The 44,357-nt window shown below is 70.4% G+C and carries 39 protein-coding genes (1 of these 39 running past the window's edge); 22 read left to right on the top strand and 17 right to left on the bottom strand.

Features of this window, described 5'->3' with window-relative positions; genetic code table 11:
- Positions 1 to 895 precede the first annotated feature (895 nt).
- Positions 896 to 1,996: a recombinase RecA gene (recA, locus tag AB0C30_RS22500; RefSeq protein WP_357947004.1), complete on the bottom strand. Its 1,101-nt coding sequence runs from the start codon at positions 1,994 to 1,996 to the stop codon at positions 896 to 898.
- A gap of 399 nt (positions 1,997 to 2,395) precedes the next feature.
- Between recA and AB0C30_RS22495 the strand changes: the two genes are divergently transcribed.
- Positions 2,396 to 2,743, top strand: a complete 348-nt coding sequence (locus tag AB0C30_RS22495; RefSeq protein WP_357947002.1) for a VOC family protein — start codon at positions 2,396 to 2,398, stop codon at positions 2,741 to 2,743.
- A 116-nt stretch (positions 2,744 to 2,859) separates the two neighbouring features.
- Here the strand turns inward: AB0C30_RS22495 and AB0C30_RS22490 are convergent, their stop codons facing one another.
- Entirely contained in the window at positions 2,860 to 3,183 is a 324-nt protein-coding gene (locus AB0C30_RS22490; RefSeq protein WP_357946999.1) for a hypothetical protein, read from the bottom strand.
- 273 nt (positions 3,184 to 3,456) lie between these two features.
- Between AB0C30_RS22490 and AB0C30_RS22485 the strand changes: the two genes are divergently transcribed.
- Positions 3,457 to 3,735: a hypothetical protein gene (locus tag AB0C30_RS22485; protein WP_357946996.1), complete on the top strand. Its 279-nt coding sequence runs from the start codon at positions 3,457 to 3,459 to the stop codon at positions 3,733 to 3,735.
- A gap of 84 nt (positions 3,736 to 3,819) precedes the next feature.
- Here AB0C30_RS22485 and AB0C30_RS22480 read toward each other — a convergent pair whose 3' ends face one another.
- Together AB0C30_RS22480 and AB0C30_RS22475 are read right to left on the bottom strand one after the other, a co-directional pair.
- On the bottom strand, positions 3,820 to 4,014 hold the full coding sequence (locus AB0C30_RS22480; RefSeq protein WP_225290661.1) for a DUF3046 domain-containing protein: 195 nt from the start codon (positions 4,012 to 4,014) through the stop codon (positions 3,820 to 3,822).
- A gap of 239 nt (positions 4,015 to 4,253) precedes the next feature.
- On the bottom strand, positions 4,254 to 4,742 hold the full coding sequence (locus tag AB0C30_RS22475; protein WP_357946994.1) for a VOC family protein: 489 nt from the start codon (positions 4,740 to 4,742) through the stop codon (positions 4,254 to 4,256).
- 89 nt (positions 4,743 to 4,831) lie between these two features.
- Between AB0C30_RS22475 and AB0C30_RS22470 the strand changes: the two genes are divergently transcribed.
- From AB0C30_RS22470 to AB0C30_RS22430, 9 genes are all read left to right on the top strand, one after another.
- Positions 4,832 to 9,616 (top strand): ATP-dependent helicase, encoded by a 4,785-nt coding sequence (locus AB0C30_RS22470; RefSeq protein ID WP_357946991.1) that lies wholly within the window; start codon positions 4,832 to 4,834, stop codon positions 9,614 to 9,616.
- Positions 9,617 to 9,833: 217 nt separating this feature from the next.
- A complete protein-coding gene (locus AB0C30_RS22465) occupies positions 9,834 to 10,517 on the top strand; it encodes a GntR family transcriptional regulator (protein ID WP_357946989.1) in 684 nt (227 codons plus the stop codon).
- Positions 10,518 to 10,594: 77 nt separating this feature from the next.
- Positions 10,595 to 12,202 carry an ABC transporter substrate-binding protein gene (locus AB0C30_RS22460; protein ID WP_357946986.1) on the top strand — a complete coding sequence of 536 codons (1,608 nt, stop codon included), beginning with the start codon at positions 10,595 to 10,597 and terminating at the stop codon, positions 12,200 to 12,202.
- Positions 12,202 to 13,161: an ABC transporter permease gene (locus tag AB0C30_RS22455; protein WP_357946983.1), complete on the top strand. Its 960-nt coding sequence runs from the start codon at positions 12,202 to 12,204 to the stop codon at positions 13,159 to 13,161. The genes AB0C30_RS22460 and AB0C30_RS22455 overlap by 1 nt, the downstream gene beginning before the upstream one ends.
- Positions 13,154 to 14,029 (top strand): ABC transporter permease, encoded by an 876-nt coding sequence (locus AB0C30_RS22450; RefSeq protein WP_357946980.1) that lies wholly within the window; start codon positions 13,154 to 13,156, stop codon positions 14,027 to 14,029. The genes AB0C30_RS22455 and AB0C30_RS22450 overlap by 8 nt, the downstream gene beginning before the upstream one ends.
- Complete coding sequence (locus AB0C30_RS22445; RefSeq protein ID WP_357946977.1) at positions 14,026 to 14,994, top strand: ABC transporter ATP-binding protein; 969 nt, start codon at positions 14,026 to 14,028, stop codon at positions 14,992 to 14,994. Before AB0C30_RS22450 ends, AB0C30_RS22445 begins: the two co-directional genes overlap by 4 nt.
- Positions 14,991 to 15,959, top strand: coding sequence for an oligopeptide/dipeptide ABC transporter ATP-binding protein (locus tag AB0C30_RS22440; RefSeq protein ID WP_357946975.1), 969 nt, complete (start codon positions 14,991 to 14,993; stop codon positions 15,957 to 15,959). Before AB0C30_RS22445 ends, AB0C30_RS22440 begins: the two co-directional genes overlap by 4 nt.
- Positions 15,956 to 17,752, top strand: coding sequence for a gamma-glutamyltransferase family protein (locus AB0C30_RS22435; RefSeq protein WP_357946972.1), 1,797 nt, complete (start codon positions 15,956 to 15,958; stop codon positions 17,750 to 17,752). Before AB0C30_RS22440 ends, AB0C30_RS22435 begins: the two co-directional genes overlap by 4 nt.
- A complete protein-coding gene (locus tag AB0C30_RS22430; protein ID WP_357946970.1) occupies positions 17,749 to 18,498 on the top strand; it encodes a sulfite exporter TauE/SafE family protein in 750 nt (249 codons plus the stop codon). Before AB0C30_RS22435 ends, AB0C30_RS22430 begins: the two co-directional genes overlap by 4 nt.
- Before the next feature lie 22 nt (positions 18,499 to 18,520).
- Here the strand turns inward: AB0C30_RS22430 and AB0C30_RS22425 are convergent, their stop codons facing one another.
- Genes AB0C30_RS22425 through AB0C30_RS22415 form a run of 3 tightly spaced genes read right to left on the bottom strand, consistent with a single transcriptional unit; the run spans position 18,521 to position 21,447 of the window.
- Entirely contained in the window at positions 18,521 to 19,606 is a 1,086-nt protein-coding gene (locus AB0C30_RS22425) for a glutamate--cysteine ligase (RefSeq protein ID WP_357946968.1), read from the bottom strand.
- Positions 19,607 to 19,629: 23 nt separating this feature from the next.
- Positions 19,630 to 20,289, bottom strand: a complete 660-nt coding sequence (locus tag AB0C30_RS22420) for a M15 family metallopeptidase (RefSeq protein WP_357946965.1) — start codon at positions 20,287 to 20,289, stop codon at positions 19,630 to 19,632.
- A gap of 12 nt (positions 20,290 to 20,301) precedes the next feature.
- A complete protein-coding gene (locus AB0C30_RS22415) occupies positions 20,302 to 21,447 on the bottom strand; it encodes an ROK family transcriptional regulator (RefSeq protein WP_357946963.1) in 1,146 nt (381 codons plus the stop codon).
- 138 nt (positions 21,448 to 21,585) lie between these two features.
- On the opposite strand from AB0C30_RS22415, the gene AB0C30_RS22410 reads away from it, so the two are divergent.
- The 4 genes from AB0C30_RS22410 (at position 21,586) to AB0C30_RS22395 (ending at position 26,286) form a co-directional block, all read left to right on the top strand.
- A complete protein-coding gene (locus AB0C30_RS22410) occupies positions 21,586 to 22,917 on the top strand; it encodes an extracellular solute-binding protein (RefSeq protein ID WP_357946961.1) in 1,332 nt (443 codons plus the stop codon).
- Between the two features lie 4 nt (positions 22,918 to 22,921).
- Positions 22,922 to 23,929 (top strand): sugar ABC transporter permease, encoded by a 1,008-nt coding sequence (locus AB0C30_RS22405; RefSeq protein ID WP_357946958.1) that lies wholly within the window; start codon positions 22,922 to 22,924, stop codon positions 23,927 to 23,929.
- Positions 23,926 to 24,777, top strand: a complete 852-nt coding sequence (locus tag AB0C30_RS22400) for a carbohydrate ABC transporter permease (protein WP_357946955.1) — start codon at positions 23,926 to 23,928, stop codon at positions 24,775 to 24,777. The genes AB0C30_RS22405 and AB0C30_RS22400 overlap by 4 nt, the downstream gene beginning before the upstream one ends.
- 69 nt (positions 24,778 to 24,846) lie before the next feature.
- Positions 24,847 to 26,286, top strand: coding sequence for a glycoside hydrolase family 3 protein (locus tag AB0C30_RS22395; RefSeq protein WP_357946952.1), 1,440 nt, complete (start codon positions 24,847 to 24,849; stop codon positions 26,284 to 26,286).
- On the opposite strand, the gene AB0C30_RS22390 is transcribed toward AB0C30_RS22395, so the two are convergent.
- Positions 26,276 to 27,457, bottom strand: a complete 1,182-nt coding sequence (locus tag AB0C30_RS22390) for an ROK family transcriptional regulator (RefSeq protein ID WP_357946949.1) — start codon at positions 27,455 to 27,457, stop codon at positions 26,276 to 26,278. The two genes, AB0C30_RS22395 and AB0C30_RS22390, sit on opposite strands and share 11 nt — an antisense overlap.
- 235 nt (positions 27,458 to 27,692) lie before the next feature.
- Between AB0C30_RS22390 and AB0C30_RS22385 the strand changes: the two genes are divergently transcribed.
- Together AB0C30_RS22385 and AB0C30_RS22380 are read left to right on the top strand one after the other, a co-directional pair.
- On the top strand, positions 27,693 to 28,142 hold the full coding sequence (locus AB0C30_RS22385; protein WP_357946947.1) for an Rrf2 family transcriptional regulator: 450 nt from the start codon (positions 27,693 to 27,695) through the stop codon (positions 28,140 to 28,142).
- A 361-nt stretch (positions 28,143 to 28,503) separates the two neighbouring features.
- Positions 28,504 to 29,283: a DNA-formamidopyrimidine glycosylase family protein gene (locus AB0C30_RS22380; RefSeq protein ID WP_357946944.1), complete on the top strand. Its 780-nt coding sequence runs from the start codon at positions 28,504 to 28,506 to the stop codon at positions 29,281 to 29,283.
- Here the strand turns inward: AB0C30_RS22380 and AB0C30_RS22375 are convergent.
- From AB0C30_RS22375 to AB0C30_RS22345, 7 genes are all read right to left on the bottom strand, one after another.
- Positions 29,280 to 29,636, bottom strand: coding sequence for a helix-turn-helix transcriptional regulator (locus AB0C30_RS22375; RefSeq protein ID WP_357948119.1), 357 nt, complete (start codon positions 29,634 to 29,636; stop codon positions 29,280 to 29,282). The genes AB0C30_RS22380 and AB0C30_RS22375 overlap by 4 nt on opposite strands.
- 334 nt (positions 29,637 to 29,970) lie before the next feature.
- Positions 29,971 to 30,462 (bottom strand): CinA family protein, encoded by a 492-nt coding sequence (locus AB0C30_RS22370; RefSeq protein ID WP_357946942.1) that lies wholly within the window; start codon positions 30,460 to 30,462, stop codon positions 29,971 to 29,973.
- Between the two features lie 2 nt (positions 30,463 to 30,464).
- Positions 30,465 to 31,037, bottom strand: coding sequence for a CDP-diacylglycerol--glycerol-3-phosphate 3-phosphatidyltransferase (pgsA, locus tag AB0C30_RS22365; protein WP_357946939.1), 573 nt, complete (start codon positions 31,035 to 31,037; stop codon positions 30,465 to 30,467).
- Positions 31,034 to 32,443 (bottom strand): 30S ribosomal protein S12 methylthiotransferase RimO, encoded by a 1,410-nt coding sequence (rimO, locus tag AB0C30_RS22360; RefSeq protein ID WP_357946937.1) that lies wholly within the window; start codon positions 32,441 to 32,443, stop codon positions 31,034 to 31,036. The genes pgsA and rimO overlap by 4 nt, the downstream gene beginning before the upstream one ends.
- Positions 32,444 to 32,489: 46 nt before the next feature.
- Entirely contained in the window at positions 32,490 to 33,254 is a 765-nt protein-coding gene (locus AB0C30_RS22355) for a helix-turn-helix domain-containing protein (RefSeq protein WP_357946934.1), read from the bottom strand.
- A gap of 78 nt (positions 33,255 to 33,332) precedes the next feature.
- On the bottom strand, positions 33,333 to 35,840 hold the full coding sequence (locus tag AB0C30_RS22350; RefSeq protein WP_357946931.1) for a DNA translocase FtsK: 2,508 nt from the start codon (positions 35,838 to 35,840) through the stop codon (positions 33,333 to 33,335).
- A gap of 95 nt (positions 35,841 to 35,935) precedes the next feature.
- Positions 35,936 to 36,583 carry a response regulator gene (locus AB0C30_RS22345; protein ID WP_357946929.1) on the bottom strand — a complete coding sequence of 216 codons (648 nt, stop codon included), beginning with the start codon at positions 36,581 to 36,583 and terminating at the stop codon, positions 35,936 to 35,938.
- 194 nt (positions 36,584 to 36,777) lie between these two features.
- Here AB0C30_RS22345 and AB0C30_RS22340 point away from each other — a divergent pair, with 194 nt between their 5' ends.
- A complete protein-coding gene (locus AB0C30_RS22340) occupies positions 36,778 to 39,246 on the top strand; it encodes a SpoIIE family protein phosphatase (RefSeq protein WP_357946927.1) in 2,469 nt (822 codons plus the stop codon).
- On the opposite strand, the gene AB0C30_RS22335 is transcribed toward AB0C30_RS22340, so the two are convergent.
- A complete protein-coding gene (locus tag AB0C30_RS22335) occupies positions 39,228 to 40,169 on the bottom strand; it encodes an aldose epimerase family protein (RefSeq protein ID WP_357946924.1) in 942 nt (313 codons plus the stop codon). The genes AB0C30_RS22340 and AB0C30_RS22335 overlap by 19 nt on opposite strands.
- Positions 40,166 to 41,137 carry a LacI family DNA-binding transcriptional regulator gene (locus AB0C30_RS22330; RefSeq protein WP_357656179.1) on the bottom strand — a complete coding sequence of 324 codons (972 nt, stop codon included), beginning with the start codon at positions 41,135 to 41,137 and terminating at the stop codon, positions 40,166 to 40,168. The genes AB0C30_RS22335 and AB0C30_RS22330 overlap by 4 nt, the downstream gene beginning before the upstream one ends.
- Positions 41,138 to 41,358: 221 nt before the next feature.
- On the opposite strand from AB0C30_RS22330, the gene AB0C30_RS22325 reads away from it, so the two are divergent.
- The 4 genes in view from AB0C30_RS22325 to AB0C30_RS22310 are tightly spaced (at most 2 nt apart) and all read left to right on the top strand, a layout consistent with a single transcriptional unit that may run on beyond the window.
- Positions 41,359 to 42,246, top strand: a complete 888-nt coding sequence (locus AB0C30_RS22325; protein ID WP_357946921.1) for an NAD(P)-dependent oxidoreductase — start codon at positions 41,359 to 41,361, stop codon at positions 42,244 to 42,246.
- Positions 42,243 to 43,121 (top strand): 5-dehydro-4-deoxyglucarate dehydratase, encoded by an 879-nt coding sequence (locus AB0C30_RS22320; protein WP_357946919.1) that lies wholly within the window; start codon positions 42,243 to 42,245, stop codon positions 43,119 to 43,121. Before AB0C30_RS22325 ends, AB0C30_RS22320 begins: the two co-directional genes overlap by 4 nt.
- A complete protein-coding gene (locus AB0C30_RS22315) occupies positions 43,118 to 44,167 on the top strand; it encodes a mandelate racemase/muconate lactonizing enzyme family protein (RefSeq protein WP_357946916.1) in 1,050 nt (349 codons plus the stop codon). The genes AB0C30_RS22320 and AB0C30_RS22315 overlap by 4 nt, the downstream gene beginning before the upstream one ends.
- A 2-nt stretch (positions 44,168 to 44,169) precedes the next feature.
- Positions 44,170 to 44,357 carry the start of a DUF6807 family protein gene (locus tag AB0C30_RS22310; RefSeq protein ID WP_357946913.1) on the top strand. It continues 1,705 nt past the right edge of the window, so only the first 188 of its 1,893 coding nucleotides appear in the window; the start codon lies at positions 44,170 to 44,172; the stop codon falls past the right edge of the window.

Genomic DNA, 44,357 nt, shown 5'->3' with positions numbered 1-44,357 from the left:
TGCGGTGGACAGTGAGTTGTCCTGGGCAGGCGAATGCACATCGTCGCCCCGGGAGGACGCCCTGCCTGCGGTGGACAGTGAGTTGTCCTGGGCAGGCGAATGCACATCGTCGCCCCGGGAGGACGCCCTGCCTGCGGTGGACAGTGAGTTGTCCTGGGCAGGCCGCCAGACGGCTTCTTGGGGCGTGGTTGAGAGCCGCTCGTCGTTCTGTCCGCCGCCCGACTCGCTGCCCGAATCACCGGACGACTCAGCGGTCGACGCTGCGCCTAGCTCAGAGCTCGGCTCGGCAGGTGCGTGAGCGGGCTGGGCCAGGGGTGGGTCAGCCGATGCTAGGTCGGCCGAGGGTGGGCCGGCCGGGGGGCGGGACCGTTGGCGCCATTCGCTGAGCGACGGCCACCCTGCCGACGGCTCCCCGCCGGACGGCTTCCCACTGGATAGTGCAGCGCCAGACATCTTCCCACCGGACAGTTCGCTACCGGTCATCGTGCCACCTGACGGTCCGCTACGGGGTAGCCCACCCGACGGTTCACCCCCAGACTGCCTCTCACCGGACAGCTTCCTACCCGACGGCTCGGTGCCGGGCAGCTTCCCGCTAGACGGCTCGCCGCCAGGCGGCCTCCCATCGGACGGGTCGCCGCCGGGCAGCCTCCCGCTGGACCGTTTCCTCCGGGATGGTTTCCGGCCTCGGGGCGAGTCGTCCGAGGAGGGCCCGGAGGGCCAGGTGTCCTCCGGGGTTGATGACCGCGGAAAGAGGTTGGCGCTGGAGTTGCGGCGGCGGCCCGGAGATGGGGTGGGGAGGTCGGGCCAGGCGCCCCAGTCTTGGGGGTGGGGCGCCTGCGACGGGTCCGTGTCACTCATCCGACGACCGATCAGAGTCACTCATGCGGCGACCCGATCAGACGTCACCGGGCTTCGGCGTGGCGGCGGCCTTGGCGCCGCGGCCCGAGGGAGCGGCGGCTGGAGCGGCCGGGGCCGCGGGTGCCTCGGCGGGGGCATCCAGGCGGGGGCCGACGCCGAGCTTGTCCTTGATCTTCTTCTCGATCTCGTTGGACATGTCGGGGTGGTTCTTCAGGAAGTTGCGGGCATTCTCCTTGCCCTGGCCGAGCTGGTCGCCCTCGTAGGTGTACCAGGCGCCGGACTTGCGGACGAAGCCGTGCTCGACGCCCATGTCGATGAGGCCACCCTCGCGGGAGACGCCCACGCCGTAGAGGATGTCGAAGTCGGCGACCCGGAAGGGCGGGGCCATCTTGTTCTTGACGACCTTGACACGCGTGCGGTTGCCGACCGCCTCCGTGCCGTCCTTGAGCGTCTCGATGCGGCGGATGTCGAGGCGGACCGAGGCGTAGAACTTGAGCGCCTTACCGCCGGTCGTGGTCTCGGGCGAGCCGAACATGACGCCGATCTTCTCGCGGAGCTGGTTGATGAAGATGGCGGTGGTGCCGGTGTTGCTGAGCGCGCCGGCGACCTTGCGCAGGGCCTGGGACATCAGGCGGGCCTGGAGGCCGACGTGGCTGTCGCCCATCTCGCCCTCGATTTCGGCCTTGGGGACCAGGGCGGCCACCGAGTCGATGACGATGATGTCGACGGCGCCCGACCTGATCAGCATGTCGGCGATCTCGAGCGCCTGCTCACCCGTGTCGGGCTGGGAGACGAGCAGGGCGTCGGTGTCGACGCCGAGCTTCTTGGCGTATTCGGGGTCGAGGGCGTGCTCGGCGTCGATGAACGCCGCGATGCCGCCCGCCCGCTGGGCGTTGGCCACCGCGTGCAGGGCGATCGTGGTCTTACCCGAGGACTCCGGGCCGTAGACCTCGACGATCCTGCCACGCGGCAACCCTCCGATGCCCAGCGCGACGTCCAGGGAGATCGAACCCGTGGGGATCACCTCGATGGGGGCTCGGGCGTCGTCGCCGAGGCGCATGACGGAGCCCTTGCCGAACTGCCTCTCGATCTGAGCGAGGGCGGTCTCGAGGGCCTTCTCGCGGTCGTTGATAGCCATGGGAACTCCCCCTGGAGGGTTGTGGTCCGATCAGTCGAGTGAAAGCTACGGCCTGCCACCGACAGTTTTGCGGAGTCGTCGCTGGGAGGGCGTGGCCTGGCGGATTACATCCTAGCCGAACGGCTGTTCGATCACAGCAGGAACACGCGGCAATGCCCCACGCAAACGGCTCCTGTCCCCCGACACCGAACGTTGAGCGCGTGCAGATGAACCTTGACGGACGCGAGCTCGTGAGATCGAAGATTAAGTGTGCAGGCTAGAGCGTCTGCCCACAGGGGTTGGACGAGACGGTCCACCTGCGCGCCTGACGCGGACCGCGATGATTTCCGCAGACGCGCGGAGTCCATTCCTTTAGTGGGCAGGACCTTCCCGGCCCCTATGGCGAGAGGAGATCCGATCGTGGCAGTGGGGATCTTCGCGGGCATCCCTGTCCGCGACTGCAAGAGCGCCGTGGAGTGGTACACCAGGCTCCTCGGCAGGGGTCCGGCGTTCTGGCCCAACGACGTCGAAGCGGTGTGGCAACTGGCCGAGGACCGGTACGTGTACGTCATCGAGGACGCCGCTCGCGCCGGAGGCGGCGTGAGCATGATCTGGCTGGACGATCCGAAGTCCGAGGTGGAGCGGATCGCTGGGCGCGGCCTGCGGCCGGTGGACATGGAGCAGCACGGCAACGTCTGCAAGTGGGTCTTCCGTGACGCTGACGGCAACGAGACAGGCATCGGAGGCGAGACTATGCCTGCGCCCTGAATCGGAAATACTCGGATGTGACGTCCGCCCCGGAGACGGAGCCCGTCGTCAATGGTCGTACTACTCAGCGTGTAGAGGTGCAATGACCGGTTGAAGCGCTCTCCTGGCAGAGCACTTCACGCTTTCTGCTCGATCGCGAGCATCTCCCGCAGATCGCCCGCTTCCGGCCGCTCCCGCTGCTCGACAGGAACAGCGCTCGACACGCGTCGCGCCGCCGCCACGATCTCATGCGTGCGGAACGCCGGCTGCACGGTATCGAGCACCGCAGTCGGCCGCCGCAACCCCTCGTCCACACCGCCGCTGACCACCGTCGACAACGCGACGAGCAGCTCGACCGCAGTTCGGTACTGATAGTCGCTGGTCGCGTCCAGCACCCGCTCGCGAGTGGCTGCCCTCGCATCCTCATCACCGGCTTCTGCGGGACCCAGCATTCGGTCCATTCGAGCTGGCCCCCTCCCCAGTAGCTCGGCATGATGCTCGGTCTGACCGGATCGACCGCGATCATGTCGCCGCCGCGTCTCAGTACACCGCCTCTCTGCACCGACACCCAGCGGACGATCACGCGGGTATGGACGCTCTTATGCGGATCCTCATGGACACCGCTGCGTAACCTCCAGACCCCGTCAAGTGATGTTCACGAGGGTTGGCCTCCGCGTGTTGTCAGGTGCGGTGAGCTGGGGAGACTCACTGCAGGGGCGAGGGTTGGAGGCGGCTTGACGAGCGGCTACACCGGGGAACGGCGCACCCATCTGGAAGCACTCGCCAAGTTGTTGCCCGGTCACGGGCTGGCGAGCCGCATGATCGGCGGTGAGGAGCCGGTGCTGTGGGCGTGGCATCCCCGCACCGGCAAGCAGACGCTCGTTTTCGCCACCCCCGCCGGTCGTGGGTGGCAGTTCCTGTGGTCACCCGGCGGTCAGGGCACCGCCGACGACCTGCATCTGACGGCCCGCTCGCTGAAAGCGAGCATGGAGGAGGACGAGCAGGGAGGTTAGCGGGGCAGGGAGGTCGGCCGGGGCCGTGTGGTCAGCCGGGGCAGGGAGGTCAGCCGGGGCCGTGAGGTCAGCGGAGGCGGGAGGTCAGCGGAGGCGGGAGGAGACGTTCTCGACCTGGCAGACCGCGCGCCAGACGGTCTTGGCGCTCTCGCCGTCCGCCAGCGCCTGGTCGACCGTCCGCCCTTCGAGTGGGGCGAGCACGTAGTCGCGGGCCCACGAGTCGGCGTACGACTCCCCGAAGTGGGCGCGCATCCGTCTCCAGAACTCGGTCAGCCGCATCACACAAGTATGGAACCGCCGGAAGGGTGGGTAGGACACCCCCATGGCAAAGACCCCCAAGTCCTCCCCGCCCAAGTCCGCCGAGTGCAAAGCCAACCGAAAGAAGCGCCGCCAGCTCCGGTTAGCCCAGCGCTTAGCCGTACAACAGGAGAAATCGGAAAGAGCCGAAAGGCACGCAGGCATCAGGCAGGAACCTCGGGCGGGCACACCGCGTACGCGTAGAGCGTCGCGACGGTAGATCACATCACGCGCGAGCCGTACATCTCACCCAGTTGGTCGGCGAGCAGCTCCAGCCGGGCGCCGTCGGGGTCCTTGAAGTAGATGGAGGCGCCGCTCTCGATCTGGTGCGGCACGCCGGCCACCTCGAGCTTGCCGCGCAGCCGCTCCCAGGTGGCGGGGTCGACGGAGATCGCGATGTGGTGCAGCCCGCCGAGCACCTCCTGGTAGGGGCCGAGGTCGAGCCCCGGGAAGTCGAAGAAGGCGAGGAGGTTGCCGTTGCCGATGTCGAAGAAGAAGTGGTTGGAGCCCTTGAAGTCACGGTTCTCGAAAATCTCCGTCAAGGGGAACTCAAGAAGCTCCTGGTAGAACTTGACCGTCCGCTCCACGTCCGACGACAGCAGGGCGAAATGGTGCAGGCCGCGCGCGCTGCTGGACGGCCGGTGCGCTAAGAGGTAGCGCTCCCTGATGTCCTCGCGGCGGGTCTCAATGGCTGCGTAGTCGATGCCCACGCTCGCTCTATGTCCGCAGCGCCCCCGCCTCAATCTCGCACCGCCGCCACAATGAGTTTTCTGTCGGTGCGACGAGGCAGTATGTGCTGGTGAGCTCGCTAGAACATTTCTCCCACACGACCAGGCAGTGGTTCGCCGGAGCGTTCGAGGCGCCCACGAGTGCGCAGGAAGGCGCATGGGAGTCCATCGCGCGCGGCGACAACACGCTCGTGGTGGCGCCCACCGGGTCGGGCAAGACGCTGGCGGCGTTCCTTTGGTCCCTCGACCGCTTGGCCGCCGCCGACCACCCCACCACCACTCCGGCGGATCCGACGCAGGTCGACGCGGGTTCCAAGCAGGTCAACGCGGGTCCGAAGCAAGGCGAAGCGGGTCCGAAGCCGGGGCCGAAGCAGGGCGACGCCAGTTCCAAGCAGGTCAAGAAGCAGACCAAGGTCCTGTACGTGTCGCCGCTCAAGGCACTGGCCGTCGACGTGGAGCGCAACCTGCGTGCCCCGTTGGCCGGGCTCAAGCAGACCGCGCGCCGGCTCGGCCTGCCGGTGCCGGAGATCTCGGTGGCCATCCGCTCCGGCGACACCCCGGCCGAGGACCGCAGGCGGTTCGCCGCCCACCCGTCCGACATCCTCATCACCACGCCGGAGTCGCTGTTCCTGCTGCTCACCAGCCAGGCGCGCGAGGCGTTGCGGGGCGTCGAGACGGTGATCGTCGACGAGGTGCACGCGGTGGCCGCCACCAAGCGCGGTGCCCACCTGGCGCTCAGCCTCGAGCGGCTCGACGCCCTGCTCCAACGGCCCGCGCAGCGGATCGGGCTGTCGGCGACCGTACGACCGGTGAGCGAGGTCGCGGCGTTCCTCGGTGGGTCTCGCCCCGCGACGGTCGTGCAGCCGCCCTCCGACAAGGTCATCGAGGTCGAGGTGGTCGTCCCGGTCGAGGACATGACGGAGATGGAGGGCCGGCCGGGATCCACGAACGGCGGGCCGGGGTCCGCCGACAGCGGGGCAGGGTTCGCCGACGGCGAGGAGCCCGAGCCGTCCAGCCGGTCGATCTGGCCGCATGTCGAAAACCACCTGTTCGAGCTGATCGAGGCGCATTCGTCGACGATCGTGTTCGCCAATTCCAGGCGGCTGGCCGAACGCCTCTGCACCAGGCTCAACGAGCTCGCCTACGAGCGCGTGCAAGGGCCCGAGGCCGTCGATCTGTCGATCTGGGAAACGCCGTTGCCGGGAGATCCGCCCAGGCGCACGCCGCCGCCGCCGGAAGATCCGCCTCGGCGGGCGCCCGCCGAGATGATGGCGCAGGCCGGGGCGAGCAAGGGCGTGGTCACCGAGATCGTCCGCGCGCACCACGGCTCCGTGTCGAAGGAGGAGCGGGCGCAGATCGAGGAGGCGCTCAAGTCGGGCCGGTTGCCCGCCGTCGTCGCGACGTCCAGCCTGGAGCTGGGCATCGACATGGGCGCCGTCGACCTGGTCGCGTGCGTGGAGGCGCCGCCGAGCGTGGCGAGCGGGCTCCAGCGCATCGGCCGGGCGGGTCACCAGGTGGGCGCGGTGTCCAAGGGAGTGATCTTCCCGAAATACCGCGGCGACCTGATCCAGACCGCCGTGGTGGCCGAACGCATGATGAGCGGCCAGATCGAGGAACTGCGCTACCCGCGCAATCCACTCGACGTGCTGGCCCAGCAGATCGTGGCGATGACCGCGCTGGAGGAGTGGACGGTCGACGAGCTGGAGGCCATGGTCAAGCGGGCCGCTCCCTACGCGACGCTGCCGCGCACCGCGCTGGAGGCCACGCTCGACATGCTGGCCGGACGCTACCCGAGCGAGGAGTTCGCCGAGCTGCGGCCGCGGGTCGTCTGGGACCGGGTGACGGGCACGTTGCAGGGCCGTCCGGGCGCGCAACGGCTGGCGGTGACCAACGGTGGCACGATCCCCGATCGCGGGCTGTTCGGCGTCTTCCTGGTGGGCGAGAAGGCGTCCCGGGTGGGCGAGCTCGACGAGGAGATGGTCTACGAGTCGCGGGTGGGCGATGTGTTCGTCCTGGGTGCGACCTCGTGGCGGATCGAGGACATCACGGCCGACCGGGTGCTCGTCTCCCCCGCGCCCGGCCAGCCGGGCAAGTTGCCGTTCTGGCACGGCGACGCGCCGGGCAGGCCGGCCGAGCTGGGCAAGGCGATCGGCGCCTTCCTCCGCGAACACGCGGCGAACACCTCCAACGACCGCATGCGAGCGGCCGGCCTCGACGAATACGCCGCCGGCAACCTGCGCGCCTACCTCGACGAGCAGCGTGACGCCACCGGTTACGTCCCCGACGACCGCACCCTCCTGGTCGAACGCTTCCACGACGAACTCGGCGACTGGCGCGTCGTCATCCACTCCCCCTATGGCGCGCGGATCCACGCTCCGTGGGCCCTGGCGATCAACCGGCGGCTGCGCGAGCGCTACGGCCTCGACGTACAGGCCGTGCACTCCGACGACGGCATCGTGCTGCGAATCCCCGACACGCTGGTCGAGCCGCCCACCGACGTGGCGGCGTTCGACGCCGAGGAGATCGAGCGGATCGTCACCGAGGAGCTGGGCGGCTCGGCGATGTTCGCCTCCCGGTTCAGGGAGTGCGCGGGCCGGGCCCTGCTGCTGCCGCGCCGCACGCCCGGCCGGCGCAGCCCGCTCTGGCAGCAGCGGCAGCGGGCCGCCCACCTGCTGGGGGTGGCCTCTCAATACGCGTCGTTCCCGATCGTGCTGGAGACGATGCGCGAGTGCCTCCAGGACGTGTTCGACGTGCCCGGCCTGGTGACGCTGATGCGCGACATCGCCGCGCGCCGGGTGCGGGTGGTGGAGGTGGAGACGTCACAGGCGTCGCCGTTCGCCACGTCGCTGCTGTTCCACTACATAGGCGCGTTCATGTACGAGGGCGACGCGCCGCTGGCCGAGCGCCGGGCCCAGGCGCTGGCGCTGGACATGACCCTGCTGGCCGAGCTGCTCGGCGAGGCCGACCTGCGGGAGTTGCTCGACCCCGACGTCATCTCCGACACCGAACGCGAGCTGGCCAGGCTCGACCGGCCGTTGCGCGACGCCGAGGACCTGGCCGACCTGCTGCGCTCGCACGGGCCGCTGCTCGTACCCGACGTGAGCCTGCGCGGCGGCGATCCGGCCTGGCTGGCGGAGCTCGAACGAGCCCGCCGGGCGATCAAGGTGCGGATCGCGGGCGAGGAGCAGTGGGCGGCGATCGAGGACGCGGCCCGGCTGCGTGACGCGCTGGGCGCGCCGCTGCCGGTCGGGATCCCGCACGCGTTCCTGGAGCCGGTCGCCGACCCGCTGGCCGACCTCGTGGCCCGCCATGCCCGTACGCGCGGGCCCTTCCATGCCGGCACACCCGCCGCCCGGTTCGGCCTGGGCGTGGCCGTGGTGACCGACGCCCTGCGGCGGCTGGCGGCGGCCGGGCGGGTGGTCAACGGCGAGTTCCGGCCGGGCGGCCGGGGCGAGGAGTGGTGCGACGCCGGTGTGCTGCGGATGCTGCGGCGCAGGTCCTTGGCGCGGCTGCGCAAAGAGGTCGAACCGGTCCCGCCCGAGACGCTCGCGCTGTTCATGCCCGCCTGGCACGGCATCACCGGCTCGGCGCCACGCGGCACCGACGGGAGCGGAGCGGCGCCACGCGGCAGCGTCGCGGCCGGTGCGGCGCGGGCGATGGACGCGCTGATCCACAGCGTCGAGCAGCTCCAGGGAGCCGCCGTGCCCGCATCGGCGCTGGAGACGCTGGTCCTGCCGTCGCGCGTGCCCGGCTACCACCCGGCGCTGCTCGACGAGCTGACCTCGTCGGGCGAGGTGATGTGGGTGGGCCAGGGATCGCTGCCCGGCGGCGACGGCTGGGTGTCGCTCTACTTCGCCGACACCGCTCCCCTGCTGCTGCCCGAACCCGGCCAGATCACCATGACCCCGGTGCACGAGCAGGTGCTCGACGTGCTGGGCGGCGGCGGGGCGCTGTTCTTCCGGGGGATCTCCGACCAGCTCGGCTCGCTCGACGACGCGGCGCTGGTGTCGGCGCTGTGGGATCTGGTGTGGTCGGGACGCGTGTCCGGTGACACGCTGGCGCCGCTGCGGGCCACACTCGGGTCGGGCCGGCCCGCACACCGGCCGGCCACCACGCGCCGGCGGCGGGCCGTGCTGCCGAGCAGGAGCGGGCCGCCCACGGTGGGCGGGCGCTGGTGGCTGCTTCCCTCGCCCGCCGAGGACGCCACCCAGCGGGCGCAGGCCCAGGCCGAGGTGCTGCTCGAACGGCATGGGGTGGTGACGCGCGGGGCGGTGACGTCGGAGCGGCTGCCGGGCGGGTTCACACCGGTCTACCAGGTGCTACGGGCCTACGAGGAGAGCGGGCGGTGCCGCCGGGGCTACTTCGTCGAAGGGCTCGGGGGCGCGCAGTTCGCGCTGCCGGGGGCGGTGGACCGGATGCGCGCCATGGCTCCGAGCGTTGCCCCGGCATCCGGCGCCCACGACTTGGGCCCATCCGGGCGGGCCACCGATCGGAGGGCGGTCGTCCTGGCCGCGGCTGATCCGGCCAACCCCTACGGGGCGGCGCTGTCGTGGCCGGCGCATCCCGGCGAGGTGGGGCACAAGCCCGGCAGGAAGGCGGGCGCGCTGGTGGTGCTGGTGGACGGGTTCCTCGTGCTGTACGTGGAGCGGGGCGGCAAGACGCTGCTGTCGTTCGCCGACGACGAGCGTCTGCGGCCGGCCGTGGACGCGCTGGCGCTGGCCGTACGGGATGGGGCGCTCGGGAAGCTGACCGTCGAGCGGGCCGACGGCGCCTCGATCGGCGAGTCACCGCTGGCGGCGGCGCTGGAGGAGGCCGGCTTCCACCCGACACCGCGAGGTCTGCGCCTACGCGCCTGACCAACCGAAAGACCCCTCCGACCGAAAGGCCGCACCCCTGACCGACCCAAAGGCCCACGCGCCCGCCCAACTGAAAGGCCCGCACCCCTGACCGACCCAAAGACCGCGCGCCTGACCGACCGATAGGGCTGCCCGGCCTGACGACGTGTACGGCCTCACCCTCCGGATTCCCCGACAACACCGGAAACGGCCGTAACTTTGTATACGATTCCCTCAAATGACTGAGCTGACACTGGGCGGCGCCCATCTCCCCCTTCGCGACCAAGTGACCGCGGAGATCCGCCGACTCATCATCTCCGGCGAGCTCCCCCAGGGCGAGCGCCTGGTCGAGGACCGGCTGGCCGCAAGGCTGGGCGTGTCGCGCAACCCGGTGCGCGAGTCGATCCGGGTGCTCGCCGCCGAGGGGTTCGTGCAGGTCATCCCCAGGATCGGCGCCACCGTGGCGCGGCTGTCGCCGGCCGAGGCCGAGGAGCTCTTCGACGTGCGGATGGCGATCGAGGGGCTGGCGGCCCGGCTGGCGGCGCGCAAGCGGACCCCGGAGACGGCCGCGCGGTTGCGGCTGGTGCTCGACTCGGCCAAGGAGGCGGTCGAGGAGGGTCGGCTCGAACGGGTGGCCGACCTCAACACCGCCTTCCACCTGGCCGTGGGTGAGGTGGCGGGCAACTCGTACCTCAATCTGATGATGGCGCCGATGCTGCTGCGGGCTCAGTGGGTGTTCCGGCAGACCGCGGCCGCGCGCGGACCACACTCCTGGTCGGAGCACCTGAGCCTGTGCGAGGCCATCGCGGCGGGCGACGAGGACGAGGCCCAGGCCAGGGCGGTCGCGCACGTCGCCGCGGCCAGGCGGTCGTTCCTGGCTGCCGTGGCGAAGCCCCAGCAAGATGAGAAAACGGTCGGATAACAACATGTGGTGACGAAACACCGTTGAAATCCAGGTTCTTGTATACAGTCTCCTAAAGCTCGTCCCCCGGAGGCATCATGAGACCCAGGCTGGTCTTGACGCTCGCCGTACTTCCCATAGCCCTGACGGCTTGCGGTGGAGGCGGTTCGAGCGGCACCCCCGTCGCCCCGTCAGTGGCCGACGCCACGTCCGACAGCCGCGCCGTCAAGAGCGGCGGCACCCTGAACATCGCGCTCAACGCCGACCCCGACGCGCTCGACCCGAGCGTGTCCACCACGCTGGTGGGCCGCGAGGTGTTCGCGAGCATGTGCGAGAAGCTCTTCGACATCGACGCGAAGGCCACGCTGGTCCCGCAGCTCGCCACCGCCCTGCCCGAGGTCTCGGGCGACGGCAAGGAAGTGACGATCAAGCTGCGCGAGGGCGTGAAGTTCAACGACGGCACCGCCTTCGACGCGGAGGCGGTCAAGAAGTCGCTCGATCGCCACCGTACGTGGGAGAAGTCGGCCCGCCAGGCCGACCTGGCCGCCGTGTCGAAGGTGAGCGTGGTCGATCCGGCCACCGTCAAGCTCACGCTGGCGCGCGCGTTCACGCCGCTGACGGCGCAGCTCGCCGACCGCGCCGGAATGATCATGTCGCCCAAGGCGCTGGAGGCGGCGGGCGACAACTTCGGCGCGAGCCCGGTGTGCGTCGGGCCGTTCAAGTTCGCCGCGCGCACCTCCGGCAGCCAGATCGTGCTGGACAAGGCGCCCGACTACTACGACGCCGCCAAGGTGAAGCTCGACAAGCTCGTATACAAAATCATCGTCGACCCGAACGTACGGGCCGCGAACCTGAAGTCCGGCGACGTCCAGGTGGCCGACCAGCTGGCCACGACCACGGTCAAGGGCGTGCAGGCCGACCCGAACCTCACCGTCGTGTCCGGCGGCGGGCTCGGCTACTACGGCCTGACGATCAACACCGGCAACGCCAACGGCTCCACCGAGAAGCCGGGCACGGTCAGCACCCCGCTGGCCAAGAGCCCGCAGCTGCGGGAGGCGTTCGAGCTGGCGCTGGACCGCGACCAGATCAACAAGACCGTCTACAACGGCCTGTACGAGGCCGACTGCTTCCCGCTGCCCGCCGACAGCCCTTACCGCTCGCCCTCGCTCCAGTGCGCCAAGCGCGACCTGGCCAAGGCCAAGCAGCTGGTGCAGGCCTCCGGCGTGCCGACGCCCATCCCGGTCACGCTGACCACGCCCAACGACGCCACTAACCAGCGCCTGGCCCAGGTCATCCAGCAGATGACCAAGGAGGCGGGCTTCAACGTCACGGTGCAGACGGCCGAGTTCGTCAGCACACTGGAGCAGGGCAAGGCCGGCAAGTTCGACACCGTGCTCAACGGCTGGTCGGGCCGGGTGGACCCGGACGGCAACCTGTCGAACCTGATCACCAGCCGCGGCAGCAACAACTACAGCGGCATGTCCGACCCCGGCATCGACGACCCGATCAAGGAGGCCGCGGCGGTCACGGAGCCGGCCCAGCGCGCCGAGCTGTACGCCAAGGCGTTGCAGCGGGCGGCCGAGGTGCGCGGCGTCGTGTACCTGTATCACAACAAGTACTACCTGGGCATGAACAAGACCGTCGCCGGTGTCCAGTACTTCAAGGATGGCCTGCCGCGCTTCGTCACCGCTGGGTTCGCCGCCTGATGGTCTGGTTCATCCTCCGCAGAGCAGGCTCGGCGGTGATCGTGCTGTTCCTGGCCAGCATCCTGATCTTCCTCGGGATCAGGGCGCTGCCCGGGGACCCGGCCGTGGTGATGGCCGGTGAGGAGGCCTCGCCCGCGATGGTCGAGGCGATCCGCCACGAGTTCGGCCTGGACAAGCCCCTGCCCGCCCAATACCTCGACTACGTGGGCCAGACCCTGTCCGGCAATCTCGGCCGCTCCACCCAGGATCAGCTGCCGGTGGCCGACATTCTGGCCGAGCGGCTGCCGGTCACGCTGGAGCTGTCGGCGCTGGCCCTGCTGGTGGCGATCGTCGTGGGCCTGGGCGCGGGCATCGTGGCCGCGATCAAGCGGGGCCGGCTGCCCGACTACGTGGCCACCGGCTTCGGCCTGGCGGGGCTGTCCGTGCCGCACTTCTGGCTGGGCCTGCTCGGCATCCTGCTGTTCGCGGTGACGCTGCGCTGGCTGCCCGCCTCCGGGTACGTCCCGTTCACCCAGGACGCCGGCCAGAACCTGCAGCGCATGATCCTGCCCGCCCTGGTGCTCGGCACCGGGTTCGCGGCGATCCTGATGCGGCAGACGCGCTCGGCCATGCTGGGCGCGCTGTCGGCCGACTATGTGCGGACCGCCCGGTCCAAGGGCCTGTCGGAGGCCAAGGTGGTGGGCGCGCACGCGCTGCGCAACAGCCTCACGACCGTGGTGACCGTCCTGGGCCTGCAACTGGGCGCACTGATCAGCGGCGCGGTGGTGACGGAGCAGATCTTCGTCATCCCCGGTTTCGGCAAGCTGACCGTAGACGCCGTGCTCACCCGCAACTATCCGGTCATCCAGGCCGTGGTGCTGATCACGGTCATCGGATATGTGCTGGTCAACCTCCTGGTCGACATCGCGTACGCCTTCCTCAACCCCCGCATCCGGCTGTCGGGAGGCGGGCATGGCTGACGCGCTGACCGTACCGGCGACGACGGGCCGGGCCGATCGCCGCCGCAGGCTGTGGCGGCGCTTCAGGCGGCGTCCGATGCCGATGGCGGGGCTGGTGCTCGTTGCCGGGTTCCTGCTGCTGGCGCTGCTCGGACCCCTGCTCACCGGCGATCCGTCGGCGCAGGACTACACCGCCACGCTCGCCCCGCCGTCGGGCGCGCACCCGCTCGGCACCGACGACCTGGGCCGGGACGCCCTGGCCAGGATCGCGCACGGTGCGCAGGTATCGCTGCAGGCCGGCGTGCTGTCCACACTTCTGGCCATGGCGATCGGCATCCCGATCGGGCTGGTGGCCGGGTTCTACCGGCGCTGGCTGGACCCGGTCGTGATGCGGCTGGTCGACGTGACGCTGGCCTTCCCGTTCCTGGTGTTCGCGGTGGGGCTGGCGGCGATCATCGGCCCCTCGCTGAAGGGTGTGGTGCTGGCGCTCGGCTTCTCCCAGTTGCCGGCGGTCATCCGGATCACCCGTGGCGAGGTGCTGGCGATCAGGGAGATGGACTACGTGGCCGCGGCCATCGCCGACGGCGCGACCGACCGCCACATCCTGCTCCGCTACGTGCTGCCGAACTGCTCCAGCCCGCTCATCGTGCAGGCCACGGTGGCGATCCCGGCGGCGATCATCGGTGAGTCGACCCTGTCGTTCCTGGGCCTGGGGGTCCAGCCGCCGACGCCGTCGTGGGGCGTGATGCTCACCACCGCCCAGCAGTACCTGGACGTCGCGCCGTGGCTGGCGATCTGGCCGGGACTGATGATCGCGCTGGCCACGCTCGGCTTCAACCTGCTGGGCGACGGGCTGCGTGACGTTCTCGACCCGAGGAGCGGCCGATGAGCCTACTCGAGATCACCGATCTGACCGTCGACTTCGACACCGAGGACGGCCTGGTACAGGCGGTCAGGGGCATCTCGCTCGAACTGGGCGAGGGCGAGATCCTGGCGCTCTGCGGCGAGTCGGGCTGCGGCAAGTCGGTCACCGCGATGTCCGTGCCGAGGCTGCTGCCGCCGGACACGACCAGGCTGTCGGGCTCGGTCAAGCTCGACGGCCGCGAGCTGACCACGCTGCCCGAGTCGCGGATGCGGCAGATCAGGGGCAAGGACGTGTCGGTCGTCTTCCAGGAGCCGATGACCTCGCTCAACCCGTCGTTCACGGTCGGCTACCAGATCACCGAGGTGCTGCGCAGGCACGAAGGGCTCTCCCGCAGGGCCGCGCGGAACCGCGCGGTGGAGCTGCTCGAACTGGTCGGCATCCCGCTGCCCGCCCGCCGGATCAAGGAGTACCCGCACCAGCTCTCGGGCGGCATGCGCCAGCGGGTGATGATCGCGATCGCGGTGGCCTGCTCGCCGCGCGTGCTGATCGCCGACGAGCCCACGACCGCGCTGGACGTGACGATCCAGGCGGGCGTGCTCGACGTGTTCCGCGACCTGCGCGACCGGCTCGGCACCGCGGTCATCCTGATCACCCATGACCTGGGCGTGGTCGCCGACATCGCCGACCGGGCCGTGGTCATGTACGCGGGCCGGGCCGTGGAGCAGGCGCCCGTCACCGAGCTGTTCGCGCGGCCGCGCCATCCGTACACGCTCGGCCTGATGAACGCCCTGCCGTCGGCCGCCGTGAACGGCCGGCTCGCCGAGATCCCCGGCATGGTGCCCTCGCCGCTGACGGACCCGGACGAGTGCGCCTTCCAGGCGCGCTGCACCCGCGCGCAGGACGACTGCCGAAGCAAAAGACCCCAGCTAGAACCCCAACTGCCGGACGATCATCTGGCGGCCTGCTTCCACCCGGGAGGGCGGTCGTGATCCTGGAGATCGACAACCTGGTCAAGCACTACGGCCAGGTACGCGCCGTGGACGGCCTGTCGCTGAGCATCGGCCAGGGCGAGGTGCTCGGCCTCGTCGGCGAGTCGGGCAGCGGCAAGTCGACCGTCGGCAAGTGCGTACTGCGGCTGACCGAGCCCACCTCGGGCGGCATCCGGCTCGACGGCCGCGACATCACCCACCTGTCGCGCCGGGCCATGCGCCCGCTGCGCAGGGACGTCCACATGGTCTTCCAGGACCCCTACTCCTCGCTCAACCCGCGCTTCACGATCGAGCAGATCGTCGGCGAGCCGCTGCTGCACCACGGGATCGCGAGCCGACGCGAGGCCGGCGGGCGGGTCGCCGCCATGCTGGAGCAGGTCGGGCTGCGGCCGGAGATGAGGACGCGCTTCCCGCACGAGCTGTCCGGCGGGCAGCGGCAGCGGGTGGGGCTGGCCCGCGCGCTGATCCTGGAGCCCAAGCTGGTGGTGGCAGACGAGCCAGTGTCCGCGCTGGACGTGTCGGTGCAGGCGTCGGTGCTCAACCTGATCACCGACCTGCAGCGGGAGATGGGCTTTTCCTGCCTGTTCATCACCCATGACCTGTCGGTGGTGGAGTTCCTGGCCGACCGGATCGCGGTCATGTACCTGGGCAAGATCGTGGAGTCGGGGCCGACGGCGCAGATCTTCGCCGAACCCCGCCACCCCTACACGCAGGCGCTGCTGTCGGCGGCGCCGGTGGCCGATCCGGTCAGGCAGCGCGAACGGCGCCGGATCGTGCTGGGCGGCGACGTGCCGAGCCCGGTCGATCCGCCCGCCGGCTGCCGCTTCCACACCCGGTGCCCGCTGGCGTACGACGCCTGCCGGACGAGCGAGCCGGCACTGACGGACCCCCGTACGAGCGGCCACCCGGTCGCCTGTCACCTGGTCACGGCGGACCACGTGCCCGACGCGGCCGCCACCCGATGAAGGGACGCGCTTTGTTCACCACCAGGCCCGAGCTGACCGGAGACTTCGGCATGGTGGCCAGCACGCACTGGCTGGCCTCCGCTACCGGCATGAGCGTGCTCGAACGCGGCGGCAACGCCTTCGACGCGGCCGTCGCCGCCGGATTCGTCCTTCAGGTGGCGGAGCCGCACCTGAACGGGCCCGCCGGCGAGGTGCCCATCCTGCTGTGGAGCCAGGACGAGGAGCGGGTGTCGGTCGTGTGCGGGCAGGGCGTCGCCCCCGCCGCCGCCACGATCGACCGGTTCACCGGCCTGGGGCTCGACGTGGTGCCCGGCACCGGGCTGCTGGCGGCCACCGTACCCGGGGCGTTCGGCGGCTGGATGCTCATGCTGGAGCGCTGGGGCACCTGGACGCTGGCCGACGTGCTCGAACCCGCCATCCACTACGCCACCCACGGCGTCCCGGTGCTCGACCGGATCGCCGCCACGGTCACGTCGGTCGAGCGGCTCTTCCTCGAGGACTGGCCGACGTCGGCCGCGACCTGGCTGCCGCAGGGGAAGGTGCCGGGAGCCAAGCTGACCAATCCCGTGCTGGCCGCCACCTACCGCAGGCTCGTCTCCGAGGCGCGGGCCGCGTCGCCCAGCCGTGAGGGGCAGATCGCGGCCGCCCGCGACGCCTGGTACCAGGGGTTCGTCGCCGAGACCATCGCCCGGTTCAGCACCGAGACCGCTTGGCGCGACAGCTCGGGCGAGGTCCACGGCGGTCTGCTCACCGGCGACGACCTGGCGGGCTGGTCGGCGTCGGTCGAGGAGCCGGTCACCTTCGACTACCACGGGCACACGGTCTGCAAGACGGGCCCGTGGGGGCAGGGACCGGTCTTCCTTCAGCAGCTCGCCCTGCTGTCGGGGTTCGACCTGGACGCGATGGGGCAGCTCAGCGCCGACTACGTGCACACGGTGATCGAGAGCGCCAAGCTCGCCTTCGCCGATCGCGAAGCCTGGTACGGCGACGCCGAGGTGCCGATGGCCGACCTGCTCGACGACGAGTACAGCGCGAAGCGGCGCGCGATCATCGGCGTCGAGGCCAGCATGGAGCTGCGGCCGGGCGCACCAGGCGGGCGCACGCCTCGGCTGCCGGTGTTCCCCGGTGCCGGCACGGTCAGCACCGCGCCGGGCATCTCGGGCGTACGGTCCGGTGTGGGCGAGCCCACGGTCGGCTCCGACGGCTCCACCCGTGGCGACACCTGTCACGTGGACGTCGTGGACCGGCACGGCAACATGGTCTCCGCCACACCGAGCGGCGGCTGGCTGCAGAGCTCGCCCACGATCCCCGAGCTGGGCTTCTGCCTCGGCACGCGGGCGCAGATGTTCTGGCTGCAGGAAGGACTGCCCGCCTCGCTGCGACCGGGCACGCGCCCGCGCACCACGCTGTCACCGTCGTTCGCGCTGCGCGAGGGCAAGCCGTGGCTGGCCTTCGGTACGCCCGGCGGCGACCAGCAGGACCAGTGGAGCCTGAACTTCTTCCTCTCCCTCGTCCACGGCGGGCTCAACCTGCAGCAGGCCGTCGACGCCCCCATGTTCCACTCCGAGCACTTCCCCAGCTCGTTCTTCCCGCGCGGCTCCCGGCCGGGCGTCATGCACGTGGAGAACCGGCTGGACCCGGCGGTGGTCGCCGAGCTCCGGCGGCGTGGCCACCAGGTGGAGGTGCAGGGTCCGTGGTCGCTCGGCCGGCTCAGCGCGGTCGCCCGTGACGGCGGCTTCCTGAAGGCCGCCGCCAACCCGCGCGGCGCCCAGGGCTACGCGGCCGGCCGATGATCGAGCTGTCCGAGCTGGCCTTCCTGGCCGGGGCGGGCCTGCTGGCCGGGGCGGTCAACGCCCTGGCCGGCGGGGGCACCCTGATCTCCTTTCCGGCGCTGCTGGCGCTCGGCTATCCGAGCATCACCGCCTCGGTGACGAACGCGGTGGCGCTGTGGCCCGGCTACCTGGGCGGCGTCCTGGGCTACCGGGCCGAGCTGCGCGGGCAGCGGCGCCGGGCCACGGTGCTCGCGGCCACCACCGTGCTCGGCGCGATCGCGGGCAGCTCGCTGCTGCTGCTCACACCGGGGCGGCTGTTCGACTCGCTGGTGCCGTGGCTGGTGGCCTTCGCCAGTCTGGCGCTGCTGGCCCAGCCCTGGCTGCGCAAGCGCTTCGAGGGTGACGGGCGGCAGGGCACCAGCGGGCTGGTCCACGTCGGGGTGTTCCTCGGCGGCTGCTACGGCGCCTATTTCAACGGCGGCATGGGAGTGCTGCTGCTGGCGGTGCTCGGGCTGTTCCTGCATGACGACCTGCATCGGGTCAACGCCGTGCGGGCCACTCTGTCCCTGGTGATCAGCACGGTGTCGGTGGTGGCGTTCTCGCTGTTCGGGCCCGTGCGGTGGGAGGCGGTGGCGGTGGTCGCGCCGGCGAGCCTGGCGGGTGGCTTCCTCGGCACCCGTCTGGCCCGGCTCATGCCGCCCGCGGTGCTGCGCGGCGTGGTGGTCGTCTTCGGGCTGGGCGTAGCCACGGTACTCGCCCTTCGCTGAACACTCGCCCTGCGCTGACCGGTCAGGCGACCGTGGCCTCGATCAGGTCGTCCACGACCGCCGCCAGGTGCCCGGTGCGGGCGTGCGCCCTGCGCTGCCGCTCCGCTCCGGAACCCCGGCCGAGCAGCCGGTCCAGCCCTTCTTCGACCACCGGCAGATCACCGGCCTCGGCCGCGGCGTCCCGTACGTGCTCCAGAAGACGGCCCGCCATCACCCGCGCCGGCACCAGCGCACCCTCACGCACGTCGAGACTGTCGCCGCCCAGGCCGTCACGGGCGGCGCGCCAGTAGGCGGCCCGTATGACCTCCGACGGGATCGGCGGCCCGCGGTCACCGTGCGCCACGGCGGCCAGCGCGGTCACGACCAGGCTGCGGATCAGCCCGATGATGGTGAGGCTGTCGCTGACATCCAGCGGCACGTCGGCGACGCGCACCTCGATGGTCGGCAGCGAGGGTGACGGGCGCGCGTCCCAGTACACCGTCTTGGGGTCCATCAGCGCGCCCGACTGCGACAGCGCGCGCAGCGCCAGCTCGTAGTCGGCGTACGACGGGAAGTACGGCGGCGCGCCCGAGACCGGCCACCGGCCCCAGCTGATCACCCGCCAGGACGCGTAGCCGGTGTCGCGCCCCACGAAGAAGGGCGAGTTCGCGGCCAGCGCGATCAGCGTGGGCAGCCATGGGCGTAGGTGATTGCCGACGTAGACGGCCTGTTCCTCGTCGGGGACGTCCACGTGCACGTGCAGGGCGCAGATGGTGAGCTCGTCCTGCAACGCGCGGTAGAGGATCCGGCCCTGCTCGTAGCGGACGTCGTCGGTGAGCGGAATCGGCACCACGTCACCGAGGACGGGAATGCCGCTGGCGACCACGGCCAGCCCGCACGAGCGGGCCGCCGCGGCCACCTCCTTGCGCGCGGCCCTCAGCCGCGTGCCTAACTCACCGAGGTCGGCCGAAGGGGCGGTACGGGCCTCGACCTGGAAACGGGTGATCTCGTGAACGACGTCTAGGACGTCCGTCGCGGCGGCCAACACCTCTGCCGCCCGGGGAGCCACATGGCGCGACCAGGGATCGACGATGAGGTACTCCTCCTCGATCCCGATAAGAGGAGTCACATCCCTTTTATGCCCCTTTTCCGCTAGGCAAAGCGATGTGGGCCATAGAGTGCGTACGGCCTTCCCTCGGCGAGCGCCCAATACCGGTCGCCGAAGGACCAGTGCCACCACTCCGTCGGGTAGTTGACCAGGCCAACAGGCTCCAGGGCGTCAGCGAGGATCTTGCGATGGGCGCGGGCGTCGGCCGAGATGTTCGTGGCGTCCATATAGCAGGCGCCGTCGCTCTCCTCCGGGTTGTCGTTGACCTGGGTGCCCATGTCGTACTCCGTGCCGTCGGGCGCGGTGAGCGTCAGGTCGACGGCGGCTCCGGCGGTGTGCGGGGCGACTTCGACCGGCGACACATACCGACTCGCCGCGATATATGCCTCGTCAGGCGACATTTCGCGGAAAGCAGCGCGCAGCCCGTCGCGGTACTCATCGAAGATCCGGCGCTGCGTGTCGATCGGCCGGTAGCCCTCGACGACCAGCAGGTGGAAGCCGTCGGGCAGTCGCCGTTCGGCTCGCTCCAGCCGCGCCAGCAGCCCGGACCGCAGGTGCGCGTAGGCACCCGCGCGGTCGGCCATCCGCTCGTCCACACGCAGGCGGCCGCGTACGTCCGCCAGCTCCTCGCCGTTGTCGCGCACCGGGATCGCGGCGACGCGGGGATCAGAGATCAGCACGATGTCGCTCGTGGGCTGCCACATAGGCAGAAATTCTCACACAGTGTCGGAGAAAACCTGATCTCGGGCCTGCGCCAAGGCCGCGACCAGGGCGCCGCGCAGCACCGGATTGCCCGCCACCCCGGTCGTGACGACCTTGGGCCGGGTCGGGCAGAACCGGGCGACGGCCTCCTCGACCTTGGCGGCCAGACGTTCGCCGCCCGCCCGGCCGACGTCGCCGCTGAGCACGATCAGGCCGGGGTCGAGGACGACCGTCACGGCCGCGGCCCCCACCGCCAGGCGCGCCGCCACCTCGTCCAGGTACCCGTCGCAGCCGTTGCGTACCTGGTCGGGGACCGTGCTGCCGAGCACGCCGTGCGTGGTGGCGAGCCCGCTCAGCGCGTCGTGCCCGACCAGCCGCTGGAAGGAGCCCGAGGTCGGCTGCGTCACATCGAGGGGCAGCGGCTCGCCCGGCACGGGCAGCCAGCCGATCTCACCCGCCGTCCCGGTGATGCCCCGGTGCAGCCGCCCGCCGAGCATGACGCCCAGCCCTTGGCCGACACCCGCCCAGATGACCACGAAGTCGTCGTGTCCGGCGGCGGCGCCGTAGCGGTGCTCGGCCAGCGCGACCAGGTTCACGTCGTTCTCGATGATCACCGGAACGCCCAGCGTCTGGCGCAGGCTGGCCAGCACGCCGACGTGCCAGGCCGGCAGGTCGCAGGAGAAGCGCACGTCGCCGCTGCCCGGATCGACCACGCCCCTGGTGCCGATCACGAAGGCGCGCAGCTGTGACAGGCTGACGCGGGCCGAGGCGCAGGCCCGCTGGACGGCGGAGTGCACGGCCTTGACCGGATCCCCGTCCGCCGGGTTGACGGTGACCTCGACCACGATCTGCCCTGTGATGTCCGCCACACCAACGGTGAGGCTGTCGGGCAGCACTTCGAGCCCGGCGACGTACGCGCTGGACGGGTTCACCGCGTACAGGGCCGCGTGCGGACCCCTGCCTCCCGCCCGCTCCCCCGCCACCCGGACGAGCCCCCGCTCCTCCAGCCGGGCAAGCAGCTGACCTGCGGTCACCTTGGACAAGCCGGTCCGCTCACCGAGCTCCGCACGGGTCAGCGGCCCGTCCTCCAGGAGGAGTTCGAGTGCCGTGCGGTCGTTCAACCGGCGGAGCAGCCGAGGGATCCCCGGACTTCGGCTCATCGACGCGCTCCCTCTCGTCACGAATGGCTAACGGGCGTTTTTTTTAAGAAAGTTTCTTGTTAGTTTAGCAGCAGTCGTTCGGACATGCAGATCAGCCTGGTGCGGACCGCAAGCGAGCACCCGGGAAGGGAGAACCCTGTGAGGATCGCGCAGATCACCGCCACTACGGTCACCACGGCCGCTCTGGCCCTGGGCCTGGCCGCCTGTGGTTCCGGCGGGACGCCCGCGGCTTCGCCGAGCGCGGCGGCCTCCGCCCCCGCGTCCGGCCCCAAGTACGCGGGCAAGGAGCTGACCTTCTGGCGCCTGGGCGACAGCAACCCCGCCGCGCAGAAGTACACCGACGAACTGGTCGCCGCCTTCGAGCAGCAGACCGGCGCGAAGGTGAAGGTCGAGTGGATCCCGTGGCCGCAGGTGAACGACAAGTTCACCGCCGCGGCGGCCGGTGGCACCGGTCCCGACGTCACCGAGATCGGCAACGACCAGGTGCCGCTGTGGCAGAGCCAGGAGGCCCTGGAGCCCGTCACCGACATCGTCGCCTCGGGCGACCAGGCGCAGATCCCGAAGAACCTGATGGGCCTGGAGACTATCGACGGCGAGACGTACGCCGTGCCGTGGGGCGGCGGCAGCCGGGCGGTCCTGTACCGGGCCGACTGGTTCAAGGAGCTCAAGATCGAGGTCCCGAAGACCTGGGACGACCTGGTCGCCGCGGCCAAGAAGATCCAGTCCAAGAAGGGCAAGGACGTCGACGGGTTCGCCTTCAACGGCGGCTCCGACGCCAACCACCTGCTGGGCGCCCTCGCCTGGACCGCCGGCGGCGACTACGCCGTCAAGGAGGGCGACAAGTGGGTCGGCAAGCTGACCGACCCCGCCTTCAAGTCCGGCTTCGCCCAGTACACCGGCCTGGTCACCGACGGCCTGTCCAGCAAGTCGCGGCTCACCCAGAACACCACCGACATCCGCACCCGCTTCGCCAACAACAAGGTCGGCATGTACCTCACCGCGTCGTGGGACCTGCCGGGCATCGACGAGGACAGCAAGGGCAAGCTCAAGGGCGACAAGCTGGCCTTCTTCCCGCTCCCGTCCAAGGACGGCGGCGAGGCGCAGTCCTTCCTCGGCGGCAACGACATCGCCGTGTGGGGTGGCGCCAAGGAGAAGGACGCGGCCAAGGAGTTCGTGAAGCTGGCCTCCGGCAAGGAGTGGGGCGACAAGTACGCCAAGGACGGCGGCCTGCTCCCCGTCTACCCGGACGCCCTGGCCGCGCTGGCCAGCGACCCGGCTCAGGCGCCGTTCGCCGCCGCCTTCGCCAAGGCCAAGGCCTTCCCGGCCAGCCCGCACTGGACCGAGGCCAACGAGACCAAGGCGGTGCTGCAGAACGCGGCCCGCACGGTGATCGAGGGCAAGTCGTCGGCCGACGACGCGCTGGCCAAGGCCAACAAGGAGCTCGAAGACATCCTCAACGCCGCCTCATAGCCTTATGACGAACACCTCGACGCTCGCCAGGGGTGGCGGCCAGTCCTCCACCCCCCGGCGGCCCAACTCCCACCGCCCGGCCCGGGCCAGCGGCCTGCCCACCTGGTCGGTGCCGTACGTGCTGCTGATCCCCGGCCTGCTGGTGATCGGGGCGCTGCTGCTCTACCCGCTGTTCCAGGTCGGGGTCATCGCCTTCCAGAAGGTGGGCCTGGTCCAGATCAGCGGCAGGAAGCCCGCCACCTGGGTCGGCTGGGACAACTTCACCCGCATCTTCGACAACGAGATCTTCTGGTCCTCGCTGCGCAACACGCTCGTCTTCGCCGTCGTCGCGGTGTCGCTGACGCTGATCGTCGGCACGGCGGTGGGCGTCCTGCTCAACAAGCTCGGCAGAAAGATGTCCACGTTCGTGGTGGTCGGCATCATGTTCGCGTGGGCCGTGCCGCCGGTGGCGCAGGGCGTCATCTGGAAGTGGCTGTTCGACGCGGAGGCGGGGGTCATCAATTGGGCACTCAACCTGCTGCCCGACTGGCTGTCGAGCCTGCTCTTCGGCCGGACCGACTGGACCGGCCAGCCCTGGCTCAACGACGCGTGGTCCATCTACATGGTGCTGATCATCTGCGTCGTCTGGGCGAGCTTCCCGTTCGTGGCCGTGTCGGTGCTGGCGGGGCTCAAGGGCATCCCGGCCGAGCTGTACGAGGCCGCGCGGGTGGACGGGGCGTCGGCCTGGCGGACGTTCAGGAAGATCACCTTTCCGCTGCTCAAGCCGGTCTTCGCGGTGTTGACCGTACTGTCGATCATCTGGGACTTCAAGGTCTTCTCCCAGCTGTACGTGCTCATGGGCGGTCCATCGAACCGTGAGGCGTTCAACCTGTCGATCTACTCCTACGCCGAGGCTTTCCGGCCGCCGCCCAAGATGGGCTCCGGCGCGGCGATCGCCCTGGTGCTGACCGCGATCCTGCTGGTCGTCACCGCGGTGTACGTCAGGCAGCTCGTCAAGCAGGAGGAGATGTGAGCCCGCTCGCGCGCAAACAACTCGGCAAGATCGCGCTGAACGCGGCCGGGCTGCTGGTGTTCCTGATCGCGATCTTCCCCGTGTACTGGATGGCCTCGACCTCGTTCAAGGCCAACGACCAGATCTTCACCACCGACTTCATCCCGTTCCCCACCCATTTCACCTTCGAGCACGTCGACCGGGTGCTGAGCGAGGGCGTGGCCGGGCACTCGATCTGGCTCTACATGCGCAACAGCGCCATCGTGGCGGGGGGCACCGTGCTCATCGGGGCGGTCTTCTCGCTGCTGGCGGCGACCGCGGTGGCCCGCTTCAGGTTCAAGGGGCGCAACACGTTCCTGATCCTGCTGCTGATCGTGCAGATGATCCCCTCCGAGGCGCTGCTCATCCCGCTGTTCCTGAGCGTCAAGCGGCTCGGCCTGTACGACCAGCTGGCCGGCCTGATCCTCGTCAACGTGGGGCTCACGCTGCCCTTCGGCATCTGGATGCTGCGCACGTTCGTCGCCGCCGTGCCCAAGTCGCTGGAGGAGGCGGCCTGGATCGACGGCGCGGGGCGGATGGCCACGTTCTGGAAGGTGCTCTTCCCCCTGGTCGCGCCGGGCCTGGTGGCCACCAGCATCTTCTCGTTCATCACCGCGTGGAACGAGCTGATCTTCGCGCTGGTCCTGATGAGCGGCTCGGAGGGCTACACGATGCCGGTCGCCATGCAGTACTTCTTCGGGCAGAAGGGCACCGACTGGGGCGCCATCATGGCCAGCTCCACGATGATGACCATCCCGGTCGTCGTCTTCTTCCTGCTGGTTCAGCGCCGCATGGTCTCCGGTCTGGTGGCCGGGGCCGTCAAGGGCTGACCGATCCACGGATCTTCGTGCGGCTTAGCCGTGCCCCGACCGTGCCTGAAACTCCATTGATGAGGAGCTATGAGTCAGAGTGATCGGGGGCTGCGCCGCCTCGCGGCCGGCACGCTGCTCGTCGCCTTCCAGGGCACCACGGCGCCCGACTGGGTGCTGCGCGAGCTCGAGAACGGCCTGGGTGGTGTCACCCTCTTCGGCTTCAACGTCGCCGCCCCGGACCGGTTGCGGGCGCTGACCGCGTCCCTGCGCGCGGCCGGCGAACCCGTCATCTCTCTGGATGAGGAGGGCGGCGACGTCACCCGCCTGGCCTACCACGTCGGCAGCCCGTACCCGGGCAACGCGGCGCTGGGCGCGGTGGACGACGCCGAGCTCACCCACCGGGTCTACCGGGCGATCGGCTCGGAGCTGGCCGCCTGCGGCATCAACCTGGACATGGCGCCCGACGCCGACGTCAACACCGAGGCCGACAACCCGGTGATCGGCACCAGGTCGTTCGGCGACGACCCCGAGCTGGTGGCCAGGCACACGGTGGCCGCCGTCCAGGGCCTGCAGTCGGTGAACGTGGCCGCCTGCGTCAAGCACTTCCCCGGCCACGGCGCCACCCGGGTCGACTCGCACGTGTCCGTGCCCGTCGTGGACGTCACGCTCGACGTGCTGCGCGAGCGCGAACTGGTGCCGTTCCGGGCGGCGATCGGCGCGGGGACCAAGTCGATCATGACCGCGCACGTGGCGGTGCCCGCGCTGACCGGCCCGACCCCGGCCACGCTGTCGCCCGCCGCACTGACCGAACTGCTCAGGGGCGAGCTCGGGTACGACGGCGCGGTCATCAGCGACGCGATGGACATGCACGCCATCACCAAGAGCGTCGGCCTGGCCGGTGGCGCCGTGCTGTCGCTGACCGCGGGGGCCGATCTGCTCTGTCTGGGCCCGCTGCCCACTTACGAAGACGTACGGCACATCGTCGACGAGATCGTCACGGCCGTACAGGAGGGGCGGCTGCCCGCGGCTCGGCTGGAGGAGGCCGCGGCCAGGCTGGCGGCGCTGCGCGAGTGGTTCGGCTCGCCCGGTTCGCCCACGGTCGAGCAGAACGGGGTCGGCCTGCACGCCGCCAGGCGCGCGGTGCGGCTCACGGGCGTGACGGGGCCGCTGGTCGAGCCGCTGGTCATCGAGGTGGACACGCCGCCGACGATCGCCGTCGGCGACGTGCCCTGGGGCGTGGGGCCATGGCTGCCCCAGGCCGAGATCATCCGGGTGAAGCCGGCCGACGCGGACGTGCCGGTGCTGCTGGCGAAGGCCACGCACCGGTCGCTGGTCCTGGTGATCAAGGACGCGCACCGCAACGAGGCCAGCCGCGAGCTGGTCTCCGCCCTGGTGGCGGCCCGGCCCGACGCGACGGTGATCGAGATGGGACTGCCGATCTGGCGGCCGGACAGCGCGGCCTACATCGCGACGTACGGCGCGGCCCGCGCGAACGCCCAGGCGGCCGTGGAACTGCTCACGGTTTGAGGAGTGCCTCGCGGGCCTGGTCCAGGGCCGCGAGGACAGCGCCACGCAGCACCGGGTTCTTGTCGGTGACCGTGGTGGTGACGACCTGGGGGCGTACGGGGCAGATGCGCGCCACGGCCTCCTCCACCCGGGCGGTGAGCGCGCTGCCACCGGCCTGGCCCACCTCGCCCGCCAGCACGACCAGGCCCGGATCGAGGATCACGCAGACCGAGGCCACGCCGAGCGCGAGCCGGTGCGCGATCTCATCGAGAAAGGGCTCGCCCCCGGCTCCGGCCGCCATGGCGACCTTCACGCACTCCCCGGCGCTCTCGGCCGTGAACCCGTAGCCCTCCGCGAGCTCACCCACGGCCTCGGCGCTGACGAGCGACTGCAGGCCGCCCGCTAGCGAGGGCAGGCGGCCCGGCTCGGTGCGGATGTCCTCGGGCAGGGGTACGCCGGGCACCGGCAGGTAGCCGATCTCGCCCGCGCTGCCCGAACGCCCCCGGTGCAGCTTGCCGCCGAGCATCACCGCGAGACCGAGGCCACGGGCGGACCAGAGCAGCACGAAGTCGTCGAGCCCCTGGGCGGCGCCGTCGGCGCGCTCGGCGATCGCGGCCAGGTTGACGTCGTTCTCGATCGTCACCTCGCGTTTGAGGTCACCGGCGAGCGCCTCGTGGATGCCCTCGTGCCAGCCGGGCAGGTCGAAGGAGAAGCGCACGTCGCCGCTGCGCGGATCGACCACGCCGGGAGTGCCGATGACCACGCCGCGCAGCCGGCCGATGCTGATCTTGGCGCTGCGGCAGGCCTTCATGATCGCGCCGTGCACCACCGAGACCGGGTCGTCGAGGTCGGCGGGATCGACGGAGACCTCGGCGATCGTCCGGCCGTGGATGTCGGCGACGGCCGCGGAGATCAGCTCGGGCCCCACCTCGAGCCCGGCCACGTAGGCGCTGGAGGGGATGACGGAGTAGAGCGCCGCGTTGGGGCCGCGCCCGCCGGCCTGCGTGCCGACGACCTCGACCAGCCCGCGCTCCTCCAGCCGGGACAGCGTCTGCGAGGCGGTGACCTTGGACAACCCGGTCCGATCGCCGATCTGCCCCCGCGTCATCGGCCCCGTGGCCAGCAACAACTCCAGTGCGGCCCGGTCGTTGATCTCCCTGAGCAGTCTGGGCACACCAGGGCGTCGCTCCACGCTGAATCCCACCGTCAAATCGAAAAGGTTGTTGGAAGTTTAGCGCCCTGGACCTTGCTTATCACCGCAGGTGAACACGAGGATGTCTCACGATCATCCCCTCTGTCCTGCGCCGCCTCGGCAGCCCACTGATCGCGGTGTCCGTGCAGGCACCGCGCCTGCCACGTCCGGATGGGCCGCCCATTCTGGCGACGTTGCGCATAACCAGTGTTGACCAGGAGGGATAATCGACAACATGCGCCTTTCCGCTCGTGTCGACTACGCCCTCCGTGCTGCCGCCGAACTCGCCGCGGCCGGCGCCGGGCCGACCACCGTGGGCGAGCTCGCCAAAGAACAGGACATGCCCCCCAAATACCTGGAAAACATCCTGCTGCAGATGCGGCGTGCCGGACTGGTCCGTGGCCAGCGGGGTCCGGAAGGCGGCTACGTCCTGGCCCGGGCCGCCGCGGACATCTCTCTCGCCGACGTCATCAGGGCGGTCGACGGGCCACTTGCCAACGTACGTGGTGAGCGTCCCGAGCACGTGGGCTACCGAGGGCCGGCGGAGTCGCTGCAGCAGGTCTGGATCGCACTGCGGGCGACCGAACGCGCCATCCTGGAGGAGGTCACGCTGGACCAGGTGGCCAGCGGCGCCCTCCCCGACCGCGTCCGCCAACTCGCCGCCGACCCCGCCGCCTGGGACTGATCTCGCACGACGCGGCCAGCTCGCCGCCTGCGACTGACCCACTCACCGGGCCCGACCGGCACCCTCGGAGTCACTCCCCGTGACCGCCCTGGGCTTTCTCCCCACGACGCGGTCAACTCGCTGTCCGCTGCTGACCCACTCGCCGGACCCGCCCGGCGCCCTGGGAATCTCTCCGCACGACGCGGCCGACTCGCCGTCCACTACTGACCCCACCCGCCGGGCCGATTCGCCGCCCTGGGAATGACTCCACACAACTCGGCCAGCTCGCCGCCCGGGGAGTTACCCTACCCGGCGGCTCAGCCGGGACGCCGCCTTCAGAAGGGGGCGCCTGCCGGGCCGGCCGGGTTTCTAGACTGGGGGCATGCCCGAAGGAGATGCCGTCTACCGTACGGCCGCGCGGCTGCGCGGCGCGCTCGACGGCCGGGTCCTGACCCGTTCGGACTTCCGCGTCCCCCGGCACGCCACGGCCGATCTCAGCGGCCGGACGGTCCTGGAGAACCTCTCACGCGGCAAGCACCTGCTGACCCGCGTCGAGGGCGGCCTGACCGTACACACGCACCTGCGCATGGACGGCAGCTGGCGCGTGCTGCCCGCGGGCCGTCGCACCGCCCCCGGCGACCAGGTCCGTCTGGTGCTGGCCAACGAGCAGTGGCAGGCCGTGGGCGTGCGACTGGGGGTGGTGGACCTGCTGAAGACCGCCGACGAGCACCGCGTCGTCGGGCACCTGGGGCCCGATCTGCTCGGCGACGACTGGGATCCGGCCGAGGCCGTGCGCCGTCTGCGCGAGACGCCGGAACGGACGATCGGGGAGGCGCTGCTCGATCAGCGCAATCTCGCGGGAATCGGCACCATCTATCGCGCCGAGACACTCTTCCTGCGCGGCGTCTGGCCGTGGCGGAAGGTCGGCGACATCGAGGACCTGGACGCGCTCGTGACGCTCGCCCAGCGGCTCCTGGCGGCGAACAGGACACACGCCGCCACAGTGACCACGGGCGACCGCAGACCGGCCGGCCAGACGTGGGTTTACGGCAGGGCAGGCCGACCTTGCCGCCGATGCGGAACACGCATCAGTCGCGGCGAGATGGGCGCACAGCCACAGGAACGTCTCATCCTGTGGTGTGGTGACTGCCAACCGCGTTAGGCGGCCACCATGTCCTTGACTTCGGGAAACACGGAGTCGGTGATCGACCCGGGCACCGTCTCGGGAAGGGGGATGCGCTCGTGCTCCGGCGCGTCGGCGAGCACAGGGGTGGCCTGGAGCTCCGCCAGCGCGAACTGGTCGGACACCTCACGCAACACCTGCGACAGCGGCACCCCGAGGGCGCCACAGATCGACGCCAGCAGCTCCGATGACGCCTCCTTCTGACCGCGCTCAACCTCGGACAGGTAGCCAAGCGAGACACGCGCCAGCGTGGACACCTCACGAAGAGTGCGGCCCTGGCGCACCCTCAATCGCCTCAGCACGTCGCCGAGCAGCTGACGCAGCAGAATCATCTGTCGCTCCCTCCCCGGCGTGGATGGCTTCACCACCACGCCCCGCGCGGTCGGATCGTGGCGTCCGGTCTTTTTCTTCGGCTCGTACATGCTCCTCGCCGTCATCATCGGACGTCTCCGTCCCTGCCCCGCCGCGCTTCCTTCATTGCGCAATGGCTCAGTGCGTGACAGCTCATTACGTGAAGGTTCGTTACGTGACTCGTTAGGCCCGCCTGCCGGGCGCTCGGTGCTTGCAGATGGCTCACGGACCTCACTCACAGCTCCACCGTACCCGTATCGACCGACACCGTGTGAGACCGTGCCTCGGATGTTCGCTGGGGACGTAACACGGTAATCACCCGGTATGTTCCCCATTGTTCCCCTTCAGCACACTTGCCAGTAGATCGATAGCCTCGTCCACCGTCTCTACCCTGATACGTTCGCGAGACCCCTCAAGCCTCAACTGTCTCTGCCAAATCTGATCGCCGGGTCCGCTGACGGCCACATGCACGGTGCCGACGGGCTTTCCGTCCTGTGGCTCCGGCCCCGCCACACCGGTCACCGCCAGGCCGTATGTCGCCTCGCACAGCCGGGCGACCCCCGTCGCCATCGCCGCCGCCACCTCCGGGTGCACGGCCCCTTCCCGGCGCAACAGCTCGTCCGGCACCTCCAGGAGCCGGTGCTTCAGATCGGTGGCGTAGGAGATGACCCCGCCCCTGAACGACTTGGAGGACCCCGAGACCGAGGTGAACGTCGCCCCGATGAGCCCGCCGGTCAGCGATTCGGCCACGGCTAGCGTGGCGGCCCGGCGTACGAGCAGGGTGAGAACCTCCGCGGCACCAACCATGATCACTCCCCGCGGGCCCGTCTGGCCACCTGCCGTAGCTTGATCGCGCGCACCACGTAGTCGACGCCCGTGGCCACCGTGACGACCACGGCCGCGCCCATCACCACCCAGCGGATCGTGTCGGGCACGTGGGGCAGGATGTAGAGGACGATGGCCGTGATCTGCAGCACGGTCTTGACCTTGCCGCCATAGCTGGCCGGGATGACCGCGTGCCTGAGCAACACGAACCGCAGGGCGGTGATGCCCAGCTCGCGGCCCAGGACGGTGACCGTCACCCACCACGGCAGCTCGCCGAGGATCGACAGGGACACCAGGGCCGCGCCGGTCAGCGCCTTGTCGGCGATCGGGTCGGCGATCTTCCCGAAATCGGTGATCAGCCCGTAGCGCCTGGCCAGCTCGCCGTCCAGATGGTCGGTGAACGAGGCCACGCCGAACACCGCCAGCGCACCCAGGCGCCAGCCCATGCCCGGCAGGAAGAGACAGACGACGAAGAAGGGGACGAGCACCAACCGGAGGACCGTGAGGACGTTGGCGATGTTCCACGGGCTCACCACGCGGCGCTCGTCCTTGGTCATGGACCGGCCTTGATGCGCGCGATCAGGTCAACCCCCTCGGCGTCGACCACCACCGCGCGCACGATCTGACCGCGGACCAGGCCGATGCCCTGGACCGTGACGGACCCGTCGACCTCGGGACCTTGGTGGGCGGCCCGTCCCTCATAGCCGCCGTCGCCCAGGTCGTCGTCGATGAGCACGTCGACCTCCGTACCGATGCGCTCCTCCGCGCGCTGCGCGGTCAGCTCCTCGGCGAGCTCGGTCAGGACGCGCACACGCTCGTCGATGACGTCCTGGTCGAGCTTGCCGGCGAAGCCGGCCGCCTCGGTGCCGTCCTCGTCGGAGTAGCCGAACACGCCGATCACGTCGAGCCTGGCCTGCTCCAGGAACCCGACCAGCTCGCCGAACTCCTCCTCGGTCTCACCGGGGAAGCCGACGATGAAGTTGGAGCGCACACCCGCCTCGGGCGCGCCCTCACGGATGCTGTCCAGCAGTCCCAGGAAGCGCTCAGGGTCGCCGAAACGACGCATCCGGCGCAGGACGGTGCCACTGGCGTGCTGGAAGGACAGGTCGAAGTAGGGGGCGATGCCCTCGGTGCCGGCGAGCACGTCGATGAGCCCCGGCCGCAGCTCGGCCGGTTGCAGGTAGCTGGCCCGCACCCGCTGGATGCCCTCGACCGCCGCCAGCCGCGGCAGCAGCTTCTCCAGCGCCCTCAGGTCGCCCAGGTCCTTGCCGTAGGACGTCGAGTTCTCACTGACGAGGACGAGCTCACGGACGCCCCGGTGGCCCAGCCAGTCGGCCTCGGCCAGGAGCTCCTCGGGGTCGCGGGAGACGTAGGCGCCGCGGAAGGCCGGGATGGCGCAGAACGTGCAGCGCCGGTCGCAGCCGGAGGCCAGCTTGAGCGAGGCCACGGGGCTCTCGTCGAGCCGTTTGCGCAGCACGCGCGGCCCGCTGGCGGGCGCCAGCCCGTCGGGCAGGTCGCCGTGGCCGGGGATGGCGGTCTTGCCCGCGCTGGCACGGTCCACGGGCGAGATGGGTAGCAGGGTGCGGCGGTCTCTTGGCGTGTGCGGCTTGAGCGGCCTACCGGCGAGCACGTCGTCGAGTCGGCCGCCGATCTCGGTGTAGTCGTCGAAGGAGATGACCGCGCTGGCCTCGGGCAGAGCGTCGGCGAGCTCGTTGCCGTAGCGCTCGGCCATGCAGCCCGCGGCGACCACCTTGGCCCCGGAGTCGGCCGCGGCCAGCAGCGTGTCGATGGAGTCCTTCTTCGCCGAGTCGATGAAGCCACACGTGTTGACGACGACGACATCGGGGTCGTCGTCGCCCAGCTGCCAGCCGGCAGCCTCAAGTCGCGCGGCCAGCTCCTCGGAGTCGACCTCGTTGCGCGCGCAGCCCAGAGTGATCAGCGATGCGGTTCGGCGGGATGACATGGTGAACACTACGGTATCGGCAGTTGGCCACCACCGGGCGCACGGGCTACCTAGGTTGTGCTTTGGAAGGCTTGAACGAGCGCGTCACCATCTCCCCGCTGGCCCCCGGATGACCCAGATCCTTGCCGTCGACCTGCAGCGACACGGCGCCCGCGTCACCGATCAGAAGATGGACCTCGATGTCGGACCGGTAGGTCTTGCTCTTGCCCGCCTTCAACGTCCCCGAGAACAGCTTGCGTCCCTTGGCGTCGCTGACGTTCAGGTAGGACGGGCTCTTGGCCTTGACCTTGACGACGACGACGTCCTTGGCGGCCGCGTTGGACGCCTTCCCCTTGGCGTGCGACGGTTTGGGCGCGTGCTCGTTGATCGGGACGTTCGGCGGGATGAGGTGGGAGTCGGCGGTGCGCATCTCGTCCGACGTGCCGCCGCCGAGCACCCTGACCGCCCCGAAGACCATGGTGATGGCCAGGGCCACGCCCAGCGCCATCGTCCAGTTGAGACCGCGCCGCTCGTTGATCCTGATCTTGCGTTCGGCCTGGAAGACGGCGGCGGCCCGGATGGGTGTGACCGCCCCGCTGTGTTCTTCGTCATAGAGGTGGACGGTCGCCACGGGATCGAGCCCGACGGCCTTGGCTACGGCCCTGACATGTCCCCTCGCATAGAAATCACCACCGCACTGCGAGAAGTCGTCGCGCTCGATCGCGTAGATGATCGCCTCACGAATGCGGGTGGTCTCGCTCAGTTGCGCGACCGTCAGCCCGGCTGACCGCCGGGCCGCGGCCAGCATGGCCCCTGTGCTCTGTTCCGGCATGGCTAGCGCCTTCCGTCCCACGACGTTCTGTAATGATTCACATTCAATCAGTAGTCGTGGGGCGAACGTGCATTGGGGTCATTCGCCACGCAAGTCAGCTAGCAAACCGGGCAGATCATCGGGCTTCACGATCACTTCGCGAGCCTTGGAACCCTCGCTGGGGCCGACCACGTTGCGGCTCTCCAGCAGGTCCATGAGCCGGCCCGCCTTGGCGAAGCCGACGCGGAGCTTGCGCTGCAGCATCGAGGTCGAGCCGAACTGCGTGGTCACGATCAGCTCGGCCGCCTGGACGAGCAGGTCGAGGTCGTCGCCGATGTCGCCGTCGATCTCCCGTTTGACCGGCGCCGCGGCGACGTCGTCGCGGTATTCGGCCTGCATCTGCGTCTTGCAGTGCGTGACGATCTCGGCGATCTCCTTCTCCGAGACGAACGCGTTCTGGATGCGGATGGGCTTGCTGGCGCCCATCGGCAGGAACAGCGCGTCACCCTGGCCGACCAGCTTGTCGGCGCCCGGCTGGTCGAGGATGACCCGCGAGTCGGTGAGGCTCGACACGGCGAAGGCCAGCCGCGAGGGCACGTTCGCCTTGATCAGGCCGGTGACCACGTCGACGGAGGGCCGCTGCGTGGCGATGACCAGGTGGATGCCGGCCGCGCGGGCGAGCTGCGTGATGCGCACGATGGAGTCCTCGACGTCACGCGGGGCGACCATCATCAGGTCGGCCAGCTCGTCGACGATCACCAGGAGGTACGGGTAGGGCTGGTAGACCCGCTCACTGCCCGGCGGCGGCTGCAGCTTGCCGGCCCGCACGGCCTTGTTGAACTCGTCGACGTGCCGGAACCCGCTGGCGGCCAGGTCGTCGTAGCGACGGTCCATCTCCCCCACCACCCATTCGAGGGCCTCCGCGGCCTTCTTCGGGTTGGTGATGATGGGCGTGATCAGGTGAGGGATGCCCTCGTAGACCGACAGCTCCACCCGTTTGGGGTCGACGAGCACCATGCGTACCTCGTCGGGCGTGGCACGCATCAGGATGGAGGTGATCAGGCCGTTGACGCAGACCGACTTGCCGGCGCCGGTGGCGCCCGCGATGAGCAGGTGGGGCATCTTGGCGAGGTTCGCCACGATCGTGCGGCCCTCGACGTCCTTGCCCAGTCCCACGATCATCGGGTGGTGGTCGCTCTGCGCCACCTGGGACTTCAGCACGTCACCCAGGGAGACCAGGTCCTTGTCCGCGTTCGGGATCTCCACCCCGATCGCCGACTTACCCGGAATCGGCGACAAGATCCGGACATCCGCCGATTTAACGGCGTACGCGATGTTCTTGGTGAGCGCCGTGACCTTCTCCACCTTGACCGCGGGGCCCAGCTCGATTTCGTAGCGGGTCACGGTCGGGCCGCGGGTGAACCCGATCACCTGCGCGTCGATGACGAACTGCTCAAGGACGCTGGTCAGCGCGTTGACGACGACGGTGTTGGCCTTGGTCTGCGGCTTGGGCGCGCTGCCCGGCTTGAGGAACTGCAGATCAGGCAGGCTGTACGGCCCGGCCTGGGGCGAGAGCACCAACTGCTCGACCTTGCGGGGCGCGAGAGTGGGCTCCGGCGGCTCGGTCTTCCTGACCGGCGCTGGGGGCGGCTCCTCCTCGTCCGTCAGCCCCGGCACGATCTCCGGCGAGTGCTCGGCGCGCTTGTCCTGCTCGGAGAGCACCGGCGTGTCGTACGGCTTGACCAGATCGGCCTTCTCGCCCGTCTCGCCCTTCTTGGCCCTGGGCCGCTTCTTGACGGGCGCGGCCTGCTCGGCGAGCGCGTGCCGTTCGAACAGCAGGTGCGTGAGCTCGGCCAGCCGCTCCGGAACGCGGTGGACGGGAGTGGCCGTGATGACCAGCACGCCGAAGCCCGACAGGATCAGCAGCAGCGGAATCGTGATCCAGGCGGGCAGGATGCTCATCGGCGGCGCCGACACGATGAACCCGATGATGCCGCCCGCCTGCGACACCCGCTCCATGCCGTCGTTGGCGGTGCCGGCGGGGTAGGGCGTGTCGTTGGCGACGTGGATGACGCCGAGCACGCCGACCAGCAGCGCGCTCCACCCGATCACCATGCGGCCGGTGTCGGCGTTCTGGTCGGGGTGGCGCAGGTAGCGCCAGGCGAGCAGGCCGAGCAGCAGCGGCAGCGCCCACGCCAGCGACCCGAACACACTGTGCACGGTGACGTTGACCACGCCGGAGACCGTGCTGTCGGCCTGGCGCCAGGTCATCGCGGCCAGCACGATGGCGCCGGCGAGCACGGACAGGCCCACCCCGTCGCGCCGGTGCGCCGGATCGAGGTCGCGCGCGTTCTTGCCGAGCGCCCGGGCGGTGCTGCCGATGCCGTTGGCGAGCAGCATCCAGAGCCCGACGATCAGCTTGCCGATCATCGTGAAGACCCACGTGATCGGGTCATGGTGGGTCATGCCCGGCTTGCGGGCCGACCCGGCCCCCTTCGCCCTCGGCCGCCCGGTCGAGCTGGATGCGCGCTTGGCGGGGGTCGAGCGGGCGGAGGTCGACCGCTTCGCCGGCCCCTTCGATGCGCTTTTCGGCGTACGGGTGGCCATGATGCCAAAGGTACGACGGAGACACCGCGGAACGCACACAGGCTCGCCGAACACGCGAGAAGGCGGTGTGCGAGAGCTCTCTTACCCCGGACCCGTCACAATCGAACCGTGTCGAAGGCCGCCTGCATGCCGGCCACCAGCTCGGCCATGTCCCTGATCGCTTCCCTCATTGCCTCGTCGCCGGCGCAGGAGCCGGCCAGTTCGCCGAGCCGCGCCTCGACGGCGCCGAGCCGCTCGGAGAATCCGCACAGCACCCGCGCGTTCCTCGACTGCGCCACGTCGTTCCGCACGAGGTCGCCCAGCAGGGCCGTCTGCTCGCGCAGCACCGCGTTCTTGCGGAACAACTCGGCGAAGACCGCGACCTTGGACCGCACCACCCACGGATCGAACGGCTTGGCGATGTAGTCGACCGCCCCCACGGCGTAACCCCGGAACGCGGCGCCGGATCCCGGCTCGGTGCCGGTCAGGAAGATGATGGGCACGTCACCCGCTTGGTCGAACCGCTTGATGTGCGTCGCCGTCTCGAAACCGTCCATGCCTTGCGTGCCGTCCACGCCGTCCATGCCGGGCATGAGCACGTCGAGCAGCACCACCGCGAAGTCGTGGCGGAGCATCAGCTTCATGGCCTCCTGCCCCGATCTGGCCTTGAACAGCTGCTGCTGAAGCGGGCGTAAGACCGCCTCGAGCGCGACCAGGCTCTCGTCCTTGTGGTCGACCAGCAAGATCTTCACCTGGCGATTCATCACAATCCTTCCTTCTCCCCCCAGACCACCTGAGGCCGCCCGAGTCCCCCGAGACCCGTCCATACCTCACCTCCAGCGGGTCCAACAGCACGACCATGGAGGCCTTCTTTGCAACTGGGGGGTATTGGAGCCGTCCAGTCTGCCACTCTGAGAGTGACCGAACTGCCACATCGAGTGATGTTCTAGGACGCATAGTGGACACGACCCGCGTGTCGAGCACGGCCTTCGACGGCACCCCGCAGGCCCCCGCGGCCGCGCGGCGCTTCGTACGTCAGGTGCTCGGCGAATGGCAGCTGAGCCACCTCACCGAAGACGCCGTGCTGCTGACCAGCGAACTCGTCACCAATGCCGTGGTGCACGCGGGCACGGGGCTGGAGCTGACCTGCCGGCTCGACCCGAACGCCGTCCCGACCAGGCTGGAGATCGAGGTCGACGATCATCACCCGACCCTGATCGTGCCGGCCGCCGAGTCGCCGCCTGAGGGCATGGCCACGAGCGGGCGCGGTCTGGCGCTGGCGGGCATGCTCGCCGACGCCTGGGGCGTCACGTACACGGGTGCGGCCAAGCGGGTCTGGGTCCGCATGGAGCTCGACAAGGGGTGCGGCCACGAGAGCGCCTCCGGCATCCCCGCCGCGAAGGCCGCCTCGGTCGCGGCCTCCACGGAGACCCTGCACGTCGCCGTCATCGTGAGCGACCTCGACGGCCGGATCGTCTCCTGGAACGCCGAGGCGGAGGCACTGCTCGGCTGGTCCGCCGCCCAGGTCGCCGGCGAGCCGCTGGCGGATCTGGTCGCCTGGCGCAGGCACGGCCCGTGCGCGCTGTCGCTGTCGGACACGCTCGGCCTGGGCCGCTGGCGCGGCGAGTCCAGGATGCGGCACCGCGACGGGGACCTGCTCCCGGTCTACATCTCCCACCTGCGCACCGACGGCCGCGCGCAGGACCGCCGGTCGATCTGGATCGTGGTGTCCAGCGACCACCGCTACGTCCTGGCCTCCCCGCCCGCCCCGCTCAAGCGGGAGCAGGGCGGCCGCATCAAGGACCTGCTCGACCACGACATGCCGCTGGACGAGTTGCTCGACACCATCGCGCAGATCGTCCAGCTGTCCAGCGCGGCCGACGCCGCCTATGTGCTGGTACGGGCCGAGGGCGGCAACCGGTTCGGCGTCGCGGCGGGCACCGGGGCGACGGCGGGGCTGGTGGGGGTGGTGGGCGCGGGGGTGTTCGGCGTGGAGCAGCAGGCGCCGGCGATGTTCGACGACCTGCTGGCCACCGACGTCGAGCTGGCCCAGCGGCTCCAGGCCAGGTCGCTGGCGTGCGCGCCGCTCATGGTGGCGGGCGAGGTGACCGGCTACCTCGTGGCGACCGCCGCCGAGCCCGGCCGGTTCGACCAGGCGCTCACCGCGAGCCTGCAGCACATCGCGGACCAGGTGGCGGTGACCGTACAGCGCGAGCGACTGGCCGAGCGCGACCGGGCGCACCGGGGCCGGCTGTCGTTCCTCGCGGAGGCCGGCGAGCTGCTGGCGGGCGTGCACGACGAGGAGCTGATCGCGGCTCTGACGGCCCAGCTGGTCGTACCCAAGATCGCCACCTGGGCGGCGGTCTACCTGACCGACCTGGCGGGCATGACCAGGCTCGCGCACGTGTGGCACAGCGAGGAACGCCACAACGCCGACCTACGCCAGGCCCTGCCCGTCATCCCGCGTTCGGCGCTGGGCGAGGTGACCTGGCCGGTCGGGCCGGAGAGCGTGCTGTCGTTCCCGCTGCTCACCCAGGGCCGCTCGCACGGCGCGCTGGTGATCGGGCGCGTCGAGCCGACGCTTCCGCTGGAGCTGGCCGACCTGCTCGCCGACCTGTGCCGCCTGGTGGCGCTCAACCTCCACACGGCCATGCTCTACTCGCGGCAGGCGACCACGTCACGAGTGCTGCAGCGCAGCCTGCTGCCCATGCGGGTGGCGCCGATGCCGGGGCTGGAGTCGGCGGTCGTCTACGAGCCCGCCGGAGAGGGCGCGCACGTCGGCGGCGACTTCTACGACCTGTTCACCGTCGGCGACCACTGGTGCTTCGCCCTCGGCGACGTCTGCGGCAGCGGTCCGGAGGCCGCCGCGGTGACCGGGCTGGCCCGCCACGCCGTACGGCTGCTGGCCAAGGAGAACTACACCGTGTCCGACATCCTCGACCGGCTCAACCAGACGCTGCTCGACGAGGGCGAGGACGGCCGCTTCCTCAGCCTGCTCTGCGGCGAGCTGACGCCGCTGCCCCAGGGCGGCGCGCTGTGCACGCTCGCATCGGCGGGCCATCCCCCGCCCCTGCTGCTGCGCGCGAACGGCGAGGTCCAGCCCGTCGCCACCTCGCAGCTACTGCTGGGCATCGACGGCGACGCGCGGTTCTACACCGAGACGTTCGAGCTGCTGCCCGAGGAGCTGCTGCTGTGCGTCACCGACGGCGTCACAGAGCGGCGTGACGGCAACCGGCTGCTCGATGACGACGACGGGCTGACCGCGATCCTGTCGGGCTGCTCGGGGCTGAGCGCGCACGCCGTGGCCGAGCGGATCCGGCAGGCGGTCGAGTCGTTCGCCACCGAGCCGTCGAACGACGACGTGGCGCTCCTGGTACTCCGCGCCACGACCGCGCTGCGGGCAGGCGGTCAGGTGGTGAACCGGTAGGAGGTCGTGGAGGTGCGGGTCTCGCCCGGCCGCAGCACGGTAGAGGGGAACTGCGGCTGGTTGGGCGAGTCGGGGAAGTGCTGCGTCTCCAGGCACAGACCCGCGTGCGGTCCGTACGGCGTGGCGACGCCGTCCAGCATGCCGCCCGCGTAGAACTGGACCCCCGGCTCGGTGGTCGTGACCTCCATGGTCAGGCCACCGACCGGCTCGGTCACCCGGATGCCGCCGTCGAGCACGAAGCAGTGGTCGTAGCCGCCGTCGTAGCGCTCGCCCACCGCGTGCGGCGTGGTGAAGTCGAAGGCCGTGCCCTTGACCGGCGCCGGCTCGCCCGTGGGGATCTTGTCGTCGTCGACGGGCAGGTAGTGCTCGGCGTCCATCTGGATCACGTGCCCGAGCACGTCGCCACTGCCGGCCAGGTTGAAGTAGGAATGGTTGGTGAGGTTGACGACGGTGGGCGCGTCGGTCTCGGCCGTGTAGTCCAGACGCAGGGCGTCGTCTTCGAGCGTGTAGGTGACCGAGGCGGTCAGCGTGCCGGGATAGCCCTGGTCACCGTCGGGGCTGGTCAGCGTGAGCGTCACGGAGGAGTCGGTGGCTTCGGCGACCGTCCACACCTTGCGGTCGAAGCCACGGTTGCCGCCGTGCAGGCTGTTGGGCCCGTTGTTGAGCGGCAGGCGGTGTTCGACCCCGTCGAGGGTGAAGCGGCCGCCCGCTATGCGGTTGCCGTATCTGCCGACGACGGCGCCGAAGTAGCGGCTGCGGGTGAGGTAGTCCTCCAGCGTGGGCAGTCCGAGCACCACGTTGACGCCGGACACCTCCAGCGACTGCAGGATGGCGCCGTACGTGAGCACGCTCGCGCGCAGCCGTCCCGAGGACAGCTCGAGGCGCTCGACCTGTTCACCCGACGGCAGCGTTCCGAACATCATCTGTGTGCCTTTCCCGTGGACTCGCGGACGATCAGGGCCGTCTCCAGCATCGTGGCGGCGGCGGTGGCCGCCGAGTCGACCGACTGGAGCAGCAGGTCTACGGCGATGCGGCCGGCGGCGGCGGTGGGCATGGCGATCGTGGTCAGCTTCGGGCGGCTCAGCCGACCCGGCACGATGTCGTCCACACCGATCACGCTGACGTCTCCGGGGACGCTCTTGCCCCGCTCGGCGAGCCCTTCGATGAGGCCGATGGCGACCAGGTCGTTGTAGGCCAGCACGCCCGTCGCGCCCGAGGCGATGACATCGGTGGCCGCCGCCAGGCCGCCCAGCTCCGTCGGCGGGTTGGGGCCGAGGAAGACGACGTCCACGTCGTTCATCGCGGCGGCCGCCTCCTGCATCTCCTTGCTGGTCCACGACCCGCTGGGCCCGGTGACCAGCGCGATGCGCCGGTGCCCGAGCGCGGTGAGGTGCTCGACGGCCTGCCTGGCCCCGCGGCCCACGTCCATGAGCACGGTCGGCATGCCCTTGGCCCGGCGGTTGACCACGACGAACGGCACCTCCTCGCGCAGCCGCTCTATCGTCCGGTTCGTCAGGCGCGGGCTGCACAGCAGCACGCCGTCGACCTGCTTGGTGAGGGTCTGGATCAGATCCTCCTCGACCTGCGGGTCCTCGTCGGTGTCGGCCACGAACACGTGGTAGTCGCGGAGCCTGGCCTGCGCCTGGGCGGCCTTGATCAGCGGCGGGAAGAAGGGATTGGCGATGTCGGCCACGATGAGGCCGATGTTGTGGGTGCGGCCCGTGGTCAGCGCCCGCGCGGCGCGGTTGGGCCGGTAGCCGAGATCCTCGGCGATGGCGAGCACGCGGGTGCGCGTCTCGGGGTTGACCAGGTGGGGCGCGGAGAACGCCCGGGACACCGTGGAAACATGCACGCCCGACGCTTCAGCCACGTCACGAATCGTCACCGCCACGCTTGGCCTCCTCCGACCGTACCTAGTACTTTAGTGCAATCGTTTGTATCACTGTCAATCAGCCATCCCCGCCGGATTTTTCACCTAAATCCCCACCATATCTCTTCATATGGCCAGACCGCCTGGGGAGAGAAGGCCATGCCGCTTGACGTTCTCCCGGCCCCGCCTCGATACTTTCTGCAACCGGTTGCCGTATCCCAAGCAGGAGTGGTGAACGACCGATGACACGAACACTGGTGACCGGCAGCGCCGGCCGGCTAGGGCGCAGCGTGGTCGCCTCATTGGCGCAGGCCGGTCATGAGGTGATCGGCATCGACGTCACACCGGGCACTCCCCCCGAGGCCGCGGTCACCCTGCCCGCCGACCTGACGAACCTGGGCGAGGCGTATGACGTCATGGCCCGCTTCCGGCCCGACGCCGTGATCCACCTGGCCGCCATCGCGACCCCGTTCAGCCGTACCGACGGGCTGACCTTCCGTACCAACACCCAGCTCGCCTTCAACGTGTGCGCGGCCGCGAGCGGCACCGGGGTCGGCAAGGTGGTCGTGGCCAGCAGCCCGACCGTCATCGGCTACGGCGCGCCCGGCGGCTGGACGCCCAGCTATCTGCCCATCGACGAGGAGCACCCCGTCGCGCCGTGGAACGCCTACAACCTGTCCAAGGTCGTGGCCGAGCAGACGATGGCGTCGTTCGCGCGCAGCTCGCAGACACGGTTCGCGGCGGTGCGGCCGTGCTTCGTGGTGGCTCCCGAGGAGTGGGCGGGCGCGCCCACCCAGTCGGGCCACACGATCGTCGAACGGCTGGACCGGCCGGACATCGCCGGGGCCTCGCTGTTCAACTACCTCGACGCCAGGGACGCCTCCGACCTGATCTCGGTGCTCCTCGAACGCCTGCCCGACCTGCCCAACGGCGAGGTGTTCTTCGCGGGGGCGGCCGACGCGCTGGCCCGCGAGCCCCTGGCGGAGCTGCTCCCCGCCGTCATCCCCTCGACCGCCGCCGCGGCCGCGAACCTCACCGGGACCTCTCCCGCCTTCACCTCCGCCAAGGCCGGGCGGATGCTGGGCTGGACGCCCAAGAGATCGTGGCACACCGAACTGGAGACCGGATGAACCTCAGCGGAGTCCTCTTCTTCCCCGTGACCCCCTTCGACCCCGACCACGGGCTGGCCGAGGAGGTGCTGGCCGAGCACATCAGGCGCGGGCTCCAACACCGCCCTGGCGCGGTGTTCGCGGCCTGCGGCACGGGTGAGTTCCCCGCGCTGTCGGAGGCGGAGCACGCCGCCGCCGTCCGGGTGGCCGTCGAGACCACGGCCGGCCAGGTGCCGGTGTTCGCGGGCGCCGGCGGCCCGCTCGGCGCGGCGCTGGGCCAGGCCCGCGCGGCCCGCGAGGCGGGCGCCGACGGCCTGCTGCTCATGCCCCCTTACCTGGCCAAGGGCCCCAACGAGGGCTTCACCGCCTACGTACGCGCGGTCGCCGCGATCCTGCCGGTCATCATCTACCAGCGCGACGCGGTGGCGCCCACCCCCGAGCAGGTCGTGGCGCTGGCCAGGATCCCGGGCGTGATCGGTCTCAAGGACGGCCTGGGCGACATCGACCTCATCCAGCGCACGGTGCTGGCGGTGCGCAGGGAGATCGGCGAGGAGTTCAGGTTCTTCAACGGGCTGCCGACGGCCGAGCTGACGATGGGCGCCTACCGTGGCATCGGCGTGGAGCTCTATTCCTCCGCCGTCTTCGCCTTCGCGCCGGAGATCGCCACCGCGTTCCTGAACGGCGCCGACCACCTGCTCACGGAGTTCTACGAGCCGCTCGTACGGCTGCGCTCCAAGGTTCCCGGCTACGCCGTCTCCCTGGTCAAGGCCGGCGTACGACTCGGCGGCCTGGACGCGGGCCCGGTACGCCCGCCCCTGGTCGACGCCTCGCCCGAGCACGTGGCCGAGCTGAAGGCCCTGATCGAACACGGGCGGTCGCTGGCAGGCGCCTCATGATCCGTGACCTGAAAGTGAGCGCTCACACCGCCGAGTTGTCCAGGCCGTGGGGGCCGGACGTGCCCGTCAACCACGTCATGGTCGTGGAGCTCACGCTCGACGACGGCCGGACGGGCACCGGTTTCTCCTGGACGCCGCAGATCGGGGCGCGGGCCGTACAGGCGCTGCTGGAGAACGACATCCGCGAGGCCGTCATCGGCCTGGACCCGCACCCCGAGGTGGTGTGGGACCGGCTCTGGCGGCACCTGCGCGAGGCCGGGCCCGGCGGGATCACCACCGTCGCACTGGCCGGGGTGGACCTGGCGCTGTGGGATCTGCGCTGCGGCGAGCGCGGCCTGGCCGACGTGCTGGGGCGGCGCAGGGACACGGTGCCGGTGTACGGCAGCGGGGTGAACCTGCACTACTCGCTGGAGGAGCTGGTCGCCCAGGCCGGGCGGTGGAAGGCCGCGGGCTATCCCGGGATCAAGATGAAGGTGGGCCGGCCCGACCTCGCCGAGGACGTCGAGCGGGTGGCCGCGGTCCGCGAGGTCGTCGGCCCCGGCACGCTGCTGATGATCGACGCCAACCAGCGCTGGGACCTGCACCGGGCCCGTCGCGCCGTCGAGGCGCTGGCCCCGTACGACCTGCACTGGCTGGAGGAGCCGCTGCCCGCCGACGACGTCGCCGCGCACGTGGAGCTGCGGCGGTCCGTGGACGTGCCCATCGCGGTCGGCGAGAACGTCTACACCGTCTACGGCTTCCGTGACCTGCTGACGGCGGGGGCCTGCGACATCGTGCAGCCCAATGTGGTCAGGGTGGGGGGAATCACCCCGTTCTTGCGCATCACCGAGCTGGCCCGGACGTTCGACGTACCGGTCTACCCGCACCTGCTGCCCGACCTGTCGGCGCAGCTCGCGCTGGCTCTGCCGCTGCCGTGCATGGCCGAGGAGGTCGAGGACGCCTCGTTCGCCGCGCTGGGGCTGCTGGCCGAGCCGTATCCCGTCCACGTGAGCGACGCGAAGGTGCGCGTCGGTGAGCACCGGGGGCTCGGCCTCCACTGGAGATGAGCATGCGGGTCGTACTCGCCGGAGCACACGGGTTCGGCGCCCACTACCTCAACCGGCTGCGGAAGCTGGCCGGCCAGATCGAGCTGGCGGGCGTCTGCGACGTGCGGCCGGTCTCCCCCGAAGACCTCGACGGGCTCGGCACGCCGGAGTTCTCCACCGACCTGCCCGAGCTGATCAAGCGGACCGGCGC

It is taken from the genome of Nonomuraea sp. NPDC048901, assembly GCF_040649695.1.
Lineage (GTDB): Bacteria > Actinomycetota > Actinomycetes > Streptosporangiales > Streptosporangiaceae > Nonomuraea.
Note: the sequence above shows the minus strand (reverse complement) of the source record. Positions and strands in the feature narration are given on the sequence as shown.

What these genes read in the sequence shown, in the direction of transcription:
- recA (WP_357947004.1), bottom strand. Translation starts at nt 1,996, where the DNA reads ATGGCTATCAACGACCGCGAGAAGGCCCTCGAGACCGCCCTCGCTCAG.
- AB0C30_RS22490 (WP_357946999.1), bottom strand. Translation starts at nt 3,183, where the DNA reads ATGGACCGAATGCTGGGTCCCGCAGAAGCCGGTGATGAGGATGCGAGG.
- AB0C30_RS22480 (WP_225290661.1), bottom strand. Translation starts at nt 4,014, where the DNA reads ATGCGGCTGACCGAGTTCTGGAGACGGATGCGCGCCCACTTCGGGGAG.
- AB0C30_RS22465 (WP_357946989.1), top strand. Translation starts at nt 9,834, where the DNA reads ATGACTGAGCTGACACTGGGCGGCGCCCATCTCCCCCTTCGCGACCAA.
- AB0C30_RS22460 (WP_357946986.1), top strand. Translation starts at nt 10,595, where the DNA reads ATGAGACCCAGGCTGGTCTTGACGCTCGCCGTACTTCCCATAGCCCTG.
- AB0C30_RS22455 (WP_357946983.1), top strand. Translation starts at nt 12,202, where the DNA reads ATGGTCTGGTTCATCCTCCGCAGAGCAGGCTCGGCGGTGATCGTGCTG.
- AB0C30_RS22450 (WP_357946980.1), top strand. Translation starts at nt 13,154, where the DNA reads ATGGCTGACGCGCTGACCGTACCGGCGACGACGGGCCGGGCCGATCGC.
- AB0C30_RS22445 (WP_357946977.1), top strand. Translation starts at nt 14,026, where the DNA reads ATGAGCCTACTCGAGATCACCGATCTGACCGTCGACTTCGACACCGAG.
- AB0C30_RS22435 (WP_357946972.1), top strand. Translation starts at nt 15,956, where the DNA reads ATGAAGGGACGCGCTTTGTTCACCACCAGGCCCGAGCTGACCGGAGAC.
- AB0C30_RS22430 (WP_357946970.1), top strand. Translation starts at nt 17,749, where the DNA reads ATGATCGAGCTGTCCGAGCTGGCCTTCCTGGCCGGGGCGGGCCTGCTG.
- AB0C30_RS22420 (WP_357946965.1), bottom strand. Translation starts at nt 20,289, where the DNA reads ATGTGGCAGCCCACGAGCGACATCGTGCTGATCTCTGATCCCCGCGTC.
- AB0C30_RS22415 (WP_357946963.1), bottom strand. Translation starts at nt 21,447, where the DNA reads ATGAGCCGAAGTCCGGGGATCCCTCGGCTGCTCCGCCGGTTGAACGAC.
- AB0C30_RS22405 (WP_357946958.1), top strand. Translation starts at nt 22,922, where the DNA reads ATGACGAACACCTCGACGCTCGCCAGGGGTGGCGGCCAGTCCTCCACC.
- AB0C30_RS22395 (WP_357946952.1), top strand. Translation starts at nt 24,847, where the DNA reads ATGAGTCAGAGTGATCGGGGGCTGCGCCGCCTCGCGGCCGGCACGCTG.
- AB0C30_RS22385 (WP_357946947.1), top strand. Translation starts at nt 27,693, where the DNA reads ATGCGCCTTTCCGCTCGTGTCGACTACGCCCTCCGTGCTGCCGCCGAA.
- AB0C30_RS22380 (WP_357946944.1), top strand. Translation starts at nt 28,504, where the DNA reads ATGCCCGAAGGAGATGCCGTCTACCGTACGGCCGCGCGGCTGCGCGGC.
- AB0C30_RS22375 (WP_357948119.1), bottom strand. Translation starts at nt 29,636, where the DNA reads ATGATTCTGCTGCGTCAGCTGCTCGGCGACGTGCTGAGGCGATTGAGG.
- AB0C30_RS22370 (WP_357946942.1), bottom strand. Translation starts at nt 30,462, where the DNA reads ATGGTTGGTGCCGCGGAGGTTCTCACCCTGCTCGTACGCCGGGCCGCC.
- pgsA (WP_357946939.1), bottom strand. Translation starts at nt 31,037, where the DNA reads ATGACCAAGGACGAGCGCCGCGTGGTGAGCCCGTGGAACATCGCCAAC.
- rimO (WP_357946937.1), bottom strand. Translation starts at nt 32,443, where the DNA reads ATGTCATCCCGCCGAACCGCATCGCTGATCACTCTGGGCTGCGCGCGC.
- AB0C30_RS22355 (WP_357946934.1), bottom strand. Translation starts at nt 33,254, where the DNA reads ATGCCGGAACAGAGCACAGGGGCCATGCTGGCCGCGGCCCGGCGGTCA.
- AB0C30_RS22350 (WP_357946931.1), bottom strand. Translation starts at nt 35,840, where the DNA reads ATGGCCACCCGTACGCCGAAAAGCGCATCGAAGGGGCCGGCGAAGCGG.
- AB0C30_RS22345 (WP_357946929.1), bottom strand. Translation starts at nt 36,583, where the DNA reads ATGAATCGCCAGGTGAAGATCTTGCTGGTCGACCACAAGGACGAGAGC.
- AB0C30_RS22335 (WP_357946924.1), bottom strand. Translation starts at nt 40,169, where the DNA reads ATGATGTTCGGAACGCTGCCGTCGGGTGAACAGGTCGAGCGCCTCGAG.
- AB0C30_RS22325 (WP_357946921.1), top strand. Translation starts at nt 41,359, where the DNA reads ATGACACGAACACTGGTGACCGGCAGCGCCGGCCGGCTAGGGCGCAGC.
- AB0C30_RS22320 (WP_357946919.1), top strand. Translation starts at nt 42,243, where the DNA reads ATGAACCTCAGCGGAGTCCTCTTCTTCCCCGTGACCCCCTTCGACCCC.
- AB0C30_RS22315 (WP_357946916.1), top strand. Translation starts at nt 43,118, where the DNA reads ATGATCCGTGACCTGAAAGTGAGCGCTCACACCGCCGAGTTGTCCAGG.